This window comes from Pseudomonas sp. IB20 (genome assembly GCF_009707325.1).
GTDB lineage: Bacteria > Pseudomonadota > Gammaproteobacteria > Pseudomonadales > Pseudomonadaceae > Aquipseudomonas.
The window spans coordinates 4744015-4801523 of record NZ_CP046103.1 but is presented as its reverse complement, the minus strand read 5'-3'; the positions used below and the strand labels follow the sequence as shown (position 1 = coordinate 4801523).

The 57509-nt window shown below is 61.1% G+C and carries 49 protein-coding genes and 4 pseudogenes (1 of these 53 running past the window's edge); 24 read left to right on the top strand and 29 right to left on the bottom strand.

All coding sequences use genetic code 11. The features are described 5' to 3' along the window. The 4 genes from GJU48_RS22460 to fdhA all read left to right on the top strand — a co-directional run. Positions 1-2122: the 3' portion of a sarcosine oxidase subunit alpha gene (locus GJU48_RS22460; protein WP_094949514.1), read on the top strand. The gene continues 896 nt to the left of window position 1, outside the view; the window shows 2122 of its 3018 coding nt (coding positions 897-3018); its start codon lies beyond the left edge, outside the window; it ends in the stop codon at positions 2120-2122. Positions 2123-2253: 131 nt separating this feature from the next. After that, positions 2254-2895, top strand: a complete 642-nt coding sequence (locus GJU48_RS22455; protein ID WP_155296081.1) for a sarcosine oxidase subunit gamma — start codon at positions 2254-2256, stop codon at positions 2893-2895. Next, positions 2892-3749, top strand: coding sequence for a formyltetrahydrofolate deformylase (purU, locus tag GJU48_RS22450; RefSeq protein WP_094949512.1), 858 nt, complete (start codon positions 2892-2894; stop codon positions 3747-3749). The genes GJU48_RS22455 and purU overlap by 4 nt, the downstream gene beginning before the upstream one ends. 181 nt (positions 3750-3930) lie before the next feature. Further along, positions 3931-5130: a formaldehyde dehydrogenase, glutathione-independent gene (gene fdhA / locus GJU48_RS22445; RefSeq protein ID WP_094949511.1), complete on the top strand. Its 1200-nt coding sequence runs from the start codon at positions 3931-3933 to the stop codon at positions 5128-5130. A gap of 44 nt (positions 5131-5174) precedes the next feature. On the opposite strand, the gene GJU48_RS22440 is transcribed toward fdhA, so the two are convergent. The 3 genes from GJU48_RS22440 to GJU48_RS22430 all read right to left on the bottom strand — a co-directional run bounded on the left by GJU48_RS22440 (position 5175) and on the right by GJU48_RS22430 (position 7556). Further along, positions 5175-5423, bottom strand: coding sequence for a hypothetical protein (locus tag GJU48_RS22440; RefSeq protein WP_094949508.1), 249 nt, complete (start codon positions 5421-5423; stop codon positions 5175-5177). An 832-nt stretch (positions 5424-6255) separates the two neighbouring features. Further along, positions 6256-6933: an anti-sigma factor gene (locus tag GJU48_RS22435; RefSeq protein WP_094949506.1), complete on the bottom strand. Its 678-nt coding sequence runs from the start codon at positions 6931-6933 to the stop codon at positions 6256-6258. Further along, positions 6930-7556: a sigma-70 family RNA polymerase sigma factor gene (locus GJU48_RS22430; protein WP_094949505.1), complete on the bottom strand. Its 627-nt coding sequence runs from the start codon at positions 7554-7556 to the stop codon at positions 6930-6932. Before GJU48_RS22430 ends, GJU48_RS22435 begins: the two co-directional genes overlap by 4 nt. A 151-nt stretch (positions 7557-7707) precedes the next feature. Here GJU48_RS22430 and GJU48_RS22425 point away from each other — a divergent pair, with 151 nt between their 5' ends. Next, entirely contained in the window at positions 7708-8280 is a 573-nt protein-coding gene (locus GJU48_RS22425; RefSeq protein WP_094949504.1) for a DUF2780 domain-containing protein, read from the top strand. Positions 8281-8425: 145 nt separating this feature from the next. On the opposite strand, the gene GJU48_RS22415 is transcribed toward GJU48_RS22425, so the two are convergent. Next, on the bottom strand, positions 8426-9325 hold the full coding sequence (locus tag GJU48_RS22415) for an acyltransferase (RefSeq protein ID WP_094949503.1): 900 nt from the start codon (positions 9323-9325) through the stop codon (positions 8426-8428). Between the two features lie 164 nt (positions 9326-9489). On the opposite strand from GJU48_RS22415, the gene rloA2 reads away from it, so the two are divergent. From rloA2 to creD, 4 genes are read left to right on the top strand one after another with little or no spacing between them, the layout of a single operon-like run. Beyond that, a complete protein-coding gene (rloA2, locus tag GJU48_RS22410) occupies positions 9490-9990 on the top strand; it encodes a retropepsin-like aspartic peptidase RloA2 (protein ID WP_094949502.1) in 501 nt (166 codons plus the stop codon). Between the two features lie 9 nt (positions 9991-9999). Next, on the top strand, positions 10000-10668 hold the full coding sequence (creB, locus tag GJU48_RS22405) for a two-component system response regulator CreB (protein ID WP_094949501.1): 669 nt from the start codon (positions 10000-10002) through the stop codon (positions 10666-10668). Continuing rightward, on the top strand, positions 10668-12107 hold the full coding sequence (creC, locus tag GJU48_RS22400; RefSeq protein WP_094949500.1) for a two-component system sensor histidine kinase CreC: 1440 nt from the start codon (positions 10668-10670) through the stop codon (positions 12105-12107). The genes creB and creC overlap by 1 nt, the downstream gene beginning before the upstream one ends. 51 nt (positions 12108-12158) lie before the next feature. Further along, positions 12159-13520: a cell envelope integrity protein CreD gene (creD, locus tag GJU48_RS22395; RefSeq protein WP_094949499.1), complete on the top strand. Its 1362-nt coding sequence runs from the start codon at positions 12159-12161 to the stop codon at positions 13518-13520. Positions 13521-13696: 176 nt separating this feature from the next. Here the strand turns inward: creD and GJU48_RS22390 are convergent, their stop codons facing one another. From GJU48_RS22390 to GJU48_RS22355, 8 genes and pseudogenes are all read right to left on the bottom strand, one after another. After that, the gene (locus GJU48_RS22390) at positions 13697-14326 is read right to left on the bottom strand and encodes a glutathione S-transferase (protein WP_094949498.1); all 630 of its coding nucleotides are present in this window, start codon (positions 14324-14326) and stop codon (positions 13697-13699) included. Positions 14327-14482: 156 nt separating this feature from the next. Beyond that, complete coding sequence (locus tag GJU48_RS22385) at positions 14483-14665, bottom strand: hypothetical protein (RefSeq protein WP_094949497.1); 183 nt, start codon at positions 14663-14665, stop codon at positions 14483-14485. Further along, positions 14662-15765, bottom strand: coding sequence for a PepSY-associated TM helix domain-containing protein (locus GJU48_RS22380; RefSeq protein WP_094949496.1), 1104 nt, complete (start codon positions 15763-15765; stop codon positions 14662-14664). Before GJU48_RS22380 ends, GJU48_RS22385 begins: the two co-directional genes overlap by 4 nt. 62 nt (positions 15766-15827) lie before the next feature. Continuing rightward, a pseudogene (locus GJU48_RS22375) lies at positions 15828-17965 on the bottom strand (TonB-dependent siderophore receptor). 185 nt (positions 17966-18150) lie between these two features. After that, on the bottom strand, positions 18151-19146 hold the full coding sequence (locus tag GJU48_RS22370; RefSeq protein WP_094949493.1) for a FecR domain-containing protein: 996 nt from the start codon (positions 19144-19146) through the stop codon (positions 18151-18153). Beyond that, positions 19143-19661 carry an RNA polymerase sigma factor gene (locus GJU48_RS22365; RefSeq protein ID WP_094949492.1) on the bottom strand — a complete coding sequence of 173 codons (519 nt, stop codon included), beginning with the start codon at positions 19659-19661 and terminating at the stop codon, positions 19143-19145. The genes GJU48_RS22370 and GJU48_RS22365 overlap by 4 nt, the downstream gene beginning before the upstream one ends. 103 nt (positions 19662-19764) lie before the next feature. Further along, positions 19765-20457 (bottom strand): annotated as a pseudogene (locus GJU48_RS22360) (3'-5' exonuclease); the annotation flags it as partial. Next, positions 20454-22388: a putative nucleotidyltransferase substrate binding domain-containing protein gene (locus GJU48_RS22355; protein WP_094949490.1), complete on the bottom strand. Its 1935-nt coding sequence runs from the start codon at positions 22386-22388 to the stop codon at positions 20454-20456. The pseudogene GJU48_RS22360 and the gene GJU48_RS22355, both read right to left, overlap by 4 nt. Positions 22389-22634: 246 nt before the next feature. Here GJU48_RS22355 and GJU48_RS22350 point away from each other — a divergent pair, with 246 nt between their 5' ends. Continuing rightward, a complete protein-coding gene (locus GJU48_RS22350; protein ID WP_094949489.1) occupies positions 22635-23081 on the top strand; it encodes a response regulator in 447 nt (148 codons plus the stop codon). Between the two features lie 167 nt (positions 23082-23248). Here the strand turns inward: GJU48_RS22350 and GJU48_RS22345 are convergent, their stop codons facing one another. Continuing rightward, positions 23249-25426, bottom strand: a complete 2178-nt coding sequence (locus GJU48_RS22345) for a malate synthase G (RefSeq protein WP_094949488.1) — start codon at positions 25424-25426, stop codon at positions 23249-23251. Positions 25427-25811: 385 nt separating this feature from the next. On the opposite strand from GJU48_RS22345, the gene GJU48_RS22340 reads away from it, so the two are divergent. After that, complete coding sequence (locus tag GJU48_RS22340; RefSeq protein WP_094949487.1) at positions 25812-26324, top strand: glycine cleavage system protein R; 513 nt, start codon at positions 25812-25814, stop codon at positions 26322-26324. Positions 26325-26546: 222 nt separating this feature from the next. Here the strand turns inward: GJU48_RS22340 and rarD are convergent, their stop codons facing one another. The 5 genes from rarD to GJU48_RS22315 form a co-directional block, all read right to left on the bottom strand. Next, positions 26547-27431, bottom strand: coding sequence for an EamA family transporter RarD (rarD, locus tag GJU48_RS22335; RefSeq protein WP_094949486.1), 885 nt, complete (start codon positions 27429-27431; stop codon positions 26547-26549). A 193-nt stretch (positions 27432-27624) separates the two neighbouring features. Further along, positions 27625-28599 carry a serine/threonine protein kinase gene (locus tag GJU48_RS22330; RefSeq protein ID WP_094949485.1) on the bottom strand — a complete coding sequence of 325 codons (975 nt, stop codon included), beginning with the start codon at positions 28597-28599 and terminating at the stop codon, positions 27625-27627. A gap of 303 nt (positions 28600-28902) precedes the next feature. Further along, a complete protein-coding gene (locus GJU48_RS22325) occupies positions 28903-30801 on the bottom strand; it encodes a PhoX family protein (protein WP_094949484.1) in 1899 nt (632 codons plus the stop codon). A 79-nt stretch (positions 30802-30880) separates the two neighbouring features. Further along, complete coding sequence (locus GJU48_RS22320) at positions 30881-31645, bottom strand: TOBE domain-containing protein (protein WP_094949483.1); 765 nt, start codon at positions 31643-31645, stop codon at positions 30881-30883. 57 nt (positions 31646-31702) lie between these two features. Beyond that, positions 31703-32440, bottom strand: a complete 738-nt coding sequence (locus GJU48_RS22315; protein WP_094949482.1) for a ComF family protein — start codon at positions 32438-32440, stop codon at positions 31703-31705. Between the two features lie 92 nt (positions 32441-32532). On the opposite strand from GJU48_RS22315, the gene bioB reads away from it, so the two are divergent. The 10 genes and pseudogenes from bioB (at position 32533) to GJU48_RS22265 (ending at position 44888) form a co-directional block, all read left to right on the top strand. Continuing rightward, positions 32533-33588, top strand: a complete 1056-nt coding sequence (gene bioB, locus GJU48_RS22310; RefSeq protein WP_094949481.1) for a biotin synthase BioB — start codon at positions 32533-32535, stop codon at positions 33586-33588. Positions 33589-33723: 135 nt separating this feature from the next. After that, the gene (gene bioF, locus GJU48_RS22305; RefSeq protein ID WP_094949480.1) at positions 33724-34905 is read left to right on the top strand and encodes an 8-amino-7-oxononanoate synthase; all 1182 of its coding nucleotides are present in this window, start codon (positions 33724-33726) and stop codon (positions 34903-34905) included. After that, positions 34898-35629 carry an alpha/beta fold hydrolase gene (locus tag GJU48_RS22300; protein WP_094949479.1) on the top strand — a complete coding sequence of 244 codons (732 nt, stop codon included), beginning with the start codon at positions 34898-34900 and terminating at the stop codon, positions 35627-35629. The genes bioF and GJU48_RS22300 overlap by 8 nt, the downstream gene beginning before the upstream one ends. Beyond that, entirely contained in the window at positions 35622-36434 is an 813-nt protein-coding gene (gene bioC / locus GJU48_RS22295) for a malonyl-ACP O-methyltransferase BioC (RefSeq protein WP_094949478.1), read from the top strand. The genes GJU48_RS22300 and bioC overlap by 8 nt, the downstream gene beginning before the upstream one ends. Continuing rightward, complete coding sequence (gene bioD, locus GJU48_RS22290; RefSeq protein ID WP_094949477.1) at positions 36431-37111, top strand: dethiobiotin synthase; 681 nt, start codon at positions 36431-36433, stop codon at positions 37109-37111. The genes bioC and bioD overlap by 4 nt, the downstream gene beginning before the upstream one ends. A gap of 106 nt (positions 37112-37217) precedes the next feature. After that, the gene (locus GJU48_RS22285; protein ID WP_094949476.1) at positions 37218-37499 is read left to right on the top strand and encodes a pyrroloquinoline quinone biosynthesis protein PqqE; all 282 of its coding nucleotides are present in this window, start codon (positions 37218-37220) and stop codon (positions 37497-37499) included. 348 nt (positions 37500-37847) lie between these two features. Then, a complete protein-coding gene (locus GJU48_RS22280; RefSeq protein ID WP_094949475.1) occupies positions 37848-39653 on the top strand; it encodes a phenylacyl-CoA dehydrogenase in 1806 nt (601 codons plus the stop codon). Between the two features lie 195 nt (positions 39654-39848). Beyond that, positions 39849-41138, top strand: a complete 1290-nt coding sequence (locus GJU48_RS22275) for a GGDEF domain-containing protein (protein ID WP_094949473.1) — start codon at positions 39849-39851, stop codon at positions 41136-41138. A 90-nt stretch (positions 41139-41228) separates the two neighbouring features. After that, positions 41229-42974, top strand: a pseudogene (locus tag GJU48_RS22270) (acyl-CoA dehydrogenase C-terminal domain-containing protein); the annotation flags it as partial. Positions 42975-43109: 135 nt separating this feature from the next. Further along, the gene (locus tag GJU48_RS22265; RefSeq protein WP_094949471.1) at positions 43110-44888 is read left to right on the top strand and encodes an acyl-CoA dehydrogenase C-terminal domain-containing protein; all 1779 of its coding nucleotides are present in this window, start codon (positions 43110-43112) and stop codon (positions 44886-44888) included. A 226-nt stretch (positions 44889-45114) separates the two neighbouring features. Here GJU48_RS22265 and GJU48_RS22260 read toward each other — a convergent pair whose 3' ends face one another. Further along, positions 45115-46014, bottom strand: a complete 900-nt coding sequence (locus GJU48_RS22260) for a LysR family transcriptional regulator (protein ID WP_094949470.1) — start codon at positions 46012-46014, stop codon at positions 45115-45117. A gap of 209 nt (positions 46015-46223) precedes the next feature. Here GJU48_RS22260 and GJU48_RS22255 point away from each other — a divergent pair, with 209 nt between their 5' ends. Together GJU48_RS22255 and GJU48_RS22250 are read left to right on the top strand one after the other, a co-directional pair. Next, a complete protein-coding gene (locus GJU48_RS22255) occupies positions 46224-47492 on the top strand; it encodes an aspartate aminotransferase family protein (RefSeq protein WP_094949469.1) in 1269 nt (422 codons plus the stop codon). A gap of 182 nt (positions 47493-47674) precedes the next feature. Further along, a complete protein-coding gene (locus GJU48_RS22250) occupies positions 47675-47833 on the top strand; it encodes a YqaE/Pmp3 family membrane protein (protein WP_010207008.1) in 159 nt (52 codons plus the stop codon). A 5-nt stretch (positions 47834-47838) separates the two neighbouring features. Here GJU48_RS22250 and pqqE read toward each other — a convergent pair whose 3' ends face one another. The 10 genes and pseudogenes from pqqE to GJU48_RS25810 all read right to left on the bottom strand — a co-directional run. After that, the gene (pqqE, locus tag GJU48_RS22245) at positions 47839-48969 is read right to left on the bottom strand and encodes a pyrroloquinoline quinone biosynthesis protein PqqE (RefSeq protein WP_053258335.1); all 1131 of its coding nucleotides are present in this window, start codon (positions 48967-48969) and stop codon (positions 47839-47841) included. Next, positions 48962-49237 (bottom strand): pyrroloquinoline quinone biosynthesis peptide chaperone PqqD, encoded by a 276-nt coding sequence (gene pqqD, locus GJU48_RS22240; RefSeq protein WP_094949468.1) that lies wholly within the window; start codon positions 49235-49237, stop codon positions 48962-48964. The genes pqqE and pqqD overlap by 8 nt, the downstream gene beginning before the upstream one ends. Continuing rightward, positions 49234-49986, bottom strand: coding sequence for a pyrroloquinoline-quinone synthase PqqC (pqqC, locus tag GJU48_RS22235; RefSeq protein WP_094949467.1), 753 nt, complete (start codon positions 49984-49986; stop codon positions 49234-49236). The genes pqqD and pqqC overlap by 4 nt, the downstream gene beginning before the upstream one ends. Before the next feature lie 11 nt (positions 49987-49997). Then, positions 49998-50909, bottom strand: coding sequence for a pyrroloquinoline quinone biosynthesis protein PqqB (gene pqqB / locus GJU48_RS22230; protein WP_083356453.1), 912 nt, complete (start codon positions 50907-50909; stop codon positions 49998-50000). Between the two features lie 70 nt (positions 50910-50979). Further along, the gene (gene pqqA / locus GJU48_RS22225; protein ID WP_009045898.1) at positions 50980-51054 is read right to left on the bottom strand and encodes a pyrroloquinoline quinone precursor peptide PqqA; all 75 of its coding nucleotides are present in this window, start codon (positions 51052-51054) and stop codon (positions 50980-50982) included. Positions 51055-51209: 155 nt separating this feature from the next. Then, positions 51210-53582: a pyrroloquinoline quinone biosynthesis protein PqqF gene (gene pqqF / locus GJU48_RS22220; RefSeq protein ID WP_094949466.1), complete on the bottom strand. Its 2373-nt coding sequence runs from the start codon at positions 53580-53582 to the stop codon at positions 51210-51212. 59 nt (positions 53583-53641) lie between these two features. Next, entirely contained in the window at positions 53642-54436 is a 795-nt protein-coding gene (locus tag GJU48_RS22215) for a carbon-nitrogen hydrolase family protein (protein ID WP_094949465.1), read from the bottom strand. Between the two features lie 10 nt (positions 54437-54446). Then, positions 54447-56129 carry a flavin monoamine oxidase family protein gene (locus GJU48_RS22210; RefSeq protein ID WP_094949552.1) on the bottom strand — a complete coding sequence of 561 codons (1683 nt, stop codon included), beginning with the start codon at positions 56127-56129 and terminating at the stop codon, positions 54447-54449. A gap of 167 nt (positions 56130-56296) precedes the next feature. Further along, complete coding sequence (locus GJU48_RS22205) at positions 56297-56743, bottom strand: Lrp/AsnC family transcriptional regulator (RefSeq protein WP_078734923.1); 447 nt, start codon at positions 56741-56743, stop codon at positions 56297-56299. Between the two features lie 77 nt (positions 56744-56820). Further along, positions 56821-57000, bottom strand: a pseudogene (locus tag GJU48_RS25810) (hypothetical protein); the annotation flags it as partial. Between the two features lie 36 nt (positions 57001-57036). On the opposite strand from GJU48_RS25810, the gene GJU48_RS25805 reads away from it, so the two are divergent. Next, positions 57037-57384: an HGGxSTG domain-containing protein gene (locus GJU48_RS25805; protein WP_317988376.1), complete on the top strand. Its 348-nt coding sequence runs from the start codon at positions 57037-57039 to the stop codon at positions 57382-57384. Positions 57385-57509 lie beyond the last annotated feature (125 nt).

Below are 57509 nucleotides of genomic sequence, written 5' to 3'. Positions count from 1 at the left end.
CGGCAACAACGACGTGCCGGGCAACATGCTCGCTGGCGCCGTCTCCACTTACGTGCGCCGCTACGGCGTGGCGCCGGGCAAAAAACTGGTGCTGTCGACCAACAACGACCACGCCTACCGCGTAGCGCTGGACTGGTTCGACGCAGGCCTTACCGTGGTGGCCGTGGCCGATGCGCGCCACAACCCACGCGGCGCGCTGGTGGAAGAAGCGCGCGCCAAAGGCATTCGTATCCTCACCGGCAGCGCCGTGATCGAAGCCCGTGGCAGCAAACACGTGACCGGCGCCCGCGTGGCGGCCATCGACGTCAACGCGCATAAAGTCACCAGCCCCGGCGAGTGGCTGGAGTGCGACCTGGTCGCCAGCTCCGGCGGCTACAGCCCGGTGGTTCACTTGGCTTCGCACTTGGGCGGCAAGCCGACTTGGCGTGAAGACATTCTCGGTTTCGTACCGGGCGAAGCACCGCAGAAACGCGTGTGCGTCGGTGGCATCAACGGCGTCTACGGCCTTGGCGATTCCCTGGCGGATGGTTTTGAAGGCGGCGTGCGCGCGGCCAGCGAAGCCGGTTTCACGCCGGTGGAAGGCACGCTGCCCAAAGCCTTGAGCCGTCTAGAAGAGCCGACGTTGGCGCTGTTCCAAGTGCCTCACGAGAAAGCTACCGCACGGGCGCCCAAGCAATTTGTCGACCTGCAAAACGACGTGACCGCCGCCGCCATCGAACTGGCGACCCGCGAAGGTTTCGAGTCGGTCGAACACGTCAAACGCTACACCGCGCTGGGCTTCGGCACCGACCAGGGCAAGCTCGGTAACGTCAACGGCCTGGCCATCGCGGCCCGCTCGCTGAACGTGACCATCCCGCAGATGGGCACCACCATGTTCCGTCCCAACTACACGCCGGTGACCTTCGGCGCAGTCGCGGGCCGCCACTGTGGGCATATCTTCGAGCCGGTGCGCTACACCGCGCTGCAAGCCTGGCACGTGAAAAACGGCGCCGAGTTTGAAGACGTCGGCCAGTGGAAACGCCCATGGTATTTCCCGCGTAACGGTGAAGACCTGCACGCGGCGGTGAAACGCGAATGCCTGGCTGTGCGCGACAGCGTCGGCCTGCTGGATGCGTCGACCCTCGGCAAGATCGACATTCAAGGCCCGGATGCCCGTGAGTTCCTCAACCGCATCTACAGCAACGCCTGGACCAAGCTCGACGTGGGCAAGGCGCGCTACGGCCTGATGTGCAAGGAAGACGGCATGGTCTTCGACGACGGCGTAACAGCCTGCCTCGCCGACAACCACTTCCTGATGACCACCACCACCGGCGGCGCGGCGCGTGTACTCCAGTGGCTGGAAATCTACCAACAGACCGAATGGCCGGACCTCAAGGTGTACTTCACCTCGGTCACCGACCACTGGGCGACCATGACCTTGTCCGGCCCCAACAGCCGCAAGCTGTTGGCCGAAGTCACTGACATCGACCTGGACAAGGACGGCTTCCCGTTCATGACCTGGAAAGAAGGCTTGGTCGGCGGCGTACCGGCGCGGGTGTTCCGTATCTCGTTCACCGGTGAGCTGTCGTACGAAGTCAACGTGCAGGCCGACTACGCCATGGGCGTGCTTGAACAGATCGTTGAGGCCGGCAAGAAATACAACCTGACGCCGTACGGCACCGAAACCATGCACGTACTGCGCGCCGAGAAGGGCTTCATCATCGTCGGCCAAGACACCGACGGCTCGATGACCCCGGACGACCTGAACATGGGCTGGTGCGTAGGCCGCACCAAACCGTTCTCGTGGATCGGCTGGCGCGGGATGAATCGCGAAGACTGCGTGCGTGAAGAGCGTAAGCAGTTGGTGGGCTTGAAGCCGATTGATCCGACGGTGTGGCTGCCGGAAGGCGCGCAATTGGTGTTCGATCCGAAGCAGACGATCCCGATGAAGATGGTCGGCCACGTGACCTCAAGCTATGCGCATAACTCGCTGGGTTATTCGTTTGCGATGGCGGTGGTGAAGGGCGGCTTGAAGCGCATCGGTGAGCGGGTGTTTTCGCCGCAAGCGGATGGCAGCGTGATCGAGGCGCAGATTGTGTCTTCGGTGTTCTTTGATCCGAAAGGTGAGCGGCAGAACATCTAACACCTGATCGTTCCCATGCTTCGCGTGGGAATGCATCCCGGGGCGCTCCGCGCCCCAAAAGCGGACGCAGAGCGTCCATGGCGGCATTCCCACGCAGAGCGTGGGAACGATCAAATTAGGAAAGGTGCTTTATGACAGCAGCCAATGTTTACCAGCAACGCCCCACGTCCGGCGCCAAGGCCGAGTCGTCGCTGCACCATGCCGATCTCGCCAACCTGGTCGGCAAGGGCCGCAAGAACGCCGGCGTGACCGTGCGCGAAAAGAAACTTCTCGGCCACCTGACAATCCGTGGCGATGGTCACGATGCGGCCTTCGCTGCCGGCGTGCACAAAGCCCTGGGCATCGAACTGCCTGGCGCCCTGCAAGTCATCGTCAAAGGCGAAACCAGCCTGCAATGGCTCGGCCCGGACGAGTGGCTGTTGATCGTGCCAAGCGGTGAAGAATTCGCCGCCGAACAAAACCTGCGTGCCGCCCTGGGCGACCTGCATATCCAGATCGTCAACGTCAGCGGCGGCCAGCAGATCCTCGAGCTTAGCGGCCCGAACGTGCGCGACGTGCTGATGAAGTCCACCAGCTACGACGTGCACCCCAACAACTTCCCGGTGGGCAAGGCGGTGGGCACGGTGTTCGCCAAGTCGCAGTTGGTGATCCGCCACACCGCTGAAGACACTTGGGAGCTGGTGATCCGTCGCAGCTTCTCGGACTACTGGTGGTTGTGGTTGCAGGATGCCTCGGCCGAGTTCGGGAAGCGAAGGCCTGAGGATTCACTATGAGCCGCGCACCTGATACATGGATTTTGACCGCCGACTGCCCCAGCGTGCTCGGCACGGTGGACGCGGTCACCCGCTACCTGTTCGAACAGGGCTGCTACGTCACCGAACACCACTCGTTCGATGATCGCCTCTCGGGCCGCTTTTTTATCCGCGTGGAATTCCGTCAGCCCGACGGTTTCGACGAGCAGGCTTTGCGCGAAGGCTTGGCCACTCGCGGCGAAGCCTTCGGCATGGTCTTCGAGCTGACAGCGCCGAACTACCGGCCAAAAGTGGTGATCATGGTCTCCAAGGCCGACCACTGTCTCAACGACCTGCTGTACCGCCAGCGCATCGGCCAACTGTCGATGGACGTGGTCGCGGTGGTGTCCAATCACCCTGATCTCAAACCCTTGGCCGACTGGCACCAGATTCCCTACTACCATTTCCCCCTCGACCCTAACGACAAACCGTCCCAGGAGCGCAAGGTGTGGCAGGTGGTGGAAGACACCGGCGCTGAACTGGTGATCCTTGCGCGCTACATGCAAGTGCTGTCGCCGGAGCTGTGCCGCAAGCTGGATGGCAAGGCCATCAACATCCACCACTCGTTACTGCCGGGGTTCAAGGGCGCCAAGCCGTATCACCAGGCGTACAACAAGGGTGTGAAGTTGGTCGGCGCCACCGCGCATTACATCAACAACGACCTGGACGAAGGCCCGATCATCGCCCAAGGCGTGGAGGTGGTGGATCACAGCCACTATCCCGAGGATTTGATTGCCAAGGGGCGCGATATCGAAGGGCTGACATTGGCCCGGGCCGTTGGGTATCACATAGAGCGTAGGGTGTTTCTCAATGCCAATCGCACGGTCGTTCTTTAGATCGCTATCGCAGGCGAGCCAGCTCCCACATTTGAATGTGTTCACAAATCAAAAGGTGGGAGCGGGCTTGCCCGCGATGAGGCCATCAGCAACAACGCACAAACAGCATCTGTACCCGAGCATTTTACGCGCTGCCTGCCTGGGCAACGCGGTTCCATAAAAACAACAGCGAGGTGAAAGCATGTCTGGTAATCGTGGTGTCGTGTATCTCGGCAACGGCAAGGTCGAAGTACAGAAAATCGACTATCCCAAAATGCAGGACCCCCGTGGCAGGAAGATTGAACACGGCGTCATCCTGCGCGTGGTCTCCACCAACATCTGCGGCTCCGACCAACACATGGTGCGTGGCCGCACCACTGCCCAGACCGGCCTGGTGCTCGGTCACGAAATCACCGGCGAAGTCATCGAGAAGGGCAGCGACGTAGAGAACCTGAAAATCGGCGACTTGGTCTCGGTGCCGTTCAACGTCGCGTGCGGCCGCTGCCGCTCCTGCAAAGAACAACACACCGGCGTGTGCCTGACCGTTAACCCGGCGCGTGCCGGTGGTGCTTATGGCTATGTCGACATGGGCGACTGGACCGGTGGCCAGGCCGAATACGTACTGGTGCCGTACGCCGACTTCAACCTGCTGAAACTGCCGGACCGCGACAAGGCCATGGAGAAAATCCGCGACCTGACCTGCCTCTCCGACATCCTGCCCACCGGCTACCACGGCGCCGTCACCGCTGGCGTTGGCCCAGGCAGCACGGTTTACATTGCCGGTGCTGGCCCGGTCGGCCTGGCCGCTGCCGCGTCCGCACGCCTGCTCGGCGCGGCCGTGGTGATCATCGGCGACGTCAACTCTATCCGCCTGGCCCACGCCAAGGCGCAAGGGTTTGAAGTGGTTGACCTGTCCACCGACACCCCGCTGCACGAACAGATCGCCGCGTTGCTGGGCGAGCCAGAAGTGGACTGCGCCGTTGACTGCGTGGGCTTCGAAGCGCGTGGCCACGGGCATGACGGCGCCAAGGCCGAAGCCCCGGCCACCGTGCTCAACTCGCTGATGGGCGTGGTGCGTGTGGCAGGCAAAATCGGTATTCCTGGCCTGTACGTCACCGAAGACCCAGGCGCGGTCGATGCCGCCGCGAAAATGGGCAGCCTGAGCATTCGCTTTGGTTTGGGCTGGGCTAAATCCCACAGCTTCCACACCGGGCAGACGCCGGTGATGAAGTACAACCGCCAGCTGATGCAGGCGATCATGTGGGACCGCATCAACATCGCTGAGATTGTGGGTGTGCAGGTGATCAGCCTGGATGATGCGCCGCGTGGGTATGGCGAGTTTGATGCGGGTGTGCCGAAGAAGTTTGTGATTGATCCGCACAAGTTGTTCAGTGCGGCGTAACTATCGGAAAGGCCCATAGGTCGCCCTTTTTTGCATCTGGGTGTTTAGGCCTGCAACCGCCGGCTGATCACATCCAGCAGGTCGCACCCGTCCCGCAAGGGAATGGCGCAGAGCAGGGCGAAGTCCTGGAGGACGAGATTGTCGATGTGCAGGCCCTCACGAAACGCGAGGTTTTCCATGACTTGTGTCACCGCGCGGATGCGGTAGACCGCGGCGTCGTGGAGGACGTCGAGCGGGACTTGGGTGTCGATGAGCAGGGAAGGGGTGGTGCTGTCGTGGCCGGTGAGCGGCATGTATCGGTTCATGTTTTAAAACCCATTCAAGTAGAGGTGGGCTACACACTTATTCGTCGCCAAACGAATTGGGTGGCAGCTGTACGCAGGTTGGCGAACCGGGAATGGAACCGGCAGACCCGAAGGTCTCCCGCGCACAGCCACCATGAAAGCAGCTATTGCGGACGCAAAAGAACCTGCAAAAAAGCAGAAGCTTTTGCACCATTCACCCGAGTCGCCAAACCCGTGTCGCCATGTGGACGACCGCCGAACTATAAGCGCCATCCGTCGCCAGGAGCAAGTCGCCTGGGCGATGATGATCAACTGCGGGTCACCGATGGGTGAATGAGCACTTGGTGGCGTCAGAGTCTTCGCAATAGGTGCCTTTCCAGTAACCAATAGGCGTGAGGTTCCACCCCTCGACGGATTTGAGCGTGACCGAAAGCTGTGCGTCATTACCCATTGGACCCTTGTAGGTGCAGGTGACGGCTTCGTTTTGTGCATCGTAACGAGCCGATGAAGATCAAATGTGGGAGCTGGGTTGAAGTCAAATGTGGGAGCGGGGGTGGTCATTGCAGACAAGCCCGCAAGCAGTACGCGCTTCATAAATGTCTTCCGGTGGGGAGCAGATGTTTCATGCTGCGGGTGATACAGAGTGTTGGCTACTGTTATAAATGACAGTTCTTTAGCGTATTTACTTCTTGTAGAGGCACTGGTTATTTCAAAGTTGCCCAGCCGATGAAGATCAAATGTGGGAGCTGGCTTGCCTGCGATTGCGGTCGGCCAGTCAACCTGTCTCTGGCTGACCCACCGCTATCGCAGGCAAGCCAGCTCCCACAGGGATTATGTGGTGTCAGCGAGAGGCCAGTGCGCCTTGATAGAGCACCGGTCCGGTGGGTTGGCCTGTCGGCGAGCCGCCTGCAGGCTCCAGGCTGACGGCGAGGGTCAGCGGTGCGGCCAACAATGCTTGCTGTTCCTTGCTCAACTGGATTCGGCCTTTACCCGAGCTGGGCACCAACCCCAGAGAAATCGGTTTGCCGCCGGCCGCAATGGCCCACAGTTCCAGTGCACGCGTCGGCTCAACCGCCGCCAACGTCAACGGCTCAACTTGCAGGTGATCCCCAAATGCCTGGATCTGCAACGCCGGTTGTTGGTTAGCCGCGATCAGCGTGGCGTTGTACTCGGCGCCGATATCACGCTGATAAAGCACACCCACCAGCACCGCGACGACCACCGCGCAGGCAGCCGCTAGCACACGAAAGCTCATCCAGAACGGTTTCTTCGCCGGCACATGCAGCACCTGCGGCTCAATCCGCGCTTTGATGCCTGCCCACACGTGATCGGGCACCGGCCGCTCGGGCAGGGCGCCGGTCAGGCTGGCGAGCGCATCCTGCCAATGACCGAGTTCGACGCGCAGTGCGGCGTCTTCCAATAACAGGGCGTCGAAGCGCCGACGAGCGGTCGCAGGCATTAGCCCAATGGCGTAATCGGCGGCCAGGGCGCGGCGCAGGGCGGTGGTTTGGTAGTTCATGATTCAAGGCACCTGCGCAGGCGCTCCATGCCGCGGCGAATCCAGGATTTGACCGAGCCCAAAGGCGCCGCCAAATGTTCGGCTAACTCCGAGCACGACAGGCCTTGGAAGTAAGCCACGGTGACTGATTGGCGCTGCATGCCGTCGAGCGTGTCGAGGCAGCGGTTGAGGGCGCGCGCTTCGCGTTCGTTGTTGAGTTGCTCGTGGGCGCTGGGGCTGTCGTCGAGCAGGGCGTCCTGCTGGCCGTCGGCCAAGGGCTGTTCGCGGTGTTTGCGCAATTGGTCGATGGCCAGGTTGCGGGTGATGTTGACCATCCACGTCATGGGCGCCGCCAGGTGTGCTTCGTAGCGTGAGGCGTTGTACCAGATACGCACGAAGGCTTCCTGCAGCACCTCTTCGGCCAGGTCGGCGCGGCCCATGAAGCGCAATGCAACACCGTGAAGACGTGGCGAAACGCTGCGGTAAAGGGTTTCGAACGCCTGGCGGTTGCCCAGGGCGCACTGGGCCAGCAAGGGCCGCAATAGATCAGCATCGTTGATGGAAATAGGGCTTCTCCAGGCTCTCGAACGAGGGCGACGGGACTGCGCACGGTAGGCAGAGGGTAGACCAGCTTGAGCATTCATTCCATCCAACTCCGGGCGGCGCATGTTCGATATACGCGCGGGCGGGTGATTTGGATGCAGCTTTTTCTGAACTAATCTCTAGGTGGGAACATTCCTTCTGGACCGTCAGTCCAACGCCTGCTTTTAGCTCCTACATTCAGAGGTTGTCTTGATGAAGATTTCACGCGGTTTTGCCCTGTCCTGCCTGATGACCGTGGCTGCCAGCCCGGTATTTGCCGCAGGTTTCAGCCTCGGTGACGTGGCCAATGCCGTCTCCGGCGCTCAGGGCAGCAATAACAAGGCGGCTGCCGCAGCGCCGAGTTCCCAGACCGCCGCCCTGCTGAGCGCCCTGACGTCGCAACTGAACGTCACCCCCGAACAAGCCGTCGGCGGCACCGGCGCCATGCTGGGGCTGGCCAAAAATAAACTGAGCGGCACCGATTATTCGCAACTGGGCAAGAGCGTGCCCGGCTTGGATCAACTGTCGGGGAGCAACTCTCTGGGCAGCCTTGGCGCCTTGAGCGGGATGCTCGGCCAGAGCGGCGGCAGCAAGACCAGCGGCCTGGACGGCTTGCTGGGTAACGTCAAGAACACCAGCGACCTGAACACCGCGTTCAGCGCGCTGGGCATGGATAACAGCATGATCGGCAAGTTTGCGCCGGTGATCCTGCAATACCTGGGTGGTCAGGGCGCCAACGAGTCGGTGCTGGGCAAACTGGCCTCGGCCTGGGGCACTGGCAGCTAAATACGTTCCGCGCGCAGTTGAGCGATGCGCGCGTCCTTCTCCCTCCAGAGCTGGTTCACCCAGTTCTGGACGGTCTGGCGAAAGGCCGGATCATTCCCAACGAGTCGGTGCTGGGCAAACTGGCCTCGGCCTGGGGCACTGGCAGCTAAATACGTTCCGCGCGCAGTTGAGCGATGCGCGCGTCCTTCTCCCTCCAGAGCTGGTTCACCCAGTTCTGGACGGTCTGGCGAAAGGCCGGATCATTCTCGTAATCGCCCTGCCACAACGCCGGGTCCAGCTCGCGGGTGCGGATATCAATGATCACTTTTGGCACCGCGCCGCTGATCAAATCCCAGAAACCCGGAATCTTTTGCTGCTGCTTTTGAGATGGATAGACCACGGTCACATCAAGCACCGCGTCCAGCTGTTCCCCCATCGCCGCCAACACAAACGCCACGCCGCCCGCCTTGGGCTTGAGCAACCGGGCAAACGGCGACGCCTGCTGCTTGTGTTTGGCCGCGCTGAACCGCGTGCCTTCCAAGTAATTGACCACCGTCACCGGCTGGCGCTTGAACAGCTCGCAGGCCTCTTTGGTGATTTTCAGGTCCTGGCCTGCCAGTTCCGGGTGCTTGGCCAGGAATGCCTTGGTGTAGCGCTTCATGAACGGGTAATCCAGCGCCCACCAGGCCAGGCCGAGGAAGGGCACCCAGATCAGCTCCTTTTTCAGGAAGAATTTGAAAAACGGCGTGCGCCGGTTGAGCGCCTGGATCAGGGCCGGAATGTCGACCCAGGATTGGTGGTTGCTGATCACCAGATAGGACGTGTCACCGCGCAGGTCGCCGCCGCCGCGGATCTCCCATTGGGTTGGGATGCACAGCGAAAAGATCAGCTTGTCGATTTCTGCCCAGGTTTCGGCGATCCACATCACCGCCCAGGAGGCATAGTCGCGATAGCGACCGGGGGCCACCAGCTTGAGCAGGGCAAACACCATCAACGGGCCGAACAGCACCAGGGTGTTGAGCAATAACAGCAGTGTGACGAAACAGCCGGTGAGCAGGCGGCGCATAAGTAACTCTTGGAATCCTGTGGGCGGGCCATGATAAGCAAGCTGAGTCTAGAGGCCAAATCGCAAATCGCCGCACGAATGTTATGGAAGTGCTGATGGCGGGGCTAACTAAGTGCTGCTTTTGCGGTCTAGAATCCGCCTACTTCTTTCGAGGAAATCACTTCGTGAAATTGCTCCTTGCTGCGTTCGCCCTGGTGGCTCTGCCGGTCATGGCTGCCGAACCGACCCTCTACGGTCGCTACGAATACATCCAGCTGCCGGAGATCGGCGAAACCTTCAAGGCCAAGATGGACACCGGCGCACTGACGGCTTCGCTGTCGGCCCGTGACATCGAGACCTTCACCCGCGATGGCGACGACTGGGTGCGCTTCCGCCTCGGCGGCAAGGACACCACCAACAAGGTCTACGAACACAAAGTCTCGCGCATCAGCAAGATCAAGAGCCGCGCCGACGAAGATGAGGACAAGGACGAAGCCACCGTGGCCAAGCGCCCGGTCATCGACCTGGAGATGTGCCTGGGCAACGTCAAACGCACCGTGGAGGTCAACCTCACCGACCGCAGCAGCTTCAACTACCCGCTGCTGATCGGCGCCAAAGCTCTGCGTGAATTCGGCGCAGCGGTAAACCCGGCACGTCGTTACACTGCTGACAAACCGGACTGCTGACGGACCCACATGCCGCATATCCTGATTGTCGAAGACGAAGCGGCGATAGCCGACACGCTGATTTTCGCCCTGCAAGGCGAAGGCTTTACCACCACCTGGCTGAGCCTCGGCCAGGAGGCGCTGGCCCACCAACGCCAGACGCCGGCGGACCTGATCATTCTCGACATCGGCCTGCCCGACATCAGCGGCTTTGAAACCTGCAAGCAATTGCGCCGTTTCAGCGAAGTGCCGGTGATGTTCCTCAGTGCGCGGGATGCTGAGATTGACCGGGTGGTGGGCCTGGAGATCGGCGCCGACGATTACGTGGTCAAACCGTTCAGCCCACGGGAAGTGGCGGCGCGGGTCAGGGCGATCCTTAAGCGCGTCGGCCCAGGTGTTGCGCCCAGCGTGTTTCAGGTGGACCTGGAGCGCATGCAGATCCATTATCGCGGCCAGCCTTTGAGCCTGACCCGTCATGAGTTCCGTCTGTTGCAAAGCCTGCTCGAGCAACCCGAGCGCGTATTCAGCCGCGAGCAATTGCTCGATGCGGTGGGCGTGCCCGCCGACGCTGGCTACGAGCGCAATATCGACAGCCATATCAAAAGCCTGCGCAGCAAACTGCGTAGCGTGGCCGCCGATGCCGAGCCGATCCAGACCCATCGTGGCCTGGGCTACAGCTATAGCCCGAGCCACAGCTGATGCGCCTGGGGCTGCGGATTTTCCTGGTGTACGCGCTGTTTATCGGCCTGACCGGCTACTTCGTGCTCAACACGGTGATGAAGGAAATCCGCCCCGGCGTGCGCCAGTCCACCGAAGAAACCCTGGTGGATACCGCCAACCTGCTGGCTGAAATCCTGCGGCTGGACGTCAAGAACGGCACCCTTGGCCAGAGCCACTGGCCAGAGTTGCTCAAGGCCTATGGCAACCGCCAACCGGGCGCGACCATCTGGGGCCTGCCGAAAAACCAGGTCAACCACCGTATCTACGTGACCGACGCCAAGGGCATCGTGTTGCTCGACTCGACGGGCGAAGCGGTGGGCCAGGACTACTCCAAGTGGAACGACGTGTACCTGACCCTGCGCGGTGAGTACGGCGCCCGTTCGACCAAAAGCGAACTGGATGACCCCAACTCGTCGGTGATGCACGTGGGCGCGCCGATCCGCGACAACGGCCAGATCATCGGCGTAGTCACTGTGGCCAAGCCCAACAGCTCGTTGCAGCCCTATGTCGACCGCACCGAGCATCGCCTGCTGTGGTACGGCGCAGGGTTGGTGATTCTCGGCCTGCTGCTCGGCGCGCTGTTGTCCTGGTGGCTGAGCGGTGCGCTGCACCGGCTCACGGCGTATGCGCAGGCCGTTAGCGAAGGCCGGCGTGCCGAGTTGCCGCATTATCGTGGCGGCGAGCTCAAGCAACTGTCCACCGCTGTGGAGCACATGCGCACGCAGCTGGAAGGCAAGGCCTACGTCGAGCATTACGTGCACACCCTGACCCACGAATTGAAAAGCCCGCTGGCGGCGATTCGTGGCGCGGCGGAGTTGTTGCAGGGTGACATGACCCGCGAGCAGCAGCAGCGTTTCGTCGGCAATATCGACAGTGAAAGTGCGCGCTTGCAGCAGTTGATCGAGCGCCTGCTGAACCTGGCCCAAGTGGAACAGCGCCAGGGGTTGGAAGAACAAATCAGCATGCCGTTGGCCGCCTTGGTCGACGAGGTGCTAAAGGCCCAATGCGCGCGAATCGAAGGCGCCGGGTTACACGTCGAACAGGCGATTACCGCGGATGTGAAAGTGTTCGGCGAGCCTTTCCTGCTGCGCCAGGCCTTGGGCAATCTGCTGGATAACGCCCTGGACTTCACGCCACCCGGTGGCACGTTGAGGTTCAGTGCGCACACCCAGCACAACGACGTGCAGGTGAGCCTGTTCAACCAGGCCGCGCCGATTCCCGACTACGCCTTGCCGCGCCTGAGTGAGCGTTTTTACTCCCTGCCACGCCCGACCAGCGGGCGCAAAAGCACCGGCCTTGGCCTCAACTTTGTCGAAGAAGTGGTGAAGCTGCACGGCGGCGCCCTGCAGATCGGCAATGTGCAAGGCGGCGTGCAAGTGGTGCTGCATCTCCACACAGTCTCCACATTGCCCACATAAATCTCCCATACGCGCGGTTCACGCTCTGCCCATCAAAACAGGGAGAGACCCATGAACCGCAGCTTGCTTTTCAAACTTGGCGCGATTGCGCTGCTGATCCTGCTGTTGCTGATTCCGTTGCTGATGATCAACGGCATCATCAGCGACCGCCAGCAGATGCGCGATGGCGTATTGATGGACATCGCCCGCAGCTCAAGCTACAGCCAGCGCCTCACCGGCCCGGTGATGGTAGTGCCCTATCGCAAGACCGTCCGTGAGTGGAAGCTCAATGAAAAGCTCAACGAACGCTACGAGCAAGTCAGTGAAGTGCGCGGTCGTCTGTATTTCTTGCCGGAGCAGTTTGAACTCGACGGCAAGGTGCAAACCGAGCTGCGCTCGCGGGGCATTTACCAGGCGCGGCTGTTCCATGCAGACAACCGCATCAGTGGGCGTTTTGAGCTGCCTGCGCAGTTGGGCATCACGGAAAACTTTGCCGATTATCGTTTTGAACCGGCGTATTTGGCGGTGGGTATCAGTGACATTCGCGGCATCGAAAATGCGCTGAAGCTGGAACTCGGCAGCCAACGCCTGGAGTTCGCGCCCGGTTCTCAAGTGGCCTGGCTGGGCGAGGGCGTGCACGTGATGCTGCCCGAGCAAGACAGCAAAAAACCAGCCCCGTTTGACTTCGCCTTTGACCTGCGCCTGCAAGGCACCGAGCAGATGCAAGTGGTGCCGGTGGGCAAGACCAGCCAGGTGAAACTGGCGTCGAACTGGCCGCACCCAAGCTTTGTCGGCAACTTTTTGCCAGCTCAGCGTGAGGTCACGGCTCAAGGCTTTAGCGCCCATTGGCAGACCACGTTCTTCGCCACCAACCTGGAAGAAACCCTGCGCGGCTGCGAGTGGGACAAGGTGTGTGACGACTTCAACAGCCGCAGCTTCGGCGTGCGCTTTATCGACCCGGTGGACCAGTACCTCAAGAGCGACCGCGCGATCAAATATGCGCTGCTGTTTATCGCCCTGACGTTCGCCGGCTTCTTTCTGTTCGAGGTGCTCAAAAACCTGGCGGTGCACCCGATTCAATACGCGTTGGTGGGCTTTGCCCTGGCGTTCTTTTACCTGCTGTTGTTGTCGTTGTCCGAGCACATTGGCTTTGGCCTGGCGTACCTGTTGTCGGCGAGTGCCTGTGTGTTGTTGATTGGGTTTTACGTGTGCCATGTGCTGCGCAGCATCGCCCATGGCCTGGGCTTTTCGGCAGGGTTGGCGGCGTTGTATGGCTTGTTGTACGGGCTGTTGAGCGCCGAGGATTACGCGCTGCTGATGGGCTCGCTGTTGCTGTTCGGCCTGCTGGGCACGGTGATGGTGCTGACGCGCAAGCTGGATTGGTATGGCGTGGGCAAGCGCAAGGTGCAGTTTGATCTGGAGGAGGTGCAATGATCGGGTTGCGCGAAGATCAGCAGGTGAGGGCGCAGCTGATAGGCAAAATTAACGCGCTGTTTTTTGTGGTAAATGGGCTCCCTGTGGCGAGCCCGCTCGCCACAATAAGCCCGCTTGCCACAGGTGCGCTCCAATAAGCCCGCTTGCCACAGGTAGCGGGCTTGCCTCAAGGCAGGCTAGACCGGCGGCTGGGTCTCAAACATCGACGGCCGCTGGCTGACCTCGGCGTACCAATCGGCAAGCTTGGGGTTAGCCGTGCGCCATTGCAGGTCAGGGTGGCGGAAGTCCAGGTAACCCAGCGCGCAGGCCACGCTGATGGAGGCGATGTCGAAGCGGCTGGCCAGCTCGGCAATCGCCTCTTTCTCCAACTCGGCGACGGCGCGGCGGATTTTGTTGCGCTGCTCATCGAGCCATTGGGCCCAGTGCTTTTCTGCCGGGCGCATGGCGGTTTCGTAACGCACCAGCACGGCGGCATCCATGATGCCGTCGGCCATCGAGGCTAGGGTCAGGCGGCGCCACCGGGCGGAACCGTCGCGCGGTATCAGCGGGTTGCCGACATGCTGGTGGTCCAGGTAGTCGAGGATCACCCGGCTGTCGTGCAGCACCGAACCGTCGGCCAGGCGCAGGGCCGGGATCTTGCCCACGGGGTTTTCGCGAGCCAGCTGCGCATCCGGGTTGACCGGCGTCGGCATGCAGCCGTGCAGCGCCACACGGTCCTGCTGGCCGGTCTCGATCAGCAGCACGCGGACTTTGCGAACAAAGGGTGAGGCCGGGTTGTGAAACAAGGTCATGCTGGGCGCGGACATGGGCATTCCTCGAAATGGGCAGTGGCTAGCCTAGAGGGTTGCTCGGTGGCTGGCGAGTGGTGGGTGGGTGTTTTTGGCGGCCTCATCGCAGGCAAGCCAGCTCCCACAAGGGGAATGCATTTCAAGGTGGGAGCTGGCTTGCCTGCGATAGCGCCCTCAGCCGCGCCGCTTAAATAACGCCCAAACACCAATGACAGCAGGAACCCCCAACCCCACCCAACTGAGCGAATCCCACAGCCCATCCCCCAGCAACGCGGCAAACAACCCGGCCGCGCTGAGCACGCCAATCCCCAGCGGTATGCCAAACACCTTCCAGAAATTCGACTGGCGCGGCTTCATACCTGGGCCGCCTTGCGCCGCACGATCCACAGGTACACGCCGCTGCCCAGCATGATGATGGTCAGCACATCCAAAAGCGCCCAGAGGATCTTCATCGGCATGCCGCCGTAGTCACCGAAGTGCAACGGCTGGGACATGCCCATGGCGTCCATGTACCACGGCCGCTCGGCGATAGCGGTGACGGCCAGGGTGCTGGCGTCGATCAGCACCGGCGTGAGCAAGTGCGAGGTCAGGTGCGTGCTGCCCTTCATGAACACGGCGTAATGGTGCTCACTGGAAAAGCGCGTGCCGGGGAAGGCGATAAAGTCTGGCTGCATGCCGGGCGCGGCCTTGGCGGCGATGCTCAGCAGCTCGGTAGCCGGTGCACGCAAGGTCAGCGGCGGCGCGTTTTTGTACGGTTCGATCATGGCGCTGAGGCTGTCCTGGCGCCACGCGGCGATGATCAGGTCGGCGCAGGCACTGATTACGCCGGTCACGCCCACCACCAGCGCCCAGGTCAGTGTGACCACGCCGATCAGGTTGTGCAGGTCAAGCCAGCGCAGGCGAGTGGATTTGTCCTGGCGCACAGTGGCGAACTTCACGCGGCGCATGAACGGCAGGTACAGCACCGTGCCGGAAACAATCGCCACCACAAACAGAAGGCCCATGAACGCCAACAGCAACTTGCCCGGCAGGCCGGCAAACATGTCCACATGCAGGCGCAGCAGGAACAGCGTCAGCCCGCCATTGGCCGCCGGCGTTTCCACGGCTTCGCCAGTGCGCGCATCGAGCATGAAGGTGTGGGACGCGTTGGGTTCGGTGCCGGCCGTCGCGGCCATGATCGCGATCACGCCGTTCTTGTCGTCCTCGTCCCACGCCAGGTATTGCATCGCCTCACCCGGGCGATGCGCCTGGGCTTTGGCCACCAGTTGCTCAAGGTTCAGCTGTGGGGTGTTGGCAGGCATCTGCTGGAGTTCGGGCTCGTTGCCCAGCAGGTGATCGATCTCGTGATGAAACACCAACGGCAGGCCGGTGAGGGCGAGCAGCAGCAGGAACACCGTGCAGATCAGGCTGGTCCAGGTGTGGATGAAGGACCAGTGGCGGATGGTTTTGCTTTTCATTTTCGAACCTTCAGACACACCAAAGCCGCCCCGAAGGACGGCCTAGTTATTAACTCAGCCGATTACCACTGGTAGGTGGCGCTGGCGACTACGCTGCGTTGGTCGCCGAAGTAGCAGTAGGAAGCATCACAGGTGGAAATGTAGTCCTTGTTGAACAGGTTAGTGGCGTTGAGTTTCAACGAGGCACCTTTGAGGCTGCTGTCGAGGCTGCCCAGATCGTAATGCACGGCACCGTCGAACACGGTGTAGGCATTTGCTTTACCCAGCCATGTGTTGGCCTGGTCGCCATAGGTGTTGCCGGTGTAGCGGGCACCAAAGCCGATGCCGAAACCATCGAGTACACCGTTGTGCCAGGTGTAGTCGGTCCACTGGCCGCCTGCGCCGGTGCTAGAGACAAGCACGTTTTTCTGAGTCAGGTCATACACCGCCGCACTCAGCAAAGTGTTTGAGCCGGGCGGCTGGTATTTGATCCCCAGTTCCCATTGCTTGCCTTCGGTGGGCTTGTACGACTTGAGCGGGTCAACACTGGCATTGCTGGCGGGCTGGAAAGATTCGGCGTAGGACAGGTATGGCACAAAGCCCGAGTCGAACACGTAGCTCAGTGCCGCGTTGCCACTGAAGTTTTTGCTGCGGTCGGTATTGGTCGCGTCGTTCTTGTTGAAGTAGGTCGTGCCTTGATGCACCCAGTCTTCACGCCCGCCGAGGGTCAGGCGCCATTTGTCCAAAGCCATCTGGTCTTGCACATAGAGGCCGGTCTGTATCGTCTTCTGGTTATAGTCGTAGTAAGCATCGGCGCGTGCCGGACGCACTACCGGTGTTGTGTTGACGGGGTTGAAGATGTTGACGCGCCCAGCGCCACCATAGATCGACAGGTAAGAAGTGTCGGTGCGCTGGTGGTCCAGGCCCAGTAGCAGAGTATGGGTGACATCACCGGTCGAGAAGTCGGCTTGGAAGTTGTTGTCGACCGCGAATTGGCCGATGTTCTCGTCCACGTTGGTCGAGGTGCGGTCGATATTGCCCGCTGCATCAACCGGATAATAGCCGAAGGCGCCCACGGTCAGTTGCTGGAATGACAGCTCGGACTTGGTATAGCGCAGGTTCTGCTTGAACTGCCAGGTATCGTTGAAACGATGCTCGAAGGCATAGCCCAGCGCGTAGTAGGTGCGGTCGTAGAACTCGTAATCCGGGTCGCCCAGGTTTTTGTGGTGGGAGACTTTGCCCAGCGCAGAGTCGATTTTGGTACCCACAATCGGCAAGAACTGACTGGTGGCACCCGTATCGTCACGGGTGAACTGCGACAGGAAAGTCAGCTTGGTGTCGGTATCAATATTCCAGGTCAGGCTCGGCGCGATGTTGTAGCGCTTGTTGTCGATGTGATCGACCTGGGTGTCGGCATCGCGCACTACGCCGCTGACGCCATACAGGAACTGGCCTTCATCATCGATTTTGCCGGTGCTGGCAAAGTTGATCTGGCGGTAGTTGTCACTGCCGTATTGCAGCTGGATAGCATGGCTCATCTGTTTGGGTTGGCATACACACCGCGTGGCAGTGGCAGGCCGTCAAGGAACTGCGTGGGTTCGAAACCGCGCACGCGCATCCAGTCGTAACGGGTGTCGCTGCCGTAGCTGGAAGATACGATGCCGGGCATATATTTAACCGCGTCATCGAGGTTCTGGACGTTGCGGTCCTGCATCTGCTGGCGGGTGGCGACGGAGATCGAGCGCGGCGCTTCAACCAGTGCTGTATCGGTCTTGGTGCCCGCTGCGGTGCGTGTCGCCAGATAGCCAGTCACCGGCCCCCATGCACTTTCAGTGTTGCCTTGAGCAATGATGCTGGTCTCGGCCAATGCAACCACCCCGTCAGGAATCGCAACCAGGGAATAAGTCCCCGCGCTGCTTTGCTCCAACTGCAACCCAGTCCCCCGCAACGCTTCCCGCAACGCGCCTTGCGCATCGAATGGGCCCTTGACCGGTACCGAGGTCTTGCCCGATGCCAGCGAAGGATTAAGCGTCAACGCAAGACCGGCTTGGCTGGCGATCTGGTTCAGGGTGCTGGCCAATGGGGCCGCCGGCAGGTTGTACGCGCGCACGCTGGAAGCCTGTTCGGCGGCGATCAGCGCGGTGCTGGCCAGCGGGGCGCTGAGGGCAATGGCCACGGCCAACAGGCTGGGGCGCAACAAGGTGTCTAGCGTGCGGGACATAGGACGGCTCCTGAATGGAAACATTTCTCAATTGCCTAGGTGCCGAGCGAGAGTCAAAAAGTGATAGGGCCAAGCGAAAATAAATCTGTGAATGCTCACAACTGTTCGAACTGCATGGCCCTCAGGGCTCAGGATAGCGGGGGGCGATATGACAGTTCTTTGGACTATTTCGAAATAACCCTAATTCAGTTATGGCTGATGGACCCACCTTGCGCTGGCCCTGCGATAACCTTGGTCCACCACGGCGTGTGCTGCTCGATCTGCACCGGCAAGGTCGGCAGCAGCGCATTCAGCGCCAGCGTGGTGTCGTGCAGCGGGAAGCTGCCGGTGATGCGCAGGTCGGCCACGCTTTTATCCACACCCAAATAGCCGCTGCGGTAGCGGCTGAGTTCCTCGACCACATCGCCCAGGCGGGCGTTGTCGACCACCAGCATGCCGCGTGTCCAGGCGTCGGCGGCGTGGGTGACGGCAAGCGCAGGGCCGAGGCCGTGGCTGCGCATCAGCACTTGCTGGCCTTGTTTGAAAATCTGTTCCGTGTGCAATGCCCCTGGCTGGGCGGCGACGGCGGACTGCAGCACGCTCAAGCGTGTGGCGTCGTCTTCGCGTTTTACGATGAACCGCGTGCCCAGGGCCCGCAGGCTGCCGTCGCGGGTTTGGACATAGAACGGGCGGGCATCGTTGTGGCCGGTTTCGACAAGGATTTCGCCTTCCTGCAGCACGATCAGCCGGCGTTTTTCATCAAAGCGCACGTCGATGGCGCTGTGGGTGTTGAGGTTGATCAGCGTGCCGTCCGTCAGTTTCAGCGTGCGCTGCTCGCCCGTGGCGGTGCGTTGGTCGGCCAGCCAGTAGTGGATCGGCACGTAACGCTCGCCGGCAAACAACGCCAGGCCGCACACCAACGCGATACTCGCCAAGCCGCTCCCAAGCTTGCGCACGCGCTGGCGAATGCCCTCGCGTGACTGCAACAACGCCGCCCGCGCCGGGCCTGCGGCCGCGCTGAAACGCTGGTCGAGCATGCCCAACTGGCGCCAGGCGCGTGCATGTTCGTCATTGCTGGCCAGCCATTTGGCGAATTCTTCCTGTTCCACAACGCTGCCATCGCCCGAGTCGAGGGACAGTTGCCAGGCAATCGCAGCATCCAGCACACGGGCCGAGACCGGTTTGGAACTGATCGCGGTCACAACGGCTCGCCATACAGCGCGATGTAGCACTGGCGAATGCCCTGGGCCAGGTATTGGCGCACGCGCGGCACTGAAACGCCGAGGCGCTGGGCGATTTCGGCGTGGCCCAGGCCATCGAGGCGGTTGTAGAGGAAGGCGGCGCGGGCCTTGCTCGACAGCTTGCCGAGCAGGCGGTCGATGGCCTTGAGGTCTTCGAGGATCAGGTGCTGTTCTTCCGGTGAAGGGTGTTCGCTTTCCGGGATCAGCATTAATTCGGTGAGGTAGGCCTGTTCGAGGGCTGCGCGCCGGAAGTAGTCGAACAACAACCCTTTGGCGATCGCCACCAGAAACGCGCGTGGCTCGCGGGGTTCGCGCAGCTCTTCACGGCCCAGCAGACGCATGAAGGTGTCTTGGCTGAGGTCTTCGGCGCGGCTCGGGCAGGCCACGTTGCGGCGCAACCACGCCAACAGCCAGCCACGATGGTCGCGGTACAACGCGCCAACAAGCTCACTGTGTGGGTTTTGGACCGACGACAAGGCATCACCGAATAAAAGAGAGGTTTAAACTAACGAGAATTATTCGCGATTGTGTCAGAGGCAGGCAGTGGGCGCAATTGGCGTCTGTCGGGCGATCATTCCCACGCCGTCGCCGTTTCCATTGGCTCAAGCGTTCCTGAAGCGCTTGCGGGGAGTCGATGTGCTGCTGGCGCGCACGACTAAACAGGATGAGCATCAACTCCGCCGTGGCCAGGGCATCGGCGCTGGCGTGATGGCGCTCACCCACCTGCAGCTTGAAGTGGCTGATCCAGTCGTCCAGCCCGGCTTCACGGATATTCGCTTCGGGGCAGAGGAGCGGGGCGATGTCGGCAACGTCCAAAAAAACATGGGCGAGGCGATAACCCAGGCTGTCCTTGAGTGCCCGGCACAGCATGTGTTGATCGAACGGCGCGTGGAAAGCCAGCAGTGGGCTGTCGCCAACAAACGCCAGGAAATCCAGCAGCGCCTCGACCGGGTCGCTGCCGGCGGCGATGGCGCTGGGGCCGAGGCCGTGGATCAGCACGCTGGGGCTGAGTTTTGTTTCGGCTCGGTGCAGGGTGCGCTCGAACATTTGCGAGAAATCCACGGCGCCGTCCTCAATCACTACGGCGCCGATGGACAACACCTGGTCACGGTTGAGGTTCAGGCCGCTGGTTTCCAGGTCGACCACTACCCAACGCTGGCTGCGTAAGGCGTTGTCGCCCAGCACTGCGGGTTTGGGCAATTGCTCCAGGCGCCGCTGTTGGACCGCGTCGAGGCCAGGCTTTTTCGTACGCAGCCAGTCGAACAAGCTCACAGCTGATACCGAAAGGTCAGGCTGCTTTGCAGGCGCTGGGCCTGGCGCAGGGATTCACGCAGGATGCGCCGGTCCAGGTGGTTGAGGCTGTCGGGGTCGACTCGGTTGGAGTACGGCTGGTTCTCGCGGGTTTGTAACTGGTGCTGCTGCATGCGGGTTTGCTGGATGAAGTGGTAGGCCTCTTCGTATGCGGCGCCGTCCAAGGGCTCAATGACCTCTTTATCCACCAACTGGCGCAGGCGCTCCAGGGTGTTGTTGGCGTGGATGCCGTTGGCCAGGGCCAGCAGGCGCGCGCCATCCACAAAGGGTGTGAGGCCCTGCACCTTGAGGTCGAGGGTGGCTTTTTCGCCGCCTTTGCGTGTCAGCACAAAGTCCCGGAAGCGACCCACCGGCGGGCGCTGGCGCAAGGCGTTCTCGGCCAGCATGCGTTGGAACAGCCGGTTATCCGCGACCTGATCGAGAATGCCCTGGCGCAATTGCTCGCAACCCTGTTCATCGCCCCACACCACGCGCAAATCGAAATAGATGCTCGACCCCAGCAGGTTCTCCGGCGTCGCCTCACGGATAAATGCCCCGAAGCGCCGCGCCCATTCGGCCCGCGACAAGCACAGCTCGGGGTTGCCGGCCATGATATTGCCCTTGCACAAACTGAAGCCGCACAACGCCAGGCTCTGGTTGATTTGCTGCGCCAGGGGCAACAAACGGCCGCGAATCTCGTCGGCTTCGGCGGCGTCCTTGGCGTCGAACAGGATGCCGTTGTCCTGGTCGGTAAACAGCGTTTGCTCGCGGCGGCCTTCGCTGCCGAAACATAACCAACTGAATGGCACGCCGGGGTCGCCTTTGTCGGCCAACGTCAGCTCGATCACCCGGCACACGGTGTGATCGTTGAGCAGGGTAATAATGTGGGTGATCTGGGTGGAGGACGCGCCATGGGCCAGCATGCGTTCCACCAGTTGGCCGATTTCACCGCGAATCGCCACCAGGTGTTCCACCCGTGGCGCGTTGCGGATGGTGCGGGCCAGGTGCACCAGGTCCACCCGCTGCAGGGAAAACAGGTCGCGCTCAGACACCACGCCGCACAGGCGCTGGTATTTCACCAGGCACACATGGGCGATGTGCCGCTCGGTCATGGCAATGGCGGCGTCAAAGGCGCTGTGGTCCGGGCTCAAATAGAACGGCGCCTGGGTCATATGGCCTGCGATGGCCTGATTGAAGTCACTGGTGCCGTCGGCCACCACTTGGCGCAGGTCGCGCAGGGTGAAAATCCCCAGAGGCGCCTTGTGTTCGTCGACGATCACGATGCTGCCCACCTGCTGCTCATGCATCAGCGTCACCGCCTCGCGCAGCGGCGTGTTCGGGCTGCACGTGACCGGATGGCGCATGGCCAATTCGCCCAGGCGCGTGTTCAATGAGTATTGGGTGCCGAGGGTTTCCACGGCTTTTTGCTGCACCTGTTGGTTCACTTGGTCTAACAGGCTGCTGACGCCGCGCAGGGCAAAGTCGCGAAACGGGCTCGAAAGCGCGAACAGCTTTATAAACGCCGGCTTGTTCAGTTGCAGGCAGAAGGTGTCTTCGGCGGCTTTGTGCTCAGTGCGGGTGGCGCGTTCGCCCAGCAGTGCGGCGAGGGGGAAACACTCGCCGGTGGCGATTTCGAAGGTGGTTTCGGTCGCATCTTGATTCAGCAGCGGGCGTTCGCCGACGACTCGGCCCTGCTTGACGATGTAAAAGTGCTCCACCGGCCCGCCCGACGGCGTGAGGATGCTGTCGCCTTGGCCGTAGAAGCGCAATTGGCACTGTTCGACCAGAAACGCCAGGTGCGCGTTTTCCATCTGGTTGAACGGGGGAAAGCGTTGCAGGAATTGCAGGGTGCCGTGGATGTTCTGCAACACGGCAGTTTTTCCCGCCTGCGTGAAAGCATCAGCTTTACTCATAACAGTGACCGCAGTTTCTTGTCGTTATCGTTCTTTATGGTCGGCCCCCGTGCCCTGGGTGCCCATTGGACGTAAGTCTAGGTAGCGGTAAATCCATTCACGAATAGGGAAAAACCTTACACGACTATCGTCCAAACCCCGTAGAACGCCCACTAGGCAAACTTTCCGACGAAGTGCACATTGTTCGCACTTCCGCAGATGTCTGACGAGTGTGCTGCGAGATTGATGAGAACTGCTGAGAAACGTATGTCCGACCACGATATTTTGAGTGATGCCGAGCGCGAGGCGCTGAGCGCCGTGATGCTGGAGCCCGATCTACCGCCACAACGCGTGTTGATTGTTGATGATGACAAGGACGCGCGCGAACTACTGGCGGAGATCCTGGGCCTGGACGGCATTCGCTGCATGACCGCCGACAGTGGTGAGTCGGCGTGGGATTTGTTGGAATCCAGCAGTTCCATTGGCCTGTTGATTACCGATCTGCGCATGGAGCCCAGCAACGGGCTTAAATTGATCGAGAAAGTGCGCAGTTCCGAGCGCGCGGCGTTGCCGATCATCATCATGTCGGGGGACGCCGAAGCGCCGGATGTGATTGATGCAATGCATTTGAGCGTGGTGGACTTTTTGCTCAAGCCGATTGATAGCGTGAAGCTGGCGAAGATGGTCAAGCGCGAGTTGGGCATGGCTTCCTGATTTTTTGGCTGTGCTCGCGAAAGCGCCAGTATGCAAGCTGGCGAAGATGGTCAAGCGCGAGTTGGGCATGGCTTCCTGATTTTTTGGCTGTGCTCGCGAAAGCGCCAGTCCAATCGCTACACAACTTAGTAAAAAAGGCCCTGATCTCGCGATCAGGGCCTTTTCTTTTACAGGCCGTTTTTAGCCTTGAACTCACGACGCCTGCGGTGCAACACCGGCTCGGTGTAACCGTTAGGCTGCTTAGTCCCTTCAATCACCAACTCCACCGCCGCCTGGAACGCGATGTTGCTGTCGAAATCCGGTGCCAGCGGGCGATACAGCGCATCCCCGGCGTTCTGACGGTCTACCACCGGCGCCATGCGCTTGAGGCTTTCCATCACCTGGGCTTCGTTGACGATGCCGTGGCGCAACCAGTTGGCGATGTGCTGGCTGGAGATGCGCAGGGTAGCGCGGTCTTCCATCAGGCCGACGTCGTTGATGTCCGGCACTTTCGAACAGCCTACGCCTTGGTCGATCCAGCGCACCACATAACCGAGGATGCCTTGGGCGTTGTTGTCCAGTTCGTTGCGGATTTCTTCGTCGGACCAATCGGTGTTGCTGGCCAGAGGAATCGTCAGGATGTCGTCCACCGACGCACGCTCGCGCGTGGCCAGTTCGGCCTGACGCGCGAACACATCGACCTTGTGGTAGTGCAATGCGTGCAGCGCTGCCGCCGTCGGCGATGGGACCCACGCGGTGTTGGCGCCAGCCAGTGGGTGAGCGATTTTCTGTTCGAGCATCGCCGCCATCAGGTCGGGCATCGCCCACATGCCTTTACCGATCTGCGCACGCCCTTGCAGGCCGGTGCTCAGGCCGATATCAACGTTCCAGTTTTCGTAGGCGCCGATCCATTTCTCGGCTTTCATGGCCGCTTTGCGCACCATCGCGCCGGCTTCCATGGAGGTGTGGATCTCGTCGCCGGTACGGTCGAGGAAACCGGTGTTGATAAACACCACGCGCTCGCTGGCCGCCTTGATGCAGGCCTTGAGGTTGACCGTGGTACGGCGCTCCTCGTCCATGATCCCGACTTTGAGGGTGTTGCGCGGCAGGTTCAGCACTTCTTCGATGCGGCCGAACAGCTCGTTGGTGAACGCCGCTTCTTCGGGGCCGTGCATTTTCGGTTTGACGATGTACACCGAACCGGTGCGGCTGTTCTTGCGGCTGCTGTTGCCATTGAGGCTGTGGATCGCCGCCAGGCTGGTGAGCAGGCCGTCGAGAATGCCCTCAGGCACTTCGTTGCCGTCTTTGTCGAGGATCGCATCGATGGTCATCAGGTGGCCAACGTTGCGCACGAACAGCAGCGAACGGCCGTGCAGGGTCACGTCCTGGCCGTCCACGCCGGTGTAGACGCGGTCGGGGTTCATGGTGCGGGTGAAGGTCTTGCCGCCCTTGGCCACTTCTTCGGCCAGGTCGCCCTTCATCAGGCCGAGCCAGTTGCGGTAGATCACCACTTTGTCGTCGGCATCGACGGCGGCGACGGAGTCTTCGCAGTCCATGATGGTGGTCAGCGCAGCTTCCATCAGCACGTCTTTGACGCCGGCGGCGTCGGTCTGGCCGACCGGGGTGCTGGCGTCAATCTGGATCTCGAAGTGCAGGCCGTTGTGTTTCAGCAGGATTGCAATCGGCTCGGCCGCTGGGCCTTGGAAACCGATCAACTGGGCATCGTCGCGCAGGCCGCTGTTGCTGCCGCCTTTAAGGCTCACGATCAGCTTGCCATCAACGATCTTGTAGCCGGTGGAATCGACGTGGCTGCCCGCCGTGAGCGGCGCCGCTTCGTCGAGGAACGCACGGGCGAAGGCGATGACCTTGTCGCCACGGACCTTGTTGTAACCCTTGCCCTTCTCGGCGCCGCCGGCTTCGCTGATGGCGTCGGTGCCATACAGCGCGTCATACAGCGAGCCCCAACGCGCGTTGGAGGCGTTGAGGGCGAAACGGGCATTCATCACCGGCACCACCAGCTGAGGGCCGGCCATGCGGGCAATTTCGTCATCGACGTTTTGGGTCGAGGCCTGGAAGTCTGCGGCTTCTGGCAGCAGGTATCCGATGTCTTGCAAGAAGGCTTTGTAGGCCACCGGGTCGTGGGCCTGGCCGGCATGCGTCTGGTGCCAGGTGTCGATTCGCGCTTGGAAATCGTCGCGTTTGGCGAGTAGGGCTTTGTTCTTCGGTGCCAGGTCGTGGATGACCTTGTCGGCGCCGGCCCAGAACTGGTCGGCAGTAATGCCGGTGCCGGGAATGGCTTCGTTGTTCACGAAGTCGAACAGGACTTTGGCGACCTGCAGGCCACCGACTTGAACGTGTTCAGTCATTGCTTGCCTCACTCTGCGGAGCTTATGCGCTTTTTCAGATTTTCATTATGTAGTGCACGGTTGGGCATACTACATGATGACTTGCGGTTGTGAAAATTAGACTAAACGTGTTCAGTCATTGCTTGCCTCACTCTGCGGAGCTTATGCGCTTTTTCAGATTTTCATTATGTAGTGCACGGTTGGGCATACTACATGATGACTTGCGGTTGTGAAAATTAGACTAAATACGTCGTTTAGCGACCCACTTTGGTCGTACGGTCACAGCGGAGTACCGGATGTTCTCAAAAAACTATTCGATTGTTCCAGATAAATATAAAAATGGTACACGATTTGTTTTCGAGGGCTCACGAGTCCACCTTGTAGATTGAATTCAGAGGGCTTCGCCATGGACCATCTTGTACTCACTATTATCGCCGCCGACAAACCCGGGCTGGTTGAACGCATCGCGCAGAACATTGCTGCCCACGGCGGCAACTGGCTGGAAAGCCGTATGGCGCACATAGCCGGGCAATTTGCCGGGATCCTGCGGGTCAGCGTGCCGACAGAAAGCCGTCAGGATCTGGTGAATGCGCTGGAGGACTTATCCACACATGGCATTCGCGTACTGGTGGGCGAGGGCAGCACCGGCCAGGCGTCGGCTGCAAAGGCGATCCTGATGACGCTGGTGGGCAATGATCGGTCGGGCATCGTGCGTGAGATCACGGCGCTGTTGAGCAAGCAGGGCGTCAACCTGGAGCGGCTAAGCACCGACGTGCGCCCGGCGCCCATGAGCGGTGATCCGTTGTTCAATGCCGAGGCGCTGTTGCAGGTGCCGTCGTCGCTGTCGCTTGAGACATTGCAGGCGTCGCTGGAAACCTTGGCGGATGACTTGATGGTGGAACTGCGCAGCGAAGAGTAATTGCCTACAGGGTTATGCATGGAAATCTTGCATGGGCCTGTGGATAACCTGTAGAGACCCGGCGCTATGCCACACCGGCCGGGCCTCTTCCACCGTTGAGCAAAAAACGATCAGTTTCAACGGCTTGTGCACAAATGGCGGGGATCAGGTTGTGGATAACCTTGGGGTGGATGCCTGCAAGCCACGCCCGTTGTGGCTTGCAGAGGTTTGTATGTTATTTGATCAGCGTTTACGCAGGGTCAGCCACGCATCCAGGCTGTAGACCACCAAGCCGGCCCAGATAAACGCGAAGGCAATCAGGGTGCTCGTTGCCAAGTGCTCGCCGAACAACAGCACCGCTTCAAGCAGCACCAGGGTCGGCGCCACATACTGCAAGAAGCCCAGCGCGGTGTAGGGCAAATGCCGCGCAGCCGCGTTGAAGCACACCAGCGGGATCAGCGTCACCGGGCCTGCGGCCACCAGCCACCAGGCTTCGGACGTGCTCCAGAATTCAAGCTGTGCACTGTGCGCCGACGGGTTGAACAGCAACCACGCTACGGCGATTGGCACCAGCATCCAGGTTTCTACCACCAGCCCCGGCAGCGCCTTGACCGGCGCCTGCTTGCGGATCAAGCCGTAGAAGCCGAACGTCAGCGCCAGCACCAGCGACACCCACGGCAAACTGCCGACCTGCCACACCTGCTGCATCACGCCCACTGCAGCCAGCCCGACCGCCATCCACTGCAAGCGGCGCAGGCGTTCGCCAAGGATCAGCATGCCCAGCAGCACATTTACCAGCGGGTTGATGTAGTAACCCAGGCTGGCTTCGAGCATGCGCCCACTGTTCACCGACCACACATAGGTCAGCCAGTTAGCCGCAATCAACGAACCGCTGAGTGCCAGGATCGCCAGGCGCTTGGGGTTGTCGCGCAGTTCGCGGAACCAGCCCGGGTGTTTCCACACCATCAGCAACAAACCGCCGAACAGCGCCGACCACAACACGCGGTGCACGATGATTTCGGCGGCAGGAACGCTGGCGATGGCTTTGAAGTAAATCGGGAACAGGCCCCAGATGATATAGGCGCTCAGGCCCAGGATGTACCCTTTGCGAGGGTTGGCGGCTTGCATTGCAGAATCCTTGCTTAGGCAGCTAACAAAGGCGCAATTGTAAGGATTTTTGTCAGTCGATGGGTGATGCTTTTCTGTGGGCGCTGGCTTGCCTGCGATGGCATCACCTCAGTGTGACTGATACACCGATGTGGCTGCATCGCAGCGGTGCGGCGATCCGACAAGCCAGCTCCCACAAGGAGTAGCGGCAGTGTCAGAACAGTTTCAGCGGTTCTTCATTCAGCGCCGACAACTGCTCGCGCAACGCCAACACCTGATCACCCCAATAGCGCTCGCTGCCAAACCACGGGAAGCTGTGCGGGAACGCCGGGTCATCCCAGCGCCGTGCCAGCCAGGCGCTGTAGTGCATCAGGCGCAAGGCGCGCAGGGGCTCGATCAATGCCAGTTCGCGTGGGTCGAAGTCGTGGAACTCCTGATAACCGTCCATCAATTCCGACAGCTGGCCGAGGCATTCCTGACGGTCGCCAGCAAGCATCATCCACAGATCCTGCACGGCCGGGCCCATGCGGCAGTCATCCAGGTCGACGATATGGAACATCTCGTCGCGGCACATCATGTTGCCGGGGTGGCAATCGCCGTGCATGCGGATGTTCTTGTGCGGCGTGGCCTTGTACACCTCTTCCACCCGCTTGAGCAGGTCGCGGGCCACGGACTCGTAGGCCGGCAGCAGGCTCTTGGGAATGAAGTTGCCTTCGAGCAAGGTGGTGAGGGAGTCGTGACCGAAGTTCTTCACCCCCAAGGCTTCGCGGTGTTCGAACGGGCGGGTGGAACCCACCGCGTGCAAACGGCCGAGCAATTGCCCCAGGCGATAGAGCTGATCGAGATTACCCGGCTCTGGCGCACGGCCGCCACGGCGGGGGAACAGGGTGAAGCGGAAACCGGCGTGTTCGAACAGGCTTTCGCCGTTGTGGATCATCGGCGCGACCACCGGCACTTCGCACTCGGCCAGTTCGAAGGTGAAGCGGTGTTCTTCAAGGATCGCTTCGTTGGTCCAGCGCTGCGGCCGGTAGAACTTGGCGATCAGCGGTTCGGAGTCTTCGATGCCCACCTGGTAGACGCGGTTTTCGTAGCTGTTAAGCGCCAGAATGCGAGCATCGCTGAGGAAACCGATGCTTTCGACGGCGTCGAGCACCAGGTCGGGGGTGAGTGTTTCAAACGGATGGGCCATGCGAACTCCTGCGCGCAGCAGGTCGCCGCGTCCGGCTCGGTATGGTAACGCACCAAGGCTGGGATAGGTGGTGACTGTTAGTTCGCGGGCAAGCCCGCTCCCACACTTGGAATGCAATCCCCTGTGGGAGCGGGCTTGCCCGCGATGGCTGTCTATCAGGCGCCTACAATCCCGCCGTCATCCCGCCGAATGGTAACGCACCAAGGCTGGGATAGGTGGTGACTGTTAGTTCGCGGGCAAGCCCGCTCCCACACTTGGAATGCAATCCCCTGTGGGAGCGGGCTTGCCCGCGATGGCTGTCTATCAGGCGCCTACAATCCCGCCGTCATCCCGCCGAATCGCCATCACCGACGAGCGCGGCTTGCCATTGGGCAAATGCTCCGGCCAGGTCGAACCGCCGGTTTCGCCCGGGTGTTGAATCCCCACAAACAGCGTCTTCTGATCCGGCGAAAAGCTGATGCCTGTCACCTCACACGCCACTGGCCCGACCATGAACCGGCGGATTTCCCCGGTGCTCGGGTCAGCACACAGCATCTGGTTATTGCCCATGCCGGCGAAGTCGCCCGCGTTGCTGTAGTCGCCGTCGGTGAGAATCCACAGGCGCCCGGCCTTGTCGAAACCCAGGCCGTCGGGGCTGTTGAACATGTTCTGCGGGTTGATGTTGGACGAGCCGCCCTTCGGCGTACCGGCATGCACGCCGGGGTTGCCGGCCACCACAAACAGGTCCCAGGTAAAGTCTGGCGCGCCGTGGTCGGAGGCGTTGGCCTTCCAACGTAGGATCTGGCCGTAGACGTTTTTCTCGCGTGGGTTAGGCCCGCCCACCGGCTGGCCGTCTTCGCCGCGCTTGGCGTTGTTGGTCAGGGTGCAGTAGACCTGGCCGTCGGTGGGGCTGACCACGATCCATTCCGGGCGGTCCATGCGCGTGGCTTTGACCACACTGGCGGCCAGCCGCGCGTGGATCAGCACTTCGGCCTGGCTGGCGAAACCACTGCTGGCGTCGATGCCATTTTTGCCATGGGTGAGCTCAACCCATTGGCCGCTGCCCTTGGGGTGGTCGGCGTTGCCGTCGCCTGCGTCGAAAATCGCCACGTACAAGGTGCCGTGGTCGAGCAGGTCTTTGTTGGCCTTGGGGTTTTTGTGGTTGATCTTGTCACGGCTGACGAACTTGTAGATGAACTCACCGCGCTCGTCGTCGCCCATGTACACCACGGCGCGACCGTCGCGGGTTTCAGCCAAGGCGGCGTTCTCGTGCTTGAAGCGGCCCAGGGCGGTGCGTTTGGCCGGGGTGGATTGTGGGTCGAACGGGTCGATCTCTACCACCCAGCCATGACGGTTGAGCTCGTTGGGGTTTTTGGCCAAGTCAAAACGTGGGTCGTGTTGATGCCAGTTGATGTCTTTGCTGGCCGCCACCGCGCCGTAGCGCTTTTGCCCGGCGTCGAAGGTTTGCTGTGGGTTGCTGCTGCCAAAGCAGTCGGTGAAGTTCTCTTCGCACGTCAGGTAAGTGCCCCACGGGGTCTTGCCGTTGGCGCAGTTTTGGAAGGTGCCGAGGGCTTTCTTGCCGGACTTGTCGGCGCTGGTTTTCAACCACTCGTGGCCGGCCGCCGGGCCGCTCAGGCGAATCGGCGAGTTGCCGTGAATGCGCCGGTTGTAGCGTGAGTCCTGAACGAACTGCCAGGTGTCACCTTTGCGCCGCACCTCGATCACCGACACGCCTTCGCTGGCCTGAGCCTTGCGCACGTCTTCGGCCGATTGCGGCGCGCCGCCATGGGCAAAGAGGTAACGGTAATTGGTGTATTCGTTGTTGATCGCCATCAGCGCGCGGTTGTCGTCGCCGGGGAAGGCGAACAGGCTCATGCCGTCATTGTTGTCGCCGAACTGCTGCTCCTGGGCCTTGGCTGTGCCGTTGCCGGACGGGTCGAACGCCGGGGCACTTTTGTGCAGCGGCTGGCCCCAGCTGATCAGCACCGAGGCGCTGTAGCCCGGCGGCAAGGTGATGGCGTCGCTGGTGGCGGCGGCGATGCTGGTGAACCCCAGCAGGGGGCTGGCGCTGGCGGCATTCACGGCGAGGGCGCTACGGGTCAGCAGGTTGCCGCCGAGGAACATCGCGGCACCGCACAGGGCGCCGGCCCCGATAAAACGACGGCGGGTGAGGCCGACGATTTGTTCCAGGTCGGTGGCTTGGTTTTCTTCTAATAGGCTCATCTCAGGCTCCCTGCGGTTTTTGCAGATACCTTAAGGAGCACTCGTGACGAAATTGTTGCAGTTTGAAGAGACTCGCCCGCTACACCGGCGTGCCGAGCAGCACATTGCTCGGGGCGAATTGCACCTGGATCGGCTGGCCCTTGGCGGCCTTTAATGCCTTGAGCGCCGCAGGCTGCGCCAGGGCGCATAAAACCTGGCCGTTGGGTAGCGTGATGCGCACCTCGCTGGGGCCATCATCGGCGTCGAAAATCGTCTCGATCACACCGCCCATGCAATTGTGTCCAGGTGTTGCAGCCTGATCCATTGCGAGCAGTTCCAGCCAACCGGCCTTGATCAAGGCGACCACTTCCACGCCGGTCTCAAGTTCCAGGCGTTGCGTGCTGTCGTGGGTGATTTGCGCACTCAAGCTCAAGCCGCCCGATAACTGCAGGCGGATAAGGTCATTGCGGCCATGGCTGTCGATGCCGATGACCTGGCCGTGCAATTGGTTGCGCGCGCTGGTGCGCAGCATCAAGCGGCCCAGCAGGTTGAAGTCGCTGGCCGCTTCGTCGGAGCCGAGCACCTCGGCCTGCAGCACTTGCAGGCGCTGATAAAGGCGCAGCACGCGCTCACCTTCGGCCGTGAGCTTGGCACCGCCGCCGCCTTTGCCGCCAACGCTGCGTTCCACCAGTGGTGTTTGCGCCATATTGTTCAGTTCATCGATAGCGTCCCAGGCGGCCTTGTAACTCAAGCCGGCGCTTTTGGCTGCGCGGGTGATTGAGCCTTGCTCGGCGATGTGCGCCAGCAAGGCAATGCGCTGGGGGCGGCGGATGATGTGTTGGCTGAGGGACGTCGGCAGAGACATGTGGATACGCTTAGATAAGGTCAGCCGACGTTGCAGGTGTGGCGCACGCGAGTCAAGTCATGTACCCGGTTTGGGTGTGCGTGCCAGGCAGTACACGTCGACCTGACGCGCACCGGCCTCCATCAACAGCCGTGCCAGGCTGTGGGCGGTGGCGCCGGTGGTGAGTACGTCGTCGACCAGCGCGAGGTGACGGCCCTGCACCTGGGCGTCGGGTGCCAATGCAAACGCGGCGAGCAAGTTGCGTTTGCGCGTCTTGGCGTCGAGGGCTTGTTGCGCAACGGTTTCATGGGGGCGTAACAACAGATGTTCATCGTGTGCAATAGCCAGGTGTTCACTGAGCCAGCGGGTCAGCATCAGCGCCTGGTTGAAGCCGCGCTGGCGCAGACGTTTACGCGCCATGGGCACCGGCAGCAGGCAGTCGGGGAGGCTGAGTTCAGCGTTGTCGAACCGGTGTTGCAGGTGCTGCCCCAGCAGGCGCGCGAGCAGGTGGCCGAGTGGCCAGCGCGACTGATGCTTGAAGCGGCTGATAAGGGTGTCGACCGGAAAACTGTAGGTCCAGGGCGCGACCACCTGTTTAAAGGCCGGTGGTTGTTTCTGGCATTGGCCGCAGATCAGACCGTCCATCGGCAACGGCAGGGCGCACACCTCGCAGTGTTCCAGTAACCACGGCAGCTCGGTTTCGCAGACGTTGCAGACACAATCGGCCGATTCTGTGGGCTCATCGCAAATTAAACACATCTGGTTGTTTTTTAGCCAGATGTAAACCTCGCGTTTGTATCTAGGTTGACAGTGCATGAATCTTCCTTAAATATGCCGAGCATCCGTGTCGTGACTGTGGGTATTGCCCTTCCCGCAGCGAAAGCCCAAGCATAATCAAGGAATCGCCCATGAGCGCCAGCACCACTGCCACCCTGCGTCACGATTGGTCCTTAGCCGAAGTCAAAGCGCTGTTTGTGCAGCCCTTCAATGACCTGTTGTTCCAGGCGCAGACCGTGCACCGCGCGCATTTCGACGCCAACCGCGTGCAGGTGTCGACGTTGTTGTCGATCAAAACCGGCGCCTGCCCAGAAGATTGCAAATATTGTCCGCAGTCGGGCCACTACAACACTGGCCTGGAAAAAGAAAAGCTGATGGAAGTGCAGAAGGTCCTCGAAGAGGCCGCCCGCGCCAAGGCCATCGGTTCGACCCGCTTCTGCATGGGTGCCGCGTGGAAGCACCCGTCGGCCAAAGACATGCCGTACGTGCTTGAGATGGTCAAAGGCGTGAAGGCCATGGGCCTGGAAACCTGCATGACCCTCGGGCGCCTCGACCAGGACCAGACCGAAGCCCTGGCCCAGGCCGGCCTCGACTATTACAACCACAACCTCGACACCTCGCCTGAGTTCTACGGTTCGATCATCACCACCCGCACCTACGGCGAGCGCCTGCAAACCCTGGCCTACGTGCGTGATTCGGGCATGAAAATCTGCTCGGGCGGCATCCTCGGCATGGGCGAGTCCCTCGACGACCGCGCCAACCTGCTGATCCAACTGGCCAACCTGCCGGAGCATCCGGAGTCGGTGCCGATCAACATGTTGGTGAAGGTGGTCGGTACGCCGCTGGAAAACGCCGAAGACATCGACCCGTTCGACTTCATCCGCATGCTCGCCGTGGCGCGCATCCTGATGCCGCAATCGCACGTGCGCCTGTCGGCCGGCCGTGAAGCCATGAACGAGCAGATGCAGGCCCTGGCGTTCTTTGCCGGTGCCAACTCGATTTTCTACGGCGACAAACTGCTGACCACCGCCAACCCGCAGGCTGACAAGGACATGCAACTGTTCGCGCGCCTGGGGATCTTGCCGGAAGCCCGTGAAGAGCACGCCGATGAAGTGCATCAGGCGGCGATCGAGCAGGCGTTGGTGGAGCAGAAAAGCAGCGAGCAGTTTTATAACGCCGTGGTTTGACACCGACCCACATTGGATTGAGTTCAACCTGATCTACCGAGGCCTTGAGCAGAAAAGCAGCGAGCAGTTTTATAACGCCGTGGTTTGACACCGACCCACATTGGATTGAGTTCAACCTGATCTACCGAGGCCTGCATGTCTTTTGATCTCGCCGCGCGTCTCGCTGCCCGCCGTGCCGAACACCTTTATCGCCAACGGCCCTTGCTCCAAAGCCCTCAGGGCCCGCAAGTGGTGGTGGACGGCCACCCGCTGTTGGCGTTCTGCAACAACGATTACCTGGGCCTGGCCAATCACCCGCAGGTGATCGAAGCCTGGCGTGCCGGTGCGTCGCGTTGGGGCGTGGGCGGTGGCGCGTCGCACTTGGTGGTCGGGCATTCCACGCCGCACCATGAACTGGAAGAGGCCCTCGCCGACCTGACCGGCCGCCCGCGCGCGCTGCTGTTTACCACCGGCTATATGGCTAACCTCGGCGCCGTCACGGCGCTGGTGGGGCAGGGTGATACGGTGCTGGAAGACCGTCTCAACCATGCCTCGTTGCTGGATGCCGGTTTGCTCTCCGGTGCGCGGTTCAACCGCTACCTGCATAACGACGCCGCCAGCCTGGCCAAGCGCTTGGAGAAGGCCACCGGCAATACGCTGGTGGTCACCGACGGCGTATTCAGCATGGACGGCGACCTGGCCGACCTGCCCGCGCTGGCCCGTGAAGCCCGCGCCAAAGGTGCATGGTTGATGGTGGATGACGCCCATGGCTTCGGCCCGTTGGGTGCCACTGGCGCTGGGATTGTCGAGCATTTCGGCTTAAGCCAGGAAGATGTGCCGGTGCTGGTCGGCACCCTGGGCAAAGCGTTCGGCACTGCCGGTGCCTTTGTAGCGGGCAGTGAAGAGCTGATCGAAAGCCTGATCCAATTCGCCCGGCCCTACATCTACACCACCAGCCAACCGCCGGCGCTGGCCTGCGCCACCTTGAAAAGCCTGGAACTGCTGCGCACCGAGCATTGGCGACGCGAGCACCTCAATGGCCTGATCCGCCAGTTCCGCGAGGGCGCCGAGCAGCTCGGCCTGGGCTTGATGGACAGCTTTACGCCGATCCAGCCGATCTTGATCGGCGACAGTGCCAAGGCCGTACGCCTGTCGCAGATGCTGCGCGAGCGCGGCCTGATGGTTACTGCGATTCGCCCGCCCACTGTGCCTGCCGGTAGCGCGCGTTTGCGCGTGACATTGACGGCGGCCCACAGCGAGGCGCAGGTGCAGCTACTGTTAAACGCATTGGAAGCGTGTTTTCGCTTGTTAGGCGCCACGGAGCCCGACCATGCGTGATCGACTGATATTACTGCCCGGCTGGGGCCTCGGCGTGTCGCCGCTGGAGCCGTTGGCCGCCGCCTTGCGCGGCCTCGACGAGCACTTGCAGGTGCAGATCGAACCGTTGCCGGCGCTGGATTCCAGTGACTTGAATGAATGGCTCGATGAGCTCGACGCCACACTGCCGGACAACGCCTGGCTGGGTGGATGGTCCTTGGGCGGCATGCTCGCGTCAGAACTGGCGGCACGGCGCGGCGAGCGTTGCTGCGGCCTGCTGACGCTGGCGAGCAACCCATGTTTTGTTGCCCATGCCGGTTGGCCCAGCGCCATGCCGGCCGAGACGTTCGATGCGTTTCTCGCCGGTTGCCAGGCCGATTCCCAGGTCACCCTTAAACGCTTTGGCCTGCTGTGTGCCAAGGGCTCGCAGGACCCGCGCGGGCTCTCGCGTTTGTTGGTCAGTGGTGCGCCGAGTGCGCCTTCCAGCGTGTTGATGAGTGGCCTTGAGCTGCTTGCCCAGCTGGATACTCGCGAAGCCTTGCAAGCCTATCGCGGCCCGCAGTTGCATCTATTCGCCGGTATGGACGGGCTGGTGCCTGCCGAAGCCGCCAGCGACTTGCTGGCGCTGCTCCCCGATGTAGAAATCGGCCTGATTGAACAGGCCGGTCACGCTTTTCTTCTGGAAGACCCCCACGGTGTAGCGGCGGCCATCCAGGCTTTTTTGCATGAGTGCGTTGATGACTGATTTATCCCACCCATCACTGCCTGGCGGCTTGCCGGACAAGCGCCAAGTGGCGGCGTCCTTTTCCCGTGCCGCCGCCAGCTACGACAGCGTGGCCGAGTTGCAGCGCGCGGTGGGCACTGAGCTGTTGGCGCGCTTGCCGGCGGCCACCGCGCCGCAACGTTGGCTGGACCTGGGGTGTGGCACGGGGTTTTTCAGCCGCTTACTGGGCCAACGGTTACCGGCCAGCCACGGCGTGGCGCTGGATATTGCCGAGGGCATGCTCAACCATGCGCGACCCTTGGGTGGCGCCGAGCATTTCATCGCCGGTGATGCCGAACGCCTGCCGTTGCAGGGTGAGAGTTGCGGGCTGATCTTCTCCAGCCTGGCGGTGCAATGGTGCGCGGATTTCGACGCGGTGCTCAGCGAGGCTTATCGCGTGCTGCAGCCCGGTGGGGTGTTGGCGTTTGCGAGCCTGTGCGTGGGCACCCTGAATGAATTGCGTGAAAGCTGGCGCGCGGCGGACGGCCTGGTGCACGTTAATCGCTTCCGCACCTTTGAGTCGTATCAACAGCTGTGCGCCGCCAGCGGCTTGCGGGTGGTGAGCCTGGAGCGCCAGCCCCACGTGTTGCATTACCCGGATGTGCGCAGCCTGACCCACGAACTCAAAGCATTGGGCGCGCATAACCTCAACCCCGGTCGCCCAGGAGGGTTGACGGGCCGCGCGAGGATTGTTGCACTGGTGGACGCTTACGAGCAGTTCCGTCAGGCCCAGGGCCTGCCCGCCACGTATCAAGTGGTGTACGCCGTACTGGAGAAACCTTCATGAGCGCCGCTTACTTCATCACCGGCACCGACACCGATGTCGGCAAAACCACCATCGCGGCAGGCCTGTTGCATGCCGCAAGGCTGGCGGGCAAAAGCACTGCCGCCGGCAAACCGGTGGCTTCGGGTTGCCAGGTCACGCCTAAAGGTTTGCGTAACAGCGACGCCTTGGCACTGCTGGCTGAATGTTCGTTGCCGCTGAGCTATGCCGAGGTCAACCCGGTGGCGTTCGAGCCGGCCATTGCGCCGCACTTGGCGGCGCGGGAAGCGGGCGTGGCCTTGACGGTGCAATCGCTGCTCAAACCCATGCAGCAGATTCTGGCGCGGCAGGCTGACTTCACCTTGATTGAAGGCGCGGGCGGCTGGCGCGTGCCGTTGGCCGATCAAGACAACCTGTCGGACTTGGCCATGGCGCTCCAGCTGCCGGTGATCCTGGTGGTCGGCGTGCGCCTGGGCTGTATCAGCCATGCGTTGCTCACCGCCGAAGCCATTGCGCGGGACGGTTTGCCGTTGGCGGGCTGGGTGGCGAATATCATCGACCCCAAGACCTCTCGTCTGGAAGAAAACCTCGCCACCCTGGCCGAACGGTTGCCTGCGCCGTGCCTGGGTCGTGTGCCGAAACTTAAGCAGGCCAGCGCTGAAGCCGTCGCCGAGTACTTGGAATTGGACCTGCTTGACTGATTTTGGCTATCGCTAAGGCATTATGCCATTAGTGTTTTTGACGGGCGTTTTGCCGGGATGTCTGCTTCAATTCAACTTCACGATTCTCTAAAGGCAGGTTTACGCCATGGAAATCTCTGGAAGCAGCGCGTTTTATTCGGGGCTGAGCACTATTCAGGCCGGGCAGAGCCGTGTCGACCAGGCCGCCGGCAAAATCGCCAGCGCCGCGACCACCCAGCCATCGGATGCACAAAGCGACCGTCTGCAAGCCAACGACCGTGCCCAGCCGTCTAACTCGGCGAGCAACATGGTCGAAATGGCCCAAGGCAAGTTTCAAGTGGAGCTGGGCGCCAAAGTCGCCAAGGCTTCGGATGAAATGCTTGGCACCTTGATCGACACTTACGCTTAATCCCTCTCTCCAGGTATGCCGGCTCGTCTGTGGGAGCTGGCTTGTCGGGTCGCGCATCGCTGCGATGGCATCCACTCGGTCCCCCTGATACACCGCGGCGTCTGCATCGCAGGCAAGCCCGCTCCCACATTTGTCCTGCTTAGCGCTCTCGAATTTCTAAACTCCTTTTGACGTGGCATCTCGCCGCAGGCGTTGCCGTGCCTGATGTTGATCCGCGTCATGACAAATGGCATCTGGACGGTGCTTGACAACCCCAGGACGTAAACGTATGTTTCAAACACCTGTTTGACCGCCACAACACATCCACGCGGTTGTTCATCCCAGATACATCAGCAGAGGTTTATCGCTATGCCTGACTACAAGGCCCCCTTGCGTGATATTCGCTTCGTTCGTGACGAACTGCTCGGCTATGAAGCGCACTATCAGAGCCTGCCGGCTTGCCAGGACGCTACTCCGGACATGGTTGACGCCATTCTCGAAGAAGGCGCCAAGTTCTGTGAGCAAGTGCTGGCACCGTTGAACCGCGTGGGTGACATCGAAGGTTGCACCTGGAGCGAGTCAGGCGTTAAGACCCCTGCTGGTTTCAAAGAAGCCTACAAACAATTCGTTGAAGGCGGCTGGCCAAGCCTGGCCCACGACGTGGAGCACGGTGGCCAAGGCCTGCCGGAATCCTTGGGCCTGGCCGTCAGCGAAATGGTCGGTGAAGCCAACTGGTCATGGGGCATGTACCCGGGCCTGTCCCACGGTGCGATGAACACTATCTCCGAGCACGGCACCCCGGAACAGCAACACGCTTACCTGACCAAACTGGTCTCGGGTGAATGGACCGGCACCATGTGCTTGACCGAGCCCCACTGTGGCACCGACCTGGGCATGCTGCGCACCAAGGCCGAGCCTCAGGCGGACGGTTCCTACACAGTCACCGGCACCAAGATCTTCATCTCGGCCGGCGAACACGACATGGCCGATAACATCGTCCACATCGTGCTGGCCCGCCTGCCGGACGCGCCGGCCGGCACCAAAGGTATTTCGCTGTTTATCGTGCCAAAATTCCTGCCGAACGCAGACGGCTCGATCGGTGAGCGCAACGCGGTGACCTGTGGCTCCCTGGAGCACAAGATGGGCATCCACGGTAACGCCACTTGCGTGATGAACTTCGACGCGGCCACCGGTTTCCTGATCGGCCCGGCGAACAAAGGCCTGAACTGCATGTTCACCTTTATGAACACCGCTCGCCTGGGCACCGCACTGCAAGGCTTGGCCCACGCTGAAATCGGTTTCCAGGGCGGCCTGAAATATGCTCGCGATCGTCTGCAAATGCGCTCCCTGACTGGCCCGAAAGCGCCGGAAAAAGCCGCTGACCCGATCATCGTGCACCCCGACGTGCGCCGCATGCTGCTGACCATGAAAGCCTTCGCCGAAGGCAACCGTGCGATGGTGTACTTCACCGCCAAGCAAGTGGACATCGTCAAGTACGGCACCGACGATGAAGCCAAGAAGCAGGCTGACGCACTGCTGGCCTTCATGACCCCAATCGCCAAAGCGTTCATGACCGAAGTCGGTTTTGAGTCCGCTAACCACGGCGTGCAAATCTACGGCGGCCACGGCTTTATCGCCGAGTGGGGCATGGAGCAGAACGTTCGCGACAGCCGCATTTCGATGCTGTACGAAGGCACCACCGGCATACAAGCGCTGGACCTGCTCGGCCGTAAAGTGCTGATGACTCAAGGCGAAGCGCTCAAGAGCTTCACCAAGATCGTGCACAAGTTCTGCCAGGCCAACGAAGGCAACGAAGCCGTGAAGGAATTCGTCGCACCGCTGGCTGCACTGAACAAAGAGTGGGGCGAGTTGACCATGAAGGTCGGCATGGCCGCGACGAAAGACCGTGAAGAAGTCGGTGCCGCCTCGGTGGATTACCTGATGTATTCCGGCTACGCGTGCCTGGCTTACTTCTGGGCCGACATGGCGCGCCTGGCTGCCGAGAAATTGGCTGCCGGCACCGGCGAAGAGGCGTTCTACACCGCCAAACTGCAGACCGCGCGCTTCTACTTCCAGCGCATCCTGCCGCGTACCCGCACCCACGTGGCCACCATGCTGTCGGGCGCCAGCAACCTGATGGACATGAAAGAAGAAGACTTCGGCCTGGCTTACTAAGCCTCAGCTGGTTCACAAAAAAGCCGCCGCTCCTTCTGGAGCGGCGGCTTTGGGGAAAACCGCAGCGTGACACTCAGGGATTAGGCTGATCGGCCGTTACAGTGATGGCAATGTGATACAGGTCACATTGAATGTGCTTAACTGTGAGCAGTGAAGGCACTGTGCCATCTTTTTAAGTGGGTCGGAGCTTTACCCTTGTCGCGCGCGTCTGCTGTACGTTTCAGTCATTTTTTACCCTCACTGCTGTTGCTATTGGCGGGGCTCTCGGCTGCGTACGTGAAGGACCTCAACGTATTCTTCACTTCGTTATTCAACGTACTGCCAACCTTGGTGTTGCTGCTCGGTGGTGCGTATTGCGCGGTGTATCGGCGCCAGCGTGAGCTGTTTTTGATGATCACGGTGTACGTCGTCTACTTCCTGCTGGATACCCAGACCGATTACTACCGCGACAACGGCCGCGTGCGAGAAGATGCGGCGGTGGTTTTCCACCTGTGTTGCCTGCTGTTGCCGCTACTGTTCAGCATCTATGCGTTGTGGCAGGAAAAAACCCACCTGTTCCGCGATTTCGTGGCCCGCTGCGCGGTGCTCTTCGCGGTCGGCTGCGTGGCCCTGGCGCTTGAGCAAAGTTTTCCACAGGCCTTGTTGAACTGGCTGGCGGAGATTCGCTGGCCGCTCTTGCACGGCAGTTGGATGAGCCTGATCCAGCTGTCGTACCCGATGTTCCTGATTGGTTTTGTCACCCTGGCGGCGCAGTACTGGTATCAGCCACGGCCCTTGCACGCCGCGCAACTGGTCGGTTTGCTAGGGTTGTTCTGGATGTTGCCGCAAACCTTCATCCTGCCGTTCACCCTGAACATCATGTGCAGCCAAGTGATGCTGATGATCGCGGCCGGCGTGGCGCATGAGGCCTATCAAATGGCCTTTCGCGATGAGCTGACCGGCTTGCCAGGCCGCCGTGCCCTCAACGAGCGCATGCAGCGGTTGGGGCGCAACTATGTGCTGGCGATGAGTGACGTCGACCACTTCAAACGCTTTAACGACACCCACGGCCATGACGTCGGCGACCAAGTACTGCGCCTGGTCGCCAGCAAGCTGTCGAAGGTCAATGGCGGCGGGCGCGCCTACCGGTATGGCGGTGAAGAGTTCGCCGTGGTGTTTGCCGGCAAGACCTTGGATGAATGCATGCCGCACTTGGAAGAGATCCGCGAGATCATCGCCAACTACGATATCAAGCTGCGCAACCCGGACCGTCCCCATGACGACCAGCAAGGCCGCCAACGCCGAGCAGGCAGTGGCGCGTCGAGTGTGTCGGTGACGGTCAGCATCGGCGTGGCCGAGCGCCAGGTCGAGCAACGCACCCCGGAAGAAGTCCTCAAGTCCGCCGACCAGGCGCTCTACACCGCCAAGGGGGCCGGGCGTAACTGCGTGGTCGCGGCCGGGCAAACCCGGCGTGGCGCGGTGCGTATGGAAAGCGCTGTCGGTTGAGTGATGGCGATGTATTCAGCGGTTCTACAGTGATTGTTTGCGGCGTTGGCCAGCAGTAGGTTGAAACCATCTGCTGCCGGAGACATCGCCATGCCTGAGTACAAAGCTCCCCTGCGCGACATGCGCTTTTTGATCGACAACGTGTTTGATTTTCACGGCCACTACGCTGCCCTGGGCGCGACGGACGCCAGCCCGGATATGGTCAGTGCGATCCTCGAAGAAGGCGCCAAGTTCTGCGAAAACGTACTCGCACCGCTCAACCGTAGCGGCGATGAAGAAGGCTGCCATTTCGACAACGGCGTGGTCACCACGCCCAAGGGTTTCAAGGAAGCCTTCGCGCAGTACGTGGAAGGCGGCTGGCACGGCCTGGCAGCGGACCCGGCTTACGGCGGCCAGGGCTTGCCACAGTCGCTGGGCCTGGTGCTGAGCGAAATGATCGGCTCCAGCAACACCTCCTGGGGCATGTACCCGGGGCTGACCCACGGCGCCATGACGGCAATCCACGCCCACGGCACTGAAGAACAAAAAGCCACCTACCTGAGTAAACTCACCGCCGGCGAATGGACCGGCACCATGTGCCTGACCGAAGCCCACTGCGGCACTGACCTGGGCCTGATCAAGACCCGCGCCGTGCCCCAGTCGGATGGCAGTTACGCGGTCACCGGCAGCAAGATCTTCATCTCGGCCGGCGAGCACGACCTGAGCGCCAACATCATCCATCTGGTGCTGGCCAAGCTGCCGGAGGCGCCGGCCGGCACCAAAGGCATCTCGTTGTTTATCGTGCCCAAGTTCCATGCCGATTCGGGGGAGCGTAACGCGGTGCACTGTGGCTCCATCGAGCACAAGATGGGTATCAAGGCCTCGGCCACCTGCGTGCTGAATTTCGACGGTGCCAAGGGGTTTCTGATTGGCGAGGCGAATAAAGGCCTCAATTGCATGTTCACCATGATGAACCACGCGCGCCTAGGCACCGGTATGCAGGGCCTGTGCTCTGGCGAAGCGAGCTTCCAAGGCGCGATCAAATATGCCAACGACCGCCTGCAAATGCGCTCGCTGACCGGCGCCAAGGCCCCGGAAAAAGCCGCCGACCCCATCATCGTGCACGCCGATGTGCGGCGCATGTTGCTGACCATGAAAGCCTTCAACGAGGGCAACCGCGCGCTGACCTATTTCACCGCGCAACTGCTCGACACCGCGCACCTGAGCAGCGACGCCGCCCAGCGCCAGGACGCTGAAGACCTGTTGGCGTTTCTCACGCCCATCTGCAAAGCCTTTATGACTGACACTGGGCTTGAGGTGACCAACCACGGCATGCAGGTATTCGGCGGCCACGGCTACATTCGCGAATGGGGCATGGAACAGTTGGCCCGCGATGCCCGGATTGCGCCGATCTATGAAGGCACCAACGGCATTCAGGCCCTCGACTTGCTGGGGCGCAAAGTACTCGGCAGCCAAGGCAAGCTGTTGCGCGGCTTCACCAAGATTGTGCATAAGTTCTGCGCGGCCAATGCCGAGCATCCGCAGCTCAAGGCGCAGGTGGAGCAGCTCAATCAACTGAACCAGCAGTGGGGCGAGTTGACGGTCAAGGTCGGCATGGCCGCCATGAAGAACCCGGATGAAGTGGGCGCGGCGGCGGTGGATTACTTGATGTACAGCGGTTACATCATCCTCGCCTACCTGTGGTTGCGCATGGCGATAGCGGCTCAGGCACAAGACGACGTTGAGTTTGCCAAGGCCAAACTGGCTACCTGCGACTTCTACTTCAAGCGTTTGCTGCCGCGTACGGCCACGCACCGGGCGGCGGTGGAGGCGGGCAGCGAATGCCTGATGAGCTTACCGCTCATCTGCGTGACTTATAAAAACCTAATAGTCACGAAAGGACCCTATGTGTTTGAAAAGTTGTTCGGGTACACTCGGAGCTTGTAAAACCGACCCTATCGAATCACTTTTCACGTTCTCACGAGGTTTGCCATGGCTGATTACAAAGCGCCGCTGCGGGATATGCGTTTCGTCCTCAACGAAGTTTTTGAGGTCGCCACGACTTGGGCCCAATTGCCGGCATTGGCAGACACCGTGGATGCCGAAACCGTCGAGGCGATCCTCGAGGAGGCCGGCAAGGTCACCGCCAAATCCATCGCCCCGCTCAGCCGTGGCGGCGATGAGCAAGGCTGCCGTTGGGCGGATACCGTGGTCAGCACGCCGGATGGTTTCCCCCAGGCCTACAAAACCTACGCCGAAGGTGGCTGGGTAGGTGTTGGTGGTGATCCGATCTTTGGCGGCATGGGCATGCCCAAGGCGGTGTCGGCCCAGGTCGAAGAGATGATCAATTCGTCGAGCCTGGCGTTCGGCCTGTACCCGATGCTGACCTCCGGCGCCTGCGTGTCGATCAATACCCACGCCAGTGAGGAACTCAAGGCCACCTACCTGCCGAAGATGTATTCCGGTGAGTGGGCCGGTTCCATGTGCTTGACCGAAGCGCACGCCGGGACCGACCTGGGGATTATCCGCACCAAGGCTGAGCCTCAGGCGGACGGCTCCTATAAGGTCAGCGGCACCAAGATCTTTATCACCGGTGGCGAACACGACCTTACCGAAAACATCATCCACCTGGTGCTGGCCAAGTTGCCGGATGCGCCAGCCGGGCCCAAGGGCATTTCGCTGTTCCTGGTGCCGAAGTTCATGGTCAATGCCGACGGCAGCCTGGGCGCGCGTAACCCGGTGAGCTGTGGTTCCATCGAACACAAGATGGGCATTCAGGCGTCCGCGACCTGCGTGATGAACTTCGACGAAGCCGTGGGTTATCTGGTGGGCGAGCCGAACCGTGGGTTGGCGGCGATGTTCACCATGATGAACTACGAGCGTTTGGGGGTGGGTATCCAAGGCTTGGCATCGGGCGAGCGCTCTTATCAGAACGCGATTGAGTACGCCCGTGACCGTCTGCAAAGCCGTTCGCCGACCGGCGTGCAGGCCAAGGACAAAGTGGCTGACCCGATCATCGTCCATCCCGACGTGCGCCGCATGTTGCTGACCATGAAAGCCTCGAACGAAGGCGGTCGCGCGTTCTCCACCTATGTGGCCACGCAGTTGGACATCGCCAAGTTCAGTGAAGATGCCGTCGCCCGCGAGCGTGCCGACAACCTGGTGGCGCTGTTGACGCCGGTTGCCAAGGCCTTCCTCAGTGACCTCGGCCTGGAAACCACCGTGCTCGGCCAGCAAATCTTTGGCGGCCACGGTTACATTCGCGAGTGGGGCCAGGAGCAGCTTGTTCGGGATGTGCGCATCACCCAGATCTACGAAGGCACCAACGGCATCCAGGCTCTGGACTTGATGGGGCGCAAGATTGTCGGCAGCGGCGGTGCGTTCTACACCCTGTTCGCTGATGAGATCCGCCAGTTCATCGCCACGGCGGGCGCCGAACTGGGTGAATTCACCCGGCCGCTCAGCGCGGCGGTGGACAACCTGGATGAATTGACCGCCTGGGTGCTGGATCGCGCCAAGGCCAACCCGAATGAAATCGGCGCGGCCTCGGTGGAGTACCTGCACGCCTTTGGCTACATGGCTTATGGCTATATGTGGGCACGCATGGCCAAGGCCGCGTGGGGCAAAGAGGCTGAGGAAGACTTCTACGCCAGCAAACTGGGCACCGCGCGCTTCTACTTTGCCCGCTTGCTGCCGCGTATCCAGTCGCTGAGTGCGTCGGTAAAAGCCGGTAGCGAATCGTTATTTTTGTTGGATGAAGCACTGTTTTAAGGGCTTGGAGGGCGTGTAAGCATTCTCTTACATGACGTGCTGCTATTCGTCCTCTATCGCCAAATTGGATCCACGGATAATCTACTTCACATGGACGTCGCGCAGGAAGCGCAAAGCAACAACAGGGACACGTAGGATTCTGCCAGGATGGCGGAGTGAAATGGATGTCAGGGAAACAGTCTGCAAAGCCCCGCTTCGGCGGGGTTTTCTTTTGCCTGCGAAAAAGTCAGGCAGGCGCCTGCGGCGCGTTCATCACGTCTTCCAGCAAGGTGCGCAGCAACGCCACCGTCGCTTGCTGGCGCTGCACATCGCGGCACACCAAACCCACTTTCAGCGGCACCCTCGGCTCACTCAAAGGCTTCCACAGCAGCGCCTTGCTGTTGTGCTCATCCTGGGAGCGCCCCGGCAGCACTGTTGCCAGTTTGGTGTGGGGCAGGCTGTCGAGTATCCCAATCATCGTATTGAGCTCCGCCTGCACTTGCGGCCGCCGGCCCAGGTTAGAGAGCTGGCCCTGCCAGATCTGCCGCACCTGAAACTCTTCACCCAACAGCAACATCGGCAATTCGGCTGCCTGTTTCAGTGAGACTTTCTTGAACTCGCGCAGGGGATGGTCTTCGGGTATCACCACCTTCAACTCATCTTCATACAACAGCACACCGTGCAGCCCCGGCTGGCGTGGCGGCAGGTAGCTGATGCCGATGTCCAACGAGCCGTTAAGCAGCCGCCGTTCGATCTCAAGCCCGGTCAATTCGTAGATCTGCACCACCAAATGCGGCTGAGCCTTGCGCACACGCTCGAGCATTTGCGGGACCAGGCTGGTGTGCACGGTTTGCAGCACGCCGATGGCCAGGGTGCGCATCGCCTGGCCCTTGAAGTTGCGCAAGGCTTCGACGGCTTGTTGCATGCCATCAATCAGCGGCAACGCGTGGTTGTACAAGGTATGCGCGGCCAGCGTCGGCAGCAGGCGCTTGCTGCTGCGCTCGAACAGGCTCACATCCAGGTTCTGCTCCAGCTGGCGAATCTGTTGCGACAGAGCTGGTTGAGAGATCGAAAGACGCTCCGCAGCCCGGCCCACGTGGCCTTCCTCATACACCGCGACGAAATAACGCAGTTGCTTGAAATCCATAAGACTTACTTATCGAAAAAGCTGGAAAATCGAAATGGCCGATGGCCCCTGAGACGCCTAGTCTAGCGCCTATTCGCAAGGCTTACAGGGCCGGATCTGGCAATGAACAGCGTATTTGTTGATAGCGTTTACATAGGCAAGGCAAAACACCTCAAGGCGGTTTTTCGAGGCGACATCGACCAAGGTCAGGTTGCCATCGGGGCCAACCTATGAACCTGTTCAATATCCGTCGCCCCGCGCCAAGCCTGGATGACCTGATCCTGGATACCCCGCGTGATCATCTCTGTGGTGAATGTCTAATGCCGACGGTGGCGCGAGCGCCTCAAGTCTTCGTGCGTGGCCAGGGTTCCTGGCTCTGGGACAGTGACGACCGCGCCTACCTGGACTTCAGCCAGGGCAGCGCCGCCAACAGCCTCGGCCACAGCCCGCAGGTATTGATCAAGGCCTTGGCCGATCAAGCTAACGCGTTGATCAACCCCGGTAGCGGCCTGTACAACCGCGCGCAACTCAACCTCATCGACCAGCTCTGCCAGCGCACCGGTAGCGGCCAGGCTTACCTGCTCAACAGCGGCTCGGAAGCGTGCGAAGCCGCGATTAAGTTGGCGCGCAAATGGGGCCAGCTGCATCGTGGGGGGGCTCATCGCATTATTACCGCCAGTAACGGCCGCCATGGCCGCAGTTTTGCGGCGATGGCGGCCTCGGCAGGCGGCTGTGAAAACCGCTTCGAGCCGCAGTTGCCTGGCTTCAGCCACGTACCTTTCAACGACCTGCCAGCCCTGCACGCTGCGGTCGATGCGCAGACCGTCGCGATCATGCTGGAGCCTATCCAGGGCGACGCCGGCGTCATCCCTGCAACCGAGCACTACCTCAAAGGCGTCGAACGGCTGTGTCGCGAGCTGGGCATTTTGCTGATCCTCGATGAAGTGCAAACCGGCATTGGCCGTTGCGGCACTTTGCTTGCGCAGCAGCAGTACGGCGTACGAGCCGACATCATCACCCTTGGCAAAGGCTTGGGCGGCGGCGTGCCATTGGCGGCGCTGCTGGCGCGAGGCAAGGCCTGTTGCTTCGACGTGGGCGAGCTGGATGGTACCCATCATGGCAATGCGTTGATGGCATCGGCCGGGGTGGCGGTACTCGATACGGTGCTGGAGCACAGCTTCCTGGAACAAGTCCGTGAGTCCGGCGTTTACCTTGGCGAAGGCCTCTCGCGACTGGCCTATCGCTACGACCACGGCCAGTTGCGCGGCCATGGCCTGATGTGGGGCCTGACGTTGTCGGATGATTCTGCAGATGCCGTGGTAAAGGCAGCACTGCACGAAGGCTTGATCCTCAACGCCCCGCAGCCCAATTGCCTGCGCTTCACGCCTGCCTTGACGGTGAGCAAAAGCAACATCGACGAAATGCTCCAGCGCCTGGCCCGCGCCTTCTCCCGCGTGCGCACCGCACAGCTGCAATGCCGCAAGGGCATCGCCGTTTAACCCCCTATTCCAGAACCGTCTCGCGGCATACGCGGCGCCTCCAGCTTGATTCTTTTGGCTGGGGGCGTTTTTTTGTCTGCTCATTTCAGGATGGCCCAGTGCCAGATCTCACTGAACCCTTACGAACGCCCAAGGTCGATTAGCTACACGGCTCACACGAGCCGATTTTCTGGAGCTGACCCATGGATATCATTCGTATCATCATCGCCATTCTGCTGCCGCCACTGGGTGTGTTCTTGCAAGTGGGTTTCGCCGGCGCGTTCTGGCTGAACATTTTGCTGACATTGTGCGGTTACTTCCCAGGCATCATTCACGCCGTGTACATCATCGCCAAACGCTAAAACCCTCAGCCTTTTGCGATGAGTCGTGAGTTGCGCTCGTTGCGAAAGGCCAGTTGCTCGATGGTTTGAGTGGCGTGTTCGGCCTCTTCCCGCGCTTGCAGGATGATGCCGTGCTGCTCGGACTTGCTGCACACCGGGTCGGCATTGCTCGCGTCGCCCGTGAGCATGAACGCCTGGCAACGGCAGCCGCCAAAGTCCTTTTCCTTCTCGTCGCATGAACGGCACGGCTCGGGCATCCAGTCGTAGCCGCGAAAGCGGTTGAAGCCAAACGAGTCGTACCAGATGTGCTGCATGCTGTGGTCGCGCACATTCGGAAATTGCACCGGCATCTGTCGGGCGCCGTGGCAGGGCAGGGCGGTGCCGTCCGGCGTGACGGTCAGAAAAATACTGCCCCAGCCATTCATACAGGCTTTGGGGCGCTCTTCGTAGTAATCCGGCGTGACGAAGATCAGCTTGCACGGGTGGCCTTCGGCTTCCAGCTTGGCGCGGTACTCGTTGGTGATGCGCTCGGCACGCACCAGTTGTTCTTTTGTCGGCAATAACCCCACACGATTGAGCTGCGCCCAGCCATAGAACTGGCAAGTGGCGAGCTCGACGAAGTCTGCTTCCAACGCGATGCACAGTTCGATGATGCGGTCGATCTTGTCGATATTGTGCCGATGGGTGACAAAGTTCAGCACCATCGGATAGCCATGCGCTTTCACCGCGCGGGCCATTTCGAGCTTTTGCGCGAAGGCTTTTTTCGACCCGGCCAACAGGTTGTTTACCTGTTCATCACTGGCCTGGAAGCTGATCTGAATGTGATCCAGCCCAGCCTTCTTGAAGTCGCTGATCTTCTGCTCGGTCAGGCCAATGCCGGAAGTGATCAGGTTGGTATAGAACCCTAGCTTGCGCGCCTCGGCGATCAGCTCGGCAAGGTCCTGGCGCACCAGCGGTTCACCGCCGGAAAAGCCCAACTGTGCGGCACCCATCTCCCGCGCTTCACGAAATACCTTGATCCATTGCTCGGTGCTCAGCTCCTTGCCTTGCTCGGCAAAATCCAGCGGATTAGAGCAATACGGGCATTGCAACGGGCAGCGATAAGTCAGCTCGGCGAGCAGCCACAGCGGCAGGCCAACAGGTGGCTTTTCAGGCAAGGGTGATCCAGTGCTCAGCACGGGCGACCTCCATGAAATCCTCGATGTCTTTGCCGAGCTCAGGCACGCCGGGGAATTGTTTATCCAGCTCGGTGATGATGGCGGCGACGTCGCGCTCGCCGTCGATCAAACCACCGATCAGCGCGGCGCTGTCGTTGAGCTTGATCATGCCTTCGGGGTAGAGCAACACGTGGCCTTTTTGCGCCGGCTCGTACTGGTAGCGATAGCCCTGGCGCCAGGTCGGTGTTCTGCTGCGATCAAAGCTCATAGGGCGATCCCTTTATGCCACACCCGCTGCGCGGTCACGCTGTGATAAGGCGGGCGGTTCAGTTCGTAGGCCATGCTCATGGCATCCAGCATGCTCCACAAAATGTCCAGTTTGAACTGGAGAATTTCCAGCATGCGCTCCTGGCCCTCGCGGGTGGTGTAGTGCTGCAGCGTGATCGCCAGCCCGTGTTCCACGTCACGCCGGGCTTGGCCCAGGCGGGTGCGGAAGTATTCATAGCCGGTGGGGTCGATCCACGGGTAGTGCTGCGGCCAGCTGTCGAGGCGCGACTGGTGGATCTGCGGCGCAAACAGCTCGGTCAGCGAGCTGCTGGCGGCTTCCTGCCAGCTGGCGCGGCGGGCAAAGTTGACGTAGGCATCCACCGCAAAGCGCACGCCGGGCAGCACCAGTTCCTGGGAGCGCAGTTGGTCCGGGTCGAGGCCGACCGCTTGGCCCAGCCGCATCCAGGCTTCGATGCCGCCGTCTTCTCCGGGGGCGCCATCATGGTCAAGCAGGCGCTGGATCCACTCGCGGCGGATCTCGCGGTCCGGGCAATTGGCCAGAATCGCGGCGTCCTTCAGCGGGATGTTCACTTGATAGTAGAAGCGGTTGGCGACCCAACCCTGGATCTGCTCGCGGGTGGCGCTGCCTTCATACATCGCCACGTGGTACGGGTGATGAATATGATAGAAGGCGCCTTTGGCCCGCAAGGCATGCTCGAACTCGGCGGGCGTCAGCGGTGTGTCAGTCATGTGGTCTGCTCCTACAATTCTATGCTCATGCCGTCGTAAGCCACTTCGACATTACGCCGCACCAGCTCGGCTCGCTCAGGGGAGTCTTCATCGAGGATCGGGTTGGTGTTGTTGATGTGGATAAGCACCTTGCGCTGCTCGGGCAACTGCTCCAGTACTTCGAGCATGCCGCCGGGGCCGTTCTGTGCCAAGTGGCCCATCTCGCGACCGGTGCGGGTGCCGACGCCACGGCGCTGCATTTCATCGTCGTCCCACATCGTGCCGTCCACCAGCAGGCAATCGCTGCCGGCCATGATCTCCAGCAGCGGCGCGTCGACCTTGCCCAGGCCCGGTGCGTAGAACAGTTTGCCGCCGGTGCGCAGGTCTTCGACGATCAGGCCGATGTTGTCGCCAGGGTGCGGGTCGAAGCGGTGCGGTGAGTAGGGCGGCGCGGCGCTGCGCAGTGGCAGCGGGGTGAAACGCAGGTTGGGGCAGGCGGGGATGGTGAAGCTGGCGTCCAGCTCAATGCGGTTCCAGGCCAGGCCGCCATTCCAGTGCGTGAGCATGGTGAACAGCGGGAAGCCGGTGCTCAAATCTTCGTGGACCATGTCGGTGCACCACACCTGGTGCGGGCAGCCTTCGCGCAGGCTCAACAGGCCAGTGGTGTGGTCGATCTGGCTGTCCATCAGGATGATCGCGCTGATGCCGGTATCGCGCAGGGCACGGCCGGGTTGCATCGGTGCAAAGCCTTGCAACTGCGCGCGGATATCCGGCGACGCGTTGCACAGCACCCAATTGACGCCATCGTCGGAGATCGCGATGGATGATTGAGTACGCGCCAGGGCCCGCAGGCTGCCGTCGCGAAAGCCTGCGCAGTTCACGCAGTTGCAGTTCCACTGCGGGAAGCCACCGCCGGCGGCGGAACCTAGAATCTGGACAAACATGATCGCTCCATCAGCAAAGCTCAAAACAAAAACGCCCCGGACGAGCCGAGGCGTTGTATTACTCAGCCAATCAACGGCTGGCGAAGTACATGGTGACTTCGAAACCAATACGCAGATCAGTGTAAGCAGGTTTGGACCAAGACATATTTATACTCCTACGAAGGGATGGGACGTTCAATACTCATACATATAGTCCACCTCCAACCGGAGATGTTCAGAGGTGTGCGTATGGATGTTACGCAATTCTTTTCAAGTTAGCGCTGTCTTGGTGGCAAAAGCCTTTTGCAGGGCCGGCAATGATCAGCCTGCCGCGTGCCAGGAACCCTTGATGGACGGGCCGTTGGCCACACAGCGCCAGCCGCCAGCAGCGTCGTTGAGTTGCCGTGCGGCGTGCTGCAAATCCTCGCGTGTACGGGTTTGGATCAGTTGCTGAAGCGGCTCCAGATAACCCGACGAATGGTCGGCCAACTGCGCTTGCCAGAGCAGCTCGGCCGCTTGGGCGATGGGTAATGCCTGGGCAGTGAATTGCTGCGCCAGGGTCTGGTTGCCCAGGTCGGCACTGTTGGCGATCAACGCCGGCAGTTGCGCCAGGAAGGTCTGCAGGTGTTCGAAGATCCCAGCCAGGGAGACGCTTGGGGATTGCACGCCGAACAGCAGGCCGGTTTGCCCGTTGATCTGTCGGATGCCGCTGAATACGGCGTAGCCGACTTGCAGTTCGACCCGCAGGCGTTGGTAAAACGGCGCGTGGAGCAGATGCCCGAGCAGTCGCCATGCCGCTTCATCGGCCAGGGTTTGGGTTGGCGTTGGGCAAAACAGCAGCAACGCGGCTTCGCTGGAGTCGGTTTTCACCGTGTGCCAGAACCGCTGGCCGTCGAGGCTTTGGCGAGTGTATTCAAGACTTGCCGGCTGGCCGGGCAATCGCACTGCTGCGGTTTTGATCGCCGCTTCACACGCGGCGGGCAAACCGATTCCCAGACCTTGCCAGCGCGCGGTGCTCCATGGCGCTGACGTCTCGCTGGCTCCCGAGCTGCCGACACAACAAGCAGGCAACGCCTTGAGCAATTCCCGAATCGCAATCATCGGCGTTGATGTGGAAGGCGACGGCAGTTCATCGGACCGGCTCAGGTTAAGCGCTAGCGCTTCGACCACGGCCGGCATCGGTTCGTGAAGGCCGACCATTTTCACCCGCCAGTCATTGGCGAGGGTCTCGAAAGACAATTCGATTCCAGCCTGGCGAGCATGCTCACGCAACGGCTGTAATGGGTTTTCCAGCCCGGCGGGCACGCCGCCATCAAACCGCCAATGCAGATACAGCGCGCCCTCATCCGTGTCATCCGCCAAGGCTTGGCTGAAGGTCAGCGCCGACACGTCTCGACGTCCCCGCGAGCGATCCTGGGCAAAGGTGCGCAAGCCACGGTGGGCGCTGGTCTGGCCGCGAATCAGGCCGGCGCGCTCTTCTTTGACCGGTGGGCGCAGGAATGGATTGTTGGGCGGCAATTGCCAAGCGTGCTGGGGAGGTGGCAGGTGCAGTGAGTCGAGCAGGCTCTTCAGGGCTGCGATGCCCGGCCCCGACAGGTCTTCGCTGTCGTTGCGAGCCAGTGCCAGGGCGCCTTGGACCTGTTGCTGGCGAGCGTTCAGCAAGGCGAACTCTTCTCGCAACAGCGTCCAATCGCTCTGTGCGAAAAAGCTCAACCAGTCGTGCAACAACACTTTGGTCTGAGTAGCCGACTCGCCTTGAGTGACGAGGGTAAAGTCGATATCCAGCAGCGCTTGCCCGGCGAAGTGATACAGCACGGATGCTTGCAGTGCGCTCGCCAGCTTTCGCGCTTTCAGCTCCGCCAGCAAACCGCCGGGCGCCGAGGCGTTGAGCCAGGTGCAGAGAAAATCCAGTGCTTGGCGGGGTACGTCACAGGCAATGACGTGGTGCAAGTGATGATTGGCGGCGTGTTGATAGGCGCGTGCTGCGCCTTGCATCAGTGCGGGCGGTTCGGCCTGGGGGTGCAAAGGCCCCGAGGCTAATGCTTCGCTGAATTGCTGCGCCAAGGCTTGCAGTTCATCCAGCGGCTGCGGGCCTGCAAGGCTCAAGGTCATCTGCCCGCTTTGGTAAAAGTGCGCGTGGAATTCCCGCAGTGCTTGCTGAAATGCCTCACGCTCCACCGGCAAACTGTCGCGATTGCCCGCGTGAAAACCGCGCAGAGGGTGATCAGCCGCCAAACCCTCCAGCAGCGCAACCTCCTGCTGCGCCTTGGCATCCTGGGACCAGGCGATAAACTCCGCGTGCACCACTTCGCGCTCACGCAACTGATCTTCAATCGCCAAGCACGGGTGGGCCAGCATGTCCGCCAGGCGCTCCAGCCCATCGGTAAAGGCCGCCACCGGCAGTTCAAAGAAGAAGTCGGTGGTGCGTTCGCGGGTGCTGGCGTTGACCTGCCCACCGTGGCGTTGCACGTAGGCCATCAAGCCTTCGCTTGTGGGAAAGCGCTCGGTGCCGAGAAACAACAAATGCTCAAGAAAATGCGCCAGCCCCGGCCAGGCCAAGGGCACGTCATGGCTGCCAGCGGCCACGCGTAAAACGGCAGCGCAACGCTTCAGGCGCGGCGCATGGCGCAGGGAAACCCGCAGGCCGTTGGCCAGGGTCAGGTGAAGGTGGTGAGGGTGGGCCGGCGCAGGCATGGGCACTTCCGAAACGTAGGGTGTGGCCATGTTAACAAACCGCTGACAAACCGGCTGGGTCAGGGCTTATGCAGTGCGCCGTACAACTCCGGGCGACGGTCTTGCAGGTAGTGATTGGCGGCGCGTGCATTAAGAATCGACTGGCGATCCAGCTCCCCGACGATCAAGGCCTCATCCAACCCGGCCTGGGCGATGCGCTGGCCATTGGGCGCAGCAATGCTGCTTTGCCCGCAATAGTGAATCTCGCCTTCCTGCCCGCAGTAATTGGCGTAAGCCACATAACACTGGTTTTCAAAGGCCCGCGCACGCACGGTCACGTCGGCGACAAAGTCGAACGGCACCATATTGGCGGTGGGCACCAGGATCAACTCGGCGCCGGCCAGGGCGAGGCGCCGGGTATTTTCCGGAAACTCCAGGTCGTAGCAGATCAGGAAACCGAGCTTCCAGCCGTTCAATTCCACCAGCGGGAAAGCATCTTCCCCGGCACTGAACATCGAGTGGTCCAGATCGCCAAACAGGTGGGTCTTGCGGTAGTTGCAGAGGCGCTGGCCATGGGCGTCGATTAACTGCACCGCGTTGTAGATCTGGCCATCCTCGGCCCGCTCCGGGTAGCCGTACAGAATCGCCAGCCCGGCGCTTTTGGCAAGTGCAGCTATCGCCTGTGCCGAGGCGCCATCCTGTGCTTCAGCCAGCGCGCCAACGGCTTCGGCGCCGATGTTATAGCCGCTGAGAAACATCTCCGGCAGCACCAGCACATCGGCATCCGACGCCTCATGCGCGAGCTGGTGCAGGCGCTTGAGGTTACCGGCTACATCCAGCGGCAGCGGTGGGCATTGGTACAGGGCGACGCGCATGCTCAACTCCTTAATCGGCCAGGGCGATTGGGCCGATTTCGTCAAATACATCTCCCGGCCCTGGGTTCTGCGGATGCGTGCTGCCGCCGAAGTGGGTCATGATGCCCCACACCGCGTTCAGCGAGGTTTGTACCGCGCCTTCCACCCAGGCGGGTGTCCAGGAGACGTCGTCACCGGCGATAAAAATCCCACGTTGTTCGGCGGGCATGTCCTTCTGCATGAAGTGCGCATACATCCGCTGGTTGTAGCGATAGTGGCCGGGCAGCGCGCCTTTGAAAGCCCCAAGGAAATGCGGGTCGGCTTCCCAGGACACCGTGATCGGGTCGCCGATGATGCGCGCCTTGATATCGACTTTAGGGTAGATCTTCTTCAGCGCATCAAGGGCCAATTTCACGCGCTTGTCGATGGGCTGCGGCAGCATTTTCAGCGCGTCGCTCATCCACGAGTACGACAGGCAAATCACGCCCGGCTTGTCGTCACCATTGTCGAACAGATAAGTGCCACGGGTCAGGCGATCGGTGAGGGTCATGCTCATCAAGTCGCGGCCGGTTTCCGGGTCTTTGTCTTTCCAGAACGGGCGGTCAACCATCACGAAGGTTTTCGACGACTGCATATAGCGGGTGCGATCCAGTGCCATCCACATTTTCTGCGAGAACAGGGTTTCGTCGCATTCGATCTGGGTGGTCAGCAGCCAGCTTTGGCAGGTGGTCAGCACGGCGGCGTATTCACGCGTGTCGCCATAGTTGTCGGTCACGGTAAAGCGGCCATCGGCGGCGTGGGCAATACGGCTCACACCGGCTCTTGGCGCACCGCGATGCAGCGAGCTGAGGCTGGTGCCGGCGGGCCAGTGCGCACAACGTTCCGGCACATGGCGCCAAATGCCAATGGGCACTTGCGCCACGCCGCCGACCACCAAGTGCTGGTGGTCGTCGCAGTTGGTCATCACCACGCGGAAAATTTCCAGCATCGAGTTAGGGAAGTCCGAGTCCCAGCCGCCGGTGCCGAAACCCACTTGGCCAAACACTTCGCGGTGCGCGAAAGACAGTTTGGCGAACGCCTTGGAGGTGGCGACGAAGTCATAGAACGTGCGGTCGTCCCACAGCGGCACCAGCTTGTTCCACAGCTCTTTGAGGCGTGGCACGTCGCGGTCGCGGATGGCTTGCTGGATATCACCGAACTGCGAGCCGGCTTCCAGCGCATCGGCCCAGGCGTCAGCGACTTCCTGGAACAGCACCGGCAAGTCAGAGAGTTTTTGCGCGTAGTGGGTCTGGCCTTCGAGGTCGACCACGGTGCTGCCGGAGGCCGGCGTCAGCGGGTTGGGGAAGGGTTTGGTCTCCAGGCCCAACTTGTCCACATAGTGGTAGAACGCGGTGGACGACACCGGAAAACGCATGCCGCCCAACTCGGCGATGATGCCCTCGGCCCCTTCAAACGCCTGGGAGCGCAAACGGCCGCCCATCTTCGAGGCTTCGTACACCACGGGCTTCAGGCCCAGTTTCATCAGCTCATAAGCGGCCACAAGGCCCGCGATCCCGGCCCCGACAATCGCCACTTCCGCGCCATGGTTGGCCGCGGGGATGCTGCCCAGGCCAGCCGGGTGTTCGATCCAGTCATCAAAGGCAAACGGAAAGTCCGGGCCAAAGATGGTGATAGGCTTTTTACCGTCGGCGGGGTGGCGATGGGTCTTGCTGATGGTGCTGGACGGAATGCTCATGGCTAACCTTACTGACGACTCGGCGGGAGGTGGCCCGTTGAGTATAGGAAAAGATGGCAGCCAGTTTAGGCAGCGTAGCGTTCGTTATTAAGACTCAATGTGTCGTCGGATTGAGCTGTTTTTAGTCAGAGTGACGAGCCTGGTGGTCAGATTGGCTGTCCGCGATCCAATTTGTTACTGAGGATGATCGAAGTAGTGGTTTTCTCCACACCGTCGACACTGCCGATCTGGTCCAGCAATTGATCCAGTTGCTCCGGCGAATCCGTGCGCAGCCAGGCCACGTAATCGAACTCGCCACTCACCGCACACAACTGCTGCACCTGCGCCATGGCACTCAGCCTGCGCAGCACTTCCTTACCCGAGCGCGCTTGCACGGTGATCCCCACATAAGCCTGCAAACCGCCATCGACCACCCGCTGCCCGAGGCGCACGCCATAACCGGTAATCACCTGGGTTTTTTCCAGGCGCGCCAGGCGCGACGTCACCGTAGTGCGCGCAATACCCAACTGCCGGGCAAGCATGGCCACGCTTTCGCGGGCGTTGATCTGCAAGGCAGCGATCAGTTGGCGATCGATTTCATCGAGGACGGGCAAGGGGAGCTCCAGTGCGGGCGGCAATGGGTCGCCATGTTACAGGCTTGCGCCCTTCTGGAGCGGTGCGATCTGCGAGATTAAGGCGCCTTGCATACTTTCGCCGCGGCAGCATCGTTCGGGATAAACGAGTCCGGCGTGCCAGGCTTGAGCACTACGTAGCCACGACGCCACGGCTGATCGTCGATTAGATTCCAACGATGGCCGGTGCCGGTATTGTCTTCAGCGACCAGCACTTCACCGGGGTGCAGGGTGAACCGTCTCGTTAGGCGAATCGGACGTTTCGGTCGGAAACCATGCTGCTATTTCGGATATTTCGGTCGTGTTTCGGACACGATTCGGATTGTACTTGCCCCAGCCTGAGCAGGAACAGAACAAAGGCAGGAACCATGACCAGCCAACAGGATGCACTGCGCAAGCGGTGGAAGGCTTATCACAGAGCCAGTGAGGCAGTGATGCTGGCCTGGCTTGCCGCAGGAATGCCAAGCGGGCAACTCTCTGTCCTGCCGCTCCCTGATGAGCTTCGCGGTTTGCGCTGTGGAGCCAAGACGCGGGCAGGTACGCCATGTAAGCGCCGAGACCTATACGCCAGCGGCCGCTGTCGTTTGCATGGTGGCCTATCGACCGGGCCGAAGCGTACCTGACAAGGGCCTTTGTGGAGTGCTAAGGCCGACCCCATGAGACCCTGAGTAAAGTTAAGGTCAGGGCACGCATCGCGCGCGTAGCCCGCTGGGTAATTGCGCAGACTTGACCGCCCGGTAAGCTGGTT

Excerpts from the sequence above, each read along its gene's own strand:
- GJU48_RS22455 (WP_155296081.1), top strand. The coding sequence starts at position 2,254 with ATGACAGCAGCCAATGTTTACCAGCAACGCCCCACGTCCGGCGCCAAG.
- purU (WP_094949512.1), top strand. The coding sequence starts at position 2,892 with ATGAGCCGCGCACCTGATACATGGATTTTGACCGCCGACTGCCCCAGC.
- fdhA (WP_094949511.1), top strand. The coding sequence starts at position 3,931 with ATGTCTGGTAATCGTGGTGTCGTGTATCTCGGCAACGGCAAGGTCGAA.
- GJU48_RS22440 (WP_094949508.1), bottom strand. The coding sequence starts at position 5,423 with ATGCCGCTCACCGGCCACGACAGCACCACCCCTTCCCTGCTCATCGAC.
- GJU48_RS22435 (WP_094949506.1), bottom strand. The coding sequence starts at position 6,933 with ATGAACTACCAAACCACCGCCCTGCGCCGCGCCCTGGCCGCCGATTAC.
- GJU48_RS22430 (WP_094949505.1), bottom strand. The coding sequence starts at position 7,556 with ATGAATGCTCAAGCTGGTCTACCCTCTGCCTACCGTGCGCAGTCCCGT.
- GJU48_RS22425 (WP_094949504.1), top strand. The coding sequence starts at position 7,708 with ATGAAGATTTCACGCGGTTTTGCCCTGTCCTGCCTGATGACCGTGGCT.
- GJU48_RS22415 (WP_094949503.1), bottom strand. The coding sequence starts at position 9,325 with ATGCGCCGCCTGCTCACCGGCTGTTTCGTCACACTGCTGTTATTGCTC.
- creB (WP_094949501.1), top strand. The coding sequence starts at position 10,000 with ATGCCGCATATCCTGATTGTCGAAGACGAAGCGGCGATAGCCGACACG.
- creC (WP_094949500.1), top strand. The coding sequence starts at position 10,668 with ATGCGCCTGGGGCTGCGGATTTTCCTGGTGTACGCGCTGTTTATCGGC.
- creD (WP_094949499.1), top strand. The coding sequence starts at position 12,159 with ATGAACCGCAGCTTGCTTTTCAAACTTGGCGCGATTGCGCTGCTGATC.
- GJU48_RS22390 (WP_094949498.1), bottom strand. The coding sequence starts at position 14,326 with ATGTCCGCGCCCAGCATGACCTTGTTTCACAACCCGGCCTCACCCTTT.
- GJU48_RS22385 (WP_094949497.1), bottom strand. The coding sequence starts at position 14,665 with ATGAAGCCGCGCCAGTCGAATTTCTGGAAGGTGTTTGGCATACCGCTG.
- GJU48_RS22380 (WP_094949496.1), bottom strand. The coding sequence starts at position 15,765 with ATGAAAAGCAAAACCATCCGCCACTGGTCCTTCATCCACACCTGGACC.
- GJU48_RS22355 (WP_094949490.1), bottom strand. The coding sequence starts at position 22,388 with ATGAGTAAAGCTGATGCTTTCACGCAGGCGGGAAAAACTGCCGTGTTG.
- GJU48_RS22350 (WP_094949489.1), top strand. The coding sequence starts at position 22,635 with ATGTCCGACCACGATATTTTGAGTGATGCCGAGCGCGAGGCGCTGAGC.
- GJU48_RS22345 (WP_094949488.1), bottom strand. The coding sequence starts at position 25,426 with ATGACTGAACACGTTCAAGTCGGTGGCCTGCAGGTCGCCAAAGTCCTG.
- GJU48_RS22340 (WP_094949487.1), top strand. The coding sequence starts at position 25,812 with ATGGACCATCTTGTACTCACTATTATCGCCGCCGACAAACCCGGGCTG.
- rarD (WP_094949486.1), bottom strand. The coding sequence starts at position 27,431 with ATGCAAGCCGCCAACCCTCGCAAAGGGTACATCCTGGGCCTGAGCGCC.
- GJU48_RS22330 (WP_094949485.1), bottom strand. The coding sequence starts at position 28,599 with ATGGCCCATCCGTTTGAAACACTCACCCCCGACCTGGTGCTCGACGCC.
- GJU48_RS22325 (WP_094949484.1), bottom strand. The coding sequence starts at position 30,801 with ATGAGCCTATTAGAAGAAAACCAAGCCACCGACCTGGAACAAATCGTC.
- GJU48_RS22320 (WP_094949483.1), bottom strand. The coding sequence starts at position 31,645 with ATGTCTCTGCCGACGTCCCTCAGCCAACACATCATCCGCCGCCCCCAG.
- GJU48_RS22315 (WP_094949482.1), bottom strand. The coding sequence starts at position 32,440 with ATGCACTGTCAACCTAGATACAAACGCGAGGTTTACATCTGGCTAAAA.
- bioB (WP_094949481.1), top strand. The coding sequence starts at position 32,533 with ATGAGCGCCAGCACCACTGCCACCCTGCGTCACGATTGGTCCTTAGCC.
- bioF (WP_094949480.1), top strand. The coding sequence starts at position 33,724 with ATGTCTTTTGATCTCGCCGCGCGTCTCGCTGCCCGCCGTGCCGAACAC.
- GJU48_RS22300 (WP_094949479.1), top strand. The coding sequence starts at position 34,898 with ATGCGTGATCGACTGATATTACTGCCCGGCTGGGGCCTCGGCGTGTCG.
- bioC (WP_094949478.1), top strand. The coding sequence starts at position 35,622 with ATGACTGATTTATCCCACCCATCACTGCCTGGCGGCTTGCCGGACAAG.
- bioD (WP_094949477.1), top strand. The coding sequence starts at position 36,431 with ATGAGCGCCGCTTACTTCATCACCGGCACCGACACCGATGTCGGCAAA.
- GJU48_RS22285 (WP_094949476.1), top strand. The coding sequence starts at position 37,218 with ATGGAAATCTCTGGAAGCAGCGCGTTTTATTCGGGGCTGAGCACTATT.
- GJU48_RS22280 (WP_094949475.1), top strand. The coding sequence starts at position 37,848 with ATGCCTGACTACAAGGCCCCCTTGCGTGATATTCGCTTCGTTCGTGAC.
- GJU48_RS22265 (WP_094949471.1), top strand. The coding sequence starts at position 43,110 with ATGGCTGATTACAAAGCGCCGCTGCGGGATATGCGTTTCGTCCTCAAC.
- GJU48_RS22260 (WP_094949470.1), bottom strand. The coding sequence starts at position 46,014 with ATGGATTTCAAGCAACTGCGTTATTTCGTCGCGGTGTATGAGGAAGGC.
- GJU48_RS22255 (WP_094949469.1), top strand. The coding sequence starts at position 46,224 with ATGAACCTGTTCAATATCCGTCGCCCCGCGCCAAGCCTGGATGACCTG.
- GJU48_RS22250 (WP_010207008.1), top strand. The coding sequence starts at position 47,675 with ATGGATATCATTCGTATCATCATCGCCATTCTGCTGCCGCCACTGGGT.
- pqqD (WP_094949468.1), bottom strand. The coding sequence starts at position 49,237 with ATGAGCTTTGATCGCAGCAGAACACCGACCTGGCGCCAGGGCTATCGC.
- pqqC (WP_094949467.1), bottom strand. The coding sequence starts at position 49,986 with ATGACTGACACACCGCTGACGCCCGCCGAGTTCGAGCATGCCTTGCGG.
- pqqB (WP_083356453.1), bottom strand. The coding sequence starts at position 50,909 with ATGTTTGTCCAGATTCTAGGTTCCGCCGCCGGCGGTGGCTTCCCGCAG.
- pqqF (WP_094949466.1), bottom strand. The coding sequence starts at position 53,582 with ATGCCTGCGCCGGCCCACCCTCACCACCTTCACCTGACCCTGGCCAAC.
- GJU48_RS22215 (WP_094949465.1), bottom strand. The coding sequence starts at position 54,436 with ATGCGCGTCGCCCTGTACCAATGCCCACCGCTGCCGCTGGATGTAGCC.
- GJU48_RS25805 (WP_317988376.1), top strand. The coding sequence starts at position 57,037 with ATGCTGCTATTTCGGATATTTCGGTCGTGTTTCGGACACGATTCGGAT.